This is a genomic window from Acidocella sp. C78 (assembly GCF_907164655.1).
Genome location: NZ_CAJQZK010000027.1, coordinates 1 through 44,642, shown reverse-complemented (window position 1 = coordinate 44,642; position 44,642 = coordinate 1). Strand labels below are relative to the sequence as shown.

28 protein-coding genes, 1 tRNA gene, 5 pseudogenes and 1 other annotated feature are annotated in these 44,642 nt (G+C 64.6%); of the genes and pseudogenes, 8 read left to right on the top strand and 26 right to left on the bottom strand.

Annotated features, from left to right (window positions below):
- The first annotated feature begins 124 nt into the window (after nucleotides 1–124).
- The gene (locus tag ACIDOCELLA78_RS000000110250) at nucleotides 125–1,663 is read left to right on the top strand and encodes an AMP-binding protein (protein WP_249676452.1); all 1,539 of its coding nucleotides are present in this window, start codon (nucleotides 125–127) and stop codon (nucleotides 1,661–1,663) included.
- A 42-nt stretch (nucleotides 1,664–1,705) separates the two neighbouring features.
- Here ACIDOCELLA78_RS000000110250 and ACIDOCELLA78_RS000000110245 read toward each other — a convergent pair whose 3' ends face one another.
- The 8 genes and pseudogenes from ACIDOCELLA78_RS000000110245 to ACIDOCELLA78_RS000000110210 form a co-directional block, all read right to left on the bottom strand.
- Nucleotides 1,706–2,284, bottom strand: coding sequence for a YceI family protein (locus ACIDOCELLA78_RS000000110245; RefSeq protein WP_201729489.1), 579 nt, complete (start codon nucleotides 2,282–2,284; stop codon nucleotides 1,706–1,708).
- 110 nt (nucleotides 2,285–2,394) lie between these two features.
- Nucleotides 2,395–4,179 (bottom strand): glycoside hydrolase family 15 protein, encoded by a 1,785-nt coding sequence (locus ACIDOCELLA78_RS000000110240; protein WP_201729488.1) that lies wholly within the window; start codon nucleotides 4,177–4,179, stop codon nucleotides 2,395–2,397.
- 67 nt (nucleotides 4,180–4,246) lie between these two features.
- Nucleotides 4,247–5,515 carry a ribose 5-phosphate isomerase A gene (gene rpiA / locus ACIDOCELLA78_RS000000110235; RefSeq protein ID WP_201729487.1) on the bottom strand — a complete coding sequence of 423 codons (1,269 nt, stop codon included), beginning with the start codon at nucleotides 5,513–5,515 and terminating at the stop codon, nucleotides 4,247–4,249.
- Complete coding sequence (gene pgl / locus ACIDOCELLA78_RS000000110230; RefSeq protein ID WP_249676454.1) at nucleotides 5,505–6,104, bottom strand: 6-phosphogluconolactonase; 600 nt, start codon at nucleotides 6,102–6,104, stop codon at nucleotides 5,505–5,507. Before pgl ends, rpiA begins: the two co-directional genes overlap by 11 nt.
- A gap of 151 nt (nucleotides 6,105–6,255) precedes the next feature.
- Nucleotides 6,256–7,077 carry a Cof-type HAD-IIB family hydrolase gene (locus ACIDOCELLA78_RS000000110225; protein ID WP_201729486.1) on the bottom strand — a complete coding sequence of 274 codons (822 nt, stop codon included), beginning with the start codon at nucleotides 7,075–7,077 and terminating at the stop codon, nucleotides 6,256–6,258.
- Between the two features lie 190 nt (nucleotides 7,078–7,267).
- Nucleotides 7,268–8,677: pseudogene (zwf, locus tag ACIDOCELLA78_RS000000110220) on the bottom strand (glucose-6-phosphate dehydrogenase); the annotation flags it as partial.
- Nucleotides 8,674–9,678, bottom strand: coding sequence for a phosphogluconate dehydrogenase (NAD(+)-dependent, decarboxylating) (gene gnd / locus ACIDOCELLA78_RS000000110215; protein WP_201729485.1), 1,005 nt, complete (start codon nucleotides 9,676–9,678; stop codon nucleotides 8,674–8,676). The pseudogene zwf and the gene gnd, both read right to left, overlap by 4 nt.
- A gap of 341 nt (nucleotides 9,679–10,019) precedes the next feature.
- Nucleotides 10,020–12,851, bottom strand: a complete 2,832-nt coding sequence (locus tag ACIDOCELLA78_RS000000110210) for a bifunctional transaldolase/phosoglucose isomerase (protein ID WP_201729484.1) — start codon at nucleotides 12,849–12,851, stop codon at nucleotides 10,020–10,022.
- A 279-nt stretch (nucleotides 12,852–13,130) separates the two neighbouring features.
- On the opposite strand from ACIDOCELLA78_RS000000110210, the gene lepA reads away from it, so the two are divergent.
- The 3 genes from lepA to ACIDOCELLA78_RS000000110195 all read left to right on the top strand — a co-directional run bounded on the left by lepA (nucleotide 13,131) and on the right by ACIDOCELLA78_RS000000110195 (nucleotide 16,440).
- On the top strand, nucleotides 13,131–14,936 hold the full coding sequence (gene lepA / locus ACIDOCELLA78_RS000000110205) for a translation elongation factor 4 (RefSeq protein WP_201729483.1): 1,806 nt from the start codon (nucleotides 13,131–13,133) through the stop codon (nucleotides 14,934–14,936).
- 5 nt (nucleotides 14,937–14,941) lie between these two features.
- Nucleotides 14,942–16,297: a DNA recombination protein RmuC gene (gene rmuC / locus ACIDOCELLA78_RS000000110200; RefSeq protein ID WP_201729482.1), complete on the top strand. Its 1,356-nt coding sequence runs from the start codon at nucleotides 14,942–14,944 to the stop codon at nucleotides 16,295–16,297.
- Nucleotides 16,298–16,350: 53 nt separating this feature from the next.
- A tRNA-Ser gene (locus ACIDOCELLA78_RS000000110195) sits at nucleotides 16,351–16,440 on the top strand.
- Between the two features lie 564 nt (nucleotides 16,441–17,004).
- Here the strand turns inward: ACIDOCELLA78_RS000000110195 and ACIDOCELLA78_RS000000110190 are convergent.
- The 10 genes and pseudogenes from ACIDOCELLA78_RS000000110190 to ACIDOCELLA78_RS000000110145 form a co-directional block, all read right to left on the bottom strand.
- Nucleotides 17,005–18,030 (bottom strand): annotated as a pseudogene (locus tag ACIDOCELLA78_RS000000110190) (recombinase family protein); the annotation flags it as partial.
- Nucleotides 18,031–18,409: 379 nt separating this feature from the next.
- Complete coding sequence (locus tag ACIDOCELLA78_RS000000110185; RefSeq protein WP_201729481.1) at nucleotides 18,410–18,916, bottom strand: GNAT family N-acetyltransferase; 507 nt, start codon at nucleotides 18,914–18,916, stop codon at nucleotides 18,410–18,412.
- Nucleotides 18,913–19,203 (bottom strand): DUF1778 domain-containing protein, encoded by a 291-nt coding sequence (locus ACIDOCELLA78_RS000000110180; protein ID WP_201729480.1) that lies wholly within the window; start codon nucleotides 19,201–19,203, stop codon nucleotides 18,913–18,915. Before ACIDOCELLA78_RS000000110180 ends, ACIDOCELLA78_RS000000110185 begins: the two co-directional genes overlap by 4 nt.
- A gap of 56 nt (nucleotides 19,204–19,259) precedes the next feature.
- Nucleotides 19,260–21,371 (bottom strand): DUF3363 domain-containing protein, encoded by a 2,112-nt coding sequence (locus ACIDOCELLA78_RS000000110175; RefSeq protein ID WP_201729479.1) that lies wholly within the window; start codon nucleotides 21,369–21,371, stop codon nucleotides 19,260–19,262.
- Nucleotides 21,372–21,802: 431 nt separating this feature from the next.
- Nucleotides 21,803–24,820, bottom strand: a complete 3,018-nt coding sequence (locus ACIDOCELLA78_RS000000110170; RefSeq protein ID WP_201729478.1) for a type I restriction endonuclease subunit R — start codon at nucleotides 24,818–24,820, stop codon at nucleotides 21,803–21,805.
- The gene (locus tag ACIDOCELLA78_RS000000110165) at nucleotides 24,807–25,004 is read right to left on the bottom strand and encodes a restriction endonuclease subunit S (protein ID WP_201729477.1); all 198 of its coding nucleotides are present in this window, start codon (nucleotides 25,002–25,004) and stop codon (nucleotides 24,807–24,809) included. Before ACIDOCELLA78_RS000000110165 ends, ACIDOCELLA78_RS000000110170 begins: the two co-directional genes overlap by 14 nt.
- Nucleotides 25,005–25,024: 20 nt before the next feature.
- Nucleotides 25,025–26,059 carry an IS630 family transposase gene (locus tag ACIDOCELLA78_RS000000110160; RefSeq protein WP_201727480.1) on the bottom strand — a complete coding sequence of 345 codons (1,035 nt, stop codon included), beginning with the start codon at nucleotides 26,057–26,059 and terminating at the stop codon, nucleotides 25,025–25,027.
- A gap of 32 nt (nucleotides 26,060–26,091) precedes the next feature.
- Nucleotides 26,092–27,294 (bottom strand): restriction endonuclease subunit S, encoded by a 1,203-nt coding sequence (locus ACIDOCELLA78_RS000000110155; protein WP_201729476.1) that lies wholly within the window; start codon nucleotides 27,292–27,294, stop codon nucleotides 26,092–26,094.
- Nucleotides 27,291–29,657 (bottom strand): class I SAM-dependent DNA methyltransferase, encoded by a 2,367-nt coding sequence (locus ACIDOCELLA78_RS000000110150; protein ID WP_201729475.1) that lies wholly within the window; start codon nucleotides 29,655–29,657, stop codon nucleotides 27,291–27,293. The genes ACIDOCELLA78_RS000000110155 and ACIDOCELLA78_RS000000110150 overlap by 4 nt, the downstream gene beginning before the upstream one ends.
- Nucleotides 29,654–31,873 carry a helix-turn-helix domain-containing protein gene (locus tag ACIDOCELLA78_RS000000110145; RefSeq protein WP_201729474.1) on the bottom strand — a complete coding sequence of 740 codons (2,220 nt, stop codon included), beginning with the start codon at nucleotides 31,871–31,873 and terminating at the stop codon, nucleotides 29,654–29,656. The genes ACIDOCELLA78_RS000000110150 and ACIDOCELLA78_RS000000110145 overlap by 4 nt, the downstream gene beginning before the upstream one ends.
- 232 nt (nucleotides 31,874–32,105) lie before the next feature.
- On the opposite strand from ACIDOCELLA78_RS000000110145, the gene ACIDOCELLA78_RS000000110140 reads away from it, so the two are divergent.
- The 3 genes from ACIDOCELLA78_RS000000110140 to ACIDOCELLA78_RS000000110130 all read left to right on the top strand — a co-directional run bounded on the left by ACIDOCELLA78_RS000000110140 (nucleotide 32,106) and on the right by ACIDOCELLA78_RS000000110130 (nucleotide 37,557).
- On the top strand, nucleotides 32,106–35,870 hold the full coding sequence (locus ACIDOCELLA78_RS000000110140) for an AAA family ATPase (RefSeq protein WP_201729473.1): 3,765 nt from the start codon (nucleotides 32,106–32,108) through the stop codon (nucleotides 35,868–35,870).
- A gap of 221 nt (nucleotides 35,871–36,091) precedes the next feature.
- A complete protein-coding gene (locus ACIDOCELLA78_RS000000110135) occupies nucleotides 36,092–36,277 on the top strand; it encodes an Arm DNA-binding domain-containing protein (RefSeq protein ID WP_249676447.1) in 186 nt (61 codons plus the stop codon).
- Between the two features lie 48 nt (nucleotides 36,278–36,325).
- Nucleotides 36,326–37,557 (top strand): IS3 family transposase gene (locus ACIDOCELLA78_RS000000110130; protein WP_201729472.1). Its coding sequence is split into 2 segments (ribosomal slippage): nucleotides 36,326–36,617 and nucleotides 36,617–37,557, totalling 1,233 coding nucleotides; the frame shifts between segments, so codons are not numbered across the junction.
- Nucleotides 36,610–36,726: a sequence feature (AL1L pseudoknot), on the top strand. Its footprint overlaps the gene before it by 117 nt.
- Nucleotides 37,558–37,889: 332 nt before the next feature.
- On the opposite strand, the gene ACIDOCELLA78_RS000000110125 is transcribed toward ACIDOCELLA78_RS000000110130, so the two are convergent.
- The 8 genes and pseudogenes from ACIDOCELLA78_RS000000110125 to ACIDOCELLA78_RS000000110090 all read right to left on the bottom strand — a co-directional run bounded on the left by ACIDOCELLA78_RS000000110125 (nucleotide 37,890) and on the right by ACIDOCELLA78_RS000000110090 (nucleotide 43,056).
- On the bottom strand, nucleotides 37,890–38,153 hold the full coding sequence (locus ACIDOCELLA78_RS000000110125; protein WP_249674923.1) for a hypothetical protein: 264 nt from the start codon (nucleotides 38,151–38,153) through the stop codon (nucleotides 37,890–37,892).
- Nucleotides 38,114–39,031 (bottom strand): annotated as a pseudogene (gene tnpC / locus ACIDOCELLA78_RS000000110120) (IS66 family transposase); the annotation flags it as partial. The pseudogene tnpC and the gene ACIDOCELLA78_RS000000110125, both read right to left, overlap by 40 nt.
- Nucleotides 39,032–39,102: 71 nt before the next feature.
- On the bottom strand, nucleotides 39,103–39,897 hold the full coding sequence (gene istB, locus ACIDOCELLA78_RS000000110115; protein WP_013641220.1) for an IS21-like element helper ATPase IstB: 795 nt from the start codon (nucleotides 39,895–39,897) through the stop codon (nucleotides 39,103–39,105).
- On the bottom strand, nucleotides 39,887–41,416 hold the full coding sequence (istA, locus tag ACIDOCELLA78_RS000000110110) for an IS21 family transposase (protein ID WP_201727493.1): 1,530 nt from the start codon (nucleotides 41,414–41,416) through the stop codon (nucleotides 39,887–39,889). The genes istB and istA (ACIDOCELLA78_RS000000110110) overlap by 11 nt, the downstream gene beginning before the upstream one ends.
- Before the next feature lie 106 nt (nucleotides 41,417–41,522).
- Nucleotides 41,523–42,227: pseudogene (locus ACIDOCELLA78_RS000000110105) on the bottom strand (IS66 family transposase zinc-finger binding domain-containing protein); the annotation flags it as partial.
- 81 nt (nucleotides 42,228–42,308) lie between these two features.
- The gene (gene tnpB / locus ACIDOCELLA78_RS000000110100) at nucleotides 42,309–42,656 is read right to left on the bottom strand and encodes an IS66 family insertion sequence element accessory protein TnpB (protein WP_201727519.1); all 348 of its coding nucleotides are present in this window, start codon (nucleotides 42,654–42,656) and stop codon (nucleotides 42,309–42,311) included.
- Entirely contained in the window at nucleotides 42,653–42,811 is a 159-nt protein-coding gene (locus tag ACIDOCELLA78_RS000000110095) for a hypothetical protein (protein WP_201729471.1), read from the bottom strand. Before ACIDOCELLA78_RS000000110095 ends, tnpB begins: the two co-directional genes overlap by 4 nt.
- Nucleotides 42,808–43,056: a transposase gene (locus ACIDOCELLA78_RS000000110090; protein ID WP_214006287.1), complete on the bottom strand. Its 249-nt coding sequence runs from the start codon at nucleotides 43,054–43,056 to the stop codon at nucleotides 42,808–42,810. The genes ACIDOCELLA78_RS000000110095 and ACIDOCELLA78_RS000000110090 overlap by 4 nt, the downstream gene beginning before the upstream one ends.
- 208 nt (nucleotides 43,057–43,264) lie before the next feature.
- Here ACIDOCELLA78_RS000000110090 and istA (ACIDOCELLA78_RS000000110085) point away from each other — a divergent pair.
- Nucleotides 43,265–44,642, top strand: a pseudogene (istA, locus tag ACIDOCELLA78_RS000000110085) (IS21 family transposase); the annotation flags it as partial.

The window sequence follows — 44,642 nt, the reverse complement described above, 5'->3', positions numbered from 1 at the left end:
ATCGCGACGGCGTGCCTCACGACATCGGCGAGCAGATCGACGGCATTCCCTCGCTCAACCACATGCTGGAGGCCTGGGTGCGGGACTATGGTTCACGCCCGCCTTCGTCAGCGCCGGCTCGCCGATGACTTATGCGCAAACCCGCGAGCGCGCCGGCGCCTTCGCCGGGTTCCTGCAATCACGCGGGCTTGGAAAAGGCGACCGTGTCGCGCTGATGATGCCGAATTCGCTGCAATATCCGGTCGCGGTGTTTGGCACGCTGCTGGCCGGCGCCACCGTCGTCAACGTCAATCCGCTCTACACCGCGCGCGAGCTGAACCACCAGCTGCGCGACAGCGGCGCACGCCTGCTCGTGGTCTTCGAGAATTTCGCCGCCACCGCCGAACGCGGCATCGAGGGCACCGAGATCGAAACCGTCGTCCTCGCCGCCATGGGAGATCTGATCGGCGGACTCCACGGGATCGTGCTCGATGTTTCGCTCCGCTACCTGGCAAGGACAGTGCCTCGGCACGGGCTGCGCGGCGTGCGGTTCAACGCCGCGCTGGCGCAAGGGCGCAGGGCTGGTCTCACCGAGGTCACGACCGGGCCGGAGGACATCGCCTTCCTGCAATATACCGGCGGGACGACCGGGGTGGCCAAGGGCGCGATGCTGACGCACCGCAACATCATCGCCAATGTTCTTCAGACCTCTGCCTGGAGCGGTGGCGAGCTTGCCGGCGAGCGGCTCAACATCCTCACGTTGTTGCCGCTCTACCATGTGTTCTCGCTGACAGTGAACCTGTTCATGTTCATGGCGCTCGGCGGCCGCAACGTGCTGATCGCCAACCCACGCGACACCGGGAGGGTGCTGCGCAGCATCCGCCACGAGAAATTCGAGGTGATGGTCGGGATCAACACCCTGTTCAACAACCTGCTTAACCATGAGGGCTTCCGCCGCCTCGATGTCTCGCGGCTGCGCCTCGTCATCGCCGGCGGCGCGGCGACCCAGTCCGAAGTCGCGGCGCGCTGGCAGGCGGCGACCGGCCTGCCGGTGAGCGAGGGGTATGGGCTGACCGAGTGCTCGCCCGTGGTCTGCATGAACCCGATCGACATGCAGCATCCCGAACGGATGGGATTCAACGGCACGGTCGGCCTGCCACTGCCCTCGACCATGGTGCGGCTGCGGCGTGCCGATGGCAGCTGGGCCGGCATCGGCGAGGAGGGCGAGATCTGCGTGCGCGGCCCGCAAGTGATGCGCGGCTACTGGCAGCGCCCGGCGGAAACCGCGCTGATGATCGACGCGGCGGGCTGGCTGGCGACCGGGGATATCGGCGTGATGGATGAGCAAGGCTTCATCCGCCTCGTCGACCGGCTGAAGGAAATGATCCTGGTCTCGGGCTTCAACGTCTATCCCTCCGAGATCGAGGAGGTGGTGATGATGCATCCGGACGTGCTGGAGGCCGCCGCCATCGGCGTGGCCGACGATGCCTCCGGCGAGCGGGTGAAGATCATCGTCGTGCCGAAATCGGACCGGCTGACCGAGGCCGCGCTGCTCGAACACTGCCGGCGCAACCTCACCTCCTACAAGATGCCGAAAATCGTCGAGTTCCGGCACGAGGAACTGCCGAAATCCCCGGTCGGCAAGATCCTCCGACGCGAGCTGCGCACCCCGGCGGCACACTGACGCGCCGCTCCGTCGCGCCCCGGCCGCCCGGCTGGAATCCGATCAGCCAGCCGGGTGCGGCCTGCGGCCATCGAGCGAAATGTCGTCGATCACGGTGATGGTGCGGCCGACCAGCATATCCAGCCCGTCGATCCCCCAGTGCTCCCGGTCGAGCCGGCCGATCGAATGAAATCCGACCAGCTTGCCGCCGGAGAAACGCTTCGTCAGGGCCATGCTGAAGCGATGGGTCTGCCCGTGCATCGTCAGCCTGCCGTCGATCCGGGTGCCGCCCGCTTTGCAACGCCCGATGAAGCGGGTCTGCGGATATTGATCGGGATCGAGAAACCCGCGCGACATCACCTGCGCCCGCACCAGGGCGTTCGGCAAGGCGAGGCTGGCGGTGGCGAACGTCACGTCGATCCGGCAGGTATTCGCCGCAGGGTCGAACACGAGCGTGCCGGAGAGCTGCCGGTATGTGCCGGTGATGGTGAAGAGCAGCGCGGTCGAATGAGTCTGCGCCAGCATGTTCCCCGGCGTCAGCCGCAGCTGCTCCTCGCCTGCGCGGGCGTTGCCGCCGAGGAGCGGCACCGCTGCGAGGGTCAGGGCGGACAGCGCGGCGAGGCGGTTGGCAAGGCGTGGCATGGCAGTCTCCCGGACCGGACGACCAATCGTCGCACGCGGGGATGAACATTTGGTAATTCTGTCCCGGCGGCCGGCCGTGGTCAATGACGATGCGCCGCCGCCGTGCGGCCTTATCCCGCCACTTGTGCCGCGCCACTCAGCCGCAGCGCCGCGTTGACCAGCGCGACATGGGTGAACGCCTGCGGGAAATTGCCGATCTGCCGGCGGTTGACCGTGTCGTATTCCTCGGCGAACAACCCGACATCGTTGCGCAGGGCAACGAGTTTCTCGAACAAGGCCTCGGCCGCTTCCTGCCGGCCCATCATCGCGTAATTGTCCACCAGCCAGAAGCTGCACGCGAGGAACACGCCCTCGTTGCCCTCCAGACCATCCTTGCCGGTCTGCGTATCGTAGCGGCGGACGAAGCCGTCCTGCATCAGGGTGCGCTCGATCGCGGCGATGGTGCCGAGCATCCGCGGGTCGTCCGGCGGCAGAAACCCCACGATCGTCATCAGCAACAGGCTGGCATCGAGGGTTTTCGAGCCATAGGCCTGCACGAAGCTGTTCATCCCGCTGTCGAACCCCTTCGCACAGACCTCGTCGTGGATCTGCTGACGGACCTCGCGCCAGCGCGCCACCGGACCGTCATAGCCATATTCCTCGACCGAGCGGATCGCCCGGTCGAAGGCGACCCAGGCCATCACCTTGGAATGGACGAATTGCTGCCGCCCGCCGCGCACCTCCCAGATCCCCTCGTCCGGCTCGGCCCAGATCCGCTCGAGGGTTTCGAGCAGCACGCGGCGGATGCTCCAGCTGTTCTCATCGCGCTGCGCGCCGCCGACATGCGCCTGGTAGAGCGCGTTCATCACCTCGCCGAACACATCGAGCTGGCGCTGCCCTGCCGCTCCATTGCCGACGCGCACCGGGCGAGAGCCCTCGTAGCCGTCGAGCCAGTCGATCGTCCGCTCCTCCAGCCGCCGCTCCCCGGCGATGCCGTACATGATCTGGATGTCGTCCGCGCCGCCGGCGATCGCGCGGTCGAGCCAGCGCGACCAGGCATGCGCCTCCTCGCGATAGCCCGCATTCATCAGCGCCTGGAGCGTGAAACTCGCATCGCGCAGCCAGCAGAACCGATAATCCCAGTTACGCCCGCCGCCGAGCTGCTCGGGCAGCGAAGTCGTCGCCGCGGCGACGATGCCGCCGGTTTCCCAATGGGTCAGCGCCCGCAGCGTGATCAGCGACCGGCGGACGATTTCCGCCCACCGCCCGGCCACCGGCACCCGCCGCGCCCAGCCGCGCCAGCTCTCCGCCGCCTGTTCCACCCCCGCCGCGATATTGAACCGCCGCGGCACCCGTCGGTGCGAGGGCAGCCATTCGAGGCCGAATTCGACCGTCTCGCCGGCGGCGACGCTGAACGCCGCCTCGGTGTGCTGGTTGCGCCCGGTCATCGGCACATCGCCCCACACCGCCACCATATCCGGCCCGGCGATGGCGACCAGCCCCTCATGGCCCGGCAGCCGCTGCACCCAGGGCACGACCGCGCCGAAGCCGAAGCGGAAGACGAGATCGAGGCGCAGATCGACCCGCCCGGACAGGCCGGTGACGATGCGGGCCAGCCGCGTCGTATCGTGCGGATGCGGCACCATGCAGTCGGTGATCCTGACGGCGCCGTCATCGGTGTGAAGGTCGGTTTCCAGCACCAGCGTCTCCGGCCGGTAGCGCCGCTCCACCCGCCGCACCGGCGCGTCAGGGGCGATCCGCCAGCGGCCATTCTCGCGCGTGCCGAGCAGAGCCGCGAAACACGGATCGGAATCGAAACGTGGCAGGCAGAGGAAATCGATCGATCCGTCCTTGCCCACCAACGCCGCCGTCTGCCGGTCGCCGATGATCGCGTAATCCTCAATTCTCTGGCTCATGATAGCTCCCGTTGCCTGTGCGCCCGCCACCGCGCCGCCGCGGCCGCGGACATCCCGAAACCGGATGTCAGCCTCCCTGTCGCCGCGCGAGTTCCGCAACGACCCGCCGCACGATGGAAACGGGTGGCTCATCGATCCGCACCACGATCGCATCTTCGTCCGCCATCGGCGGTTCCAGCGTGGCGAGCTGGCTGTCGAGCAGCGAGGCCGGCATGAAATGGCCGCGCCGCGCCGCGATCCGTGCAGCCAGCAGCGCCCGCGACCCATCGAGATGGACGAGCGTGAACGGCCCCGCGCCCGCGCGCACCAGATCTCGATAACGGCGCGTCAGCAGAGAGCTGACGATCACGCCGCCCGTGGCGTTCGCCCGCCATTCGCCAAGGCGCATGGCGATGCGGTGTAGCCAGGGCATCCGGTCCTCGTCGTCGAGCGGCTGGCCCGCGTGCATCTTGGCGCGGTTCGCCGGCGGGTGCAGATCGTCGCCATCGCAAAACGGCACGCCGAGGGCATCGGCCAGAAGAAGGCCAATGGTGGATTTGCCGGATGCCGAAACCCCCATCACCGCGAGGCGCGGCGGCGCAGCCGGCTTCGGCAGTTCGAGGCAGCGCAGCATGGCGGCTACCGGCGCAAGCCCGGCGGCCGAAACCGGATCGCCGTCGAAGGCGCGGGCGGCGCCGTGCTCATCACCGATGATCGCCGCAGCACAGCCGGAGAGGAAAAACCCGGTCTCGACGATGCCGGCGATCGTGCGCAATGCGGTGTCGATCGTCTGCGGCGCGATGTCGGCCGGCAGGGTGCAATCGGCGATGTGATGGCCGCCATCGGAGACGAAGAGTCCTCCCGGTGCCGCGCGCAGCACCGGGGCAAGACCCAGCTCGGCGAGCCGCGCGCAGGTGCGCTCCGCCCCGTGCCGGACGATCTCGACCGGCAGACGCGCGCGCCCGCCGAGCCGCGAGACCAGCTTGCTCCGGTCGGCGATGACGATGAAGCGCCGCGCCGATTGCGCCACCAGTTTCTCGCGCAGCAGCGCGCCACCGGCGCCCTTGATCAGCCGCAGCGTGCCGAACTCGATTTCGTCGGCGCCATCCACCGCCAGATCGAGCACGCCATCGAGCGGGGCGAGGCGCAGGCCGAGCGCCGCCGCCTGCGCGGCCGTCCGCTCCGACGTCGCGACGCATTCGATATCGAGCGCCTCGGCGCGGACGCGCGCGGCAAGCTGGTCGATGAACTGCGCGGCCGTCGTCCCGGTGCCGAGCCCCACCCGCATGCCGGAGGCGACAAGGCCAGCCGCTTCACGCGCCGCCGCGCGCTTGCCGATTTCAGGATCAATGCCCATGCGTCGCCTCAGCCTGCCCAGCGCCCGGCGGCCGCACGATCGGCGAGCCAGACCAGCCGCCCCCCGGGTTCAGGCGGGACGCCGGAACATCGCGATCCGTGCCGCCAAGAACGCGGTCAAGCATCTCGCGCTTGCCGGCGCCGGAGACAAGAAACACCACCAGCCGCGCGCTCTCCAGGATCGGGTAGGTGAGGGTGACGCGCGGTTCCGGCCGCCCCGTCGTCACCGGCACAACCCAGCGCTGGCGTTCCCCGAGCAACTCCTCCTGCCCGGGCAGCAGGGAGGCGGTGTGGCCGTCATCGCCCATGCCGAGCAGGCACAGATCGAAGACCGGCCTCGCCGGATCGAGGCGCGCCGCGCCGTGAAGGGCGATGAGGTCCCGCTGATAGGCGGCGGCGGCCTGATCGACGGTCAGGCCCGCGAACGGCACCGGGTGCAGGCGGGGCGCTACAGGCAGATGCGCGATCAACGCCTCGCGGATCATCCGGACATTGCTCTTCTCGTCCTCCGGCGCGACGAACCGCTCGTCGCCGAGCACGAGATCGACGCGCGCCCAGTCGATCGTGTCGCGCCAGGGCGCCCCGGCCAGCCGCTCATACAGTGCCCGCGGGGTCGATCCGCCGGCAAGGCAGGCGAGGAAGCGCTCGCCGCCGCCGCGGCGGCTTCCGCGAAAAGCCGCGCCCCCTGCTCCGCGAAGGCCTCTGCATCCGGCACCACAACAAGTTCGCCACGCACGGGTTTCATCCGCGTCTCCCCTCCAGCACGAAGCGCTTCATCGCTTCGGCAAAGCCGTCCTCGTCATTCGATACAGTCACGTGATGGGCCTTGCGCCTCACATCGTGCTCCGCATTGCCCATCGCGATCGCGCAGCCGCTGCGGGCGAACATCGCAACATCGTTGGGCATGTCGCCGATGGTCGCGATCCGCGCGTGCGGAATGCCCAGATGCTCGGCCAGCGCATCGACGACCGCGCCCTTGTTCGCCCGCGTGCTGGTGATATCGAGATAATAGGGCTGCGAGCAATCTGCCGTCACGCCCTCGCCAAACGCCTTGCGCGCGGCATCGCGGCAGGATGTCATCCGCGCTTCGTCGTCGGTCACGCCGACGATCTTAACCACGCCATGCAGGGCGGCAAGGTCGAACCGCCCGACGATCTCGGGGGCGAACGCCACCGTTCGCCGCTCGCGCGCGACATGCGGCGCGGCGCCGTCGCGCACCAGCCAGCGGTCATGCGTATAGACCCAGGCATCGAGCCCGTGATCGTCGAGCAGCCCGACCGCCCGGCCGATCACCCCGTCATCGAGATCGTGCGCGGCAACGACCTGGCTGAAATCGGGCGCCATCATCACGCCGCCGTTGAAGCCGGCCAGCGGCGTGTCGATGCCGAGCGGTTTGCTCAGCATCCGCATGCCGCGCGGCGGCCGCCCGCTGGTGATCGCGAAGCGGATGCCAGCCTCCCGCAACGCGGCCACGACCTGCGTGGTTGCCGGCGTCAGCCGCTTGTCGTCGGTGACCAGCGTGCCATCGACATCGGCGATCACGAGATCGATCGCCCGGCTCACGACCCGTCCTCCGCCGGATCGAGCGCGACCGGGCGCCACCGCCGCGTCGGATCATCGTCGGACAGCAATCTTTCCGCCTCCTCCGGCCCGGCGCTGAAACTGCGGTAATTCGGAAACCCGCCGCCGGCCTGCCGCTCCAGTCATCGAGCACCTCGCCGACCACGCGCCAGGTTTCCTCGACCATGTCGGCCCGCTGAAACAGCGTCTGGTCGCCGGTCATGCAGTCATACAGCAGGGTTTCGTAGCCGACATTCGGCTCCGGATCGAACCGGTCGCGATAGCGGAACTGCATCTGCGCCGGAGCCAGTTGCATGGTCTGGCCGGGCCGCTTCACCTCGAACTCGATGGCGATGCCCTCATCGGGCTGGATGCGCAGCACCAGCCAGTTGGGCGGCAGATCGTCGATCGACGCGCCCTTGAACGGCGCCAGCGGCTGCTTGCGGAAGCGGATGGCGATTTCCGTCATCCGTTCGGAAAGATGCTTGCCGGTGCGGAGATAGAACGGCACGCCGGCCCAGCGCCAGTTGTCGATGGCCAGCCGCAGCGCGACATAGGTTTCGGTGTTCGAATCCGCCGCGACGCCGGGCTCCTCGCGATAGGCGCGCGCCCGTCGTCCGGAAACCTCGCCGGTGTCATACTGCCCGCGCACGGCGTCCTCCGGGCGCACCGTGCGGATGGCGGAGAAGAGTTCCAGCTTCTTGTCGCGGATCGCCTCGGCCCGCACGCCGACCGGCGGTTCCATCGCGACCATGGCGACGAGCTGGAACACATGGTTGGGCACCATGTCGCGAAGTGCTCCGGCCTGCTCGTAGAATTTCGCCCGTCCCTCGACGCCGACCGTCTCGGCGACGGTGATCTGGACGTGATCGATGCGGTCGCGGTTCCAGAGCGGGTCGAAGAGCCCGTTGCCGAACCGCAGCGCCATGATGTTCTGCACCGTTTCCTTGCCGAGGAAATGATCGATCCGGTAGATCTGCCGCTCCGCGACCACGTCCAGCAGCCGCCGGTTCAGCGCCTTCGCCGAGGCGAGGTCGTGGCCGAACGGTTTTTCGATCACGATCCGCCGCCAGGGGCCCTCGCCCGACTCCCCCTCGGCCAGCAGGCCGGCCTTGCCGAGATGCTCGACGATCGGCGCGAAGAACCGGTCGGCCACGGCGAGGTAGAACAGCCGGTTGCCGCCGGTGCCTTGCGATGTTTCGATCGCCTCGAGACGGGATTTCAGGGTTTCGTAGAATTCGTCCCGGGTGAAATCGCCCTGAACGTAATCGGCATGGGCCGTCAGGCGCTCCCATGCGGCATCGTCGACCCGCCCGATCTGGTCTTCGGCCTCGGGATCACCGACGAAGCTTTCCAGCATCGCGCGCAGCGAGGCGGTCCAGCCGCGAGCATCGAGATCGGCGATATCGGCGCCCAGCAGGCCGAAATGTTCGGGCACCAGCCCGGTATTGGCGAGGTTGAAAAGGGCCGGCACCAGCAGCCGCTTGGTCAGGTCGCCGGCGGCGCCGAAAATCACGACGCTGCACGGTCCGGCCGGCGCGGCCGAGACGACGCCTGCCGCCCCCGCATCGGGACGGGAGGGATGTTGCGCGAGGGGGTTCATTCGTTCCCTCCCCGCGGCGCGCCGGGCTGCCCCTGCTCGATATGGCCGCCGAATCCCTGGCGCATGGCCGAGAGGATCTTCTCGCCGAATGTATGGTCGAGCCGCGAGCGGAAGCGGGCGAAGAGGGCGGCGGTCAGCACATCCGCCGGCACCGCCTCCTCGATCGCGGCGTTGATTGTCCAGCGCCCCTCGCCGGAATCCTCGACATAGCCGCTATAGTCCGAAAGCGCCCCGTCGCGCGCCAGCGCCGCGGCCGTCAGGTCGAGCAGCCAGGATGAGATCACGCTGCCGCGCCGCCACACCTCGGCGATGTCGGCGACATCGAGATCATAGCGCTCGGCTTCGGGCAGCGCCTCGGCGTCGCGGTTGCGCAGGATCGCGAAACCTTCCGCATAGGCCTGCATCAATCCGTATTCGATGCCGTTATGCACCATCTTCACGAAATGCCCGGCGCCGTTCGGCCCGGCATGGATGTAGCCAAGCTCGGCCCGCGGATCGCGCGCGGCGCGGGCCGGCGTGCGCTCGATCCCGCCAAGCCCGGGCGCGAGCGTGCGGAACACCGGGTCGAGCCGGCGGACGATCTCGTCCTCGCCGCCGATCATCATGCAATAGCCGCGCTCCAGCCCCCACACGCCGCCCGAGGTGCCGACATCGACGAAGTGGATGCCGTTGCGCCCCAGCCGCGCGGCATGTGCGATGTCGTCGCGATAGAAGCTGTTGCCGCCATCGATGACGACGTCGTCCCGCCCGAGCATCTCGCCCAGCGCGTCGATCGTCTCGCTGGTGATCCGCCCGGCCGGCAACATCACCCAGATGGCGCGGGGCGGCTCCAACGATTTGACGAGACCGGCGAGATCGCGCGCCCCCGTCGCCCCCGCCGCCGCCAGCGTCTCGACGGCATCCGCGGATGTGTCGAACACCACGCAGTCATGGCCGCCGCGCATCAGACGGCGGGCAATGTTGCCGCCCATCCGGCCAAGGCCGATCACACCGATCTTCATGGCTCTGTCTCCGTTCCTGTTGCCGCGCCGGACCGCTGACGGTCCCGCGATGCGGGGCCGCCGGGCCAGGCGCTCGTCAAAGGTCTCCGGTCGGGCGCGGAGCTGCGCGCCCGCTAGAGCATCATCCGATCAGATGGAGTCATCTGATCGGATAAATATGCTCTATTTATCAATACCATAGAGCACTACATCCGATCCGGATGGATCGGAAAGTGCTCTAGTGTCGCGACGCTGAAACCCGATGGATTTCAGGTTCAAGGCCGACACTGGAAAACTCAGTATCCCGGCGGCCTGCCCATCCCTGAAATTCCCCCACGAATTTCAGGGACAGGACACCAGGGTCAGGCGAAGGCGTGGTCGATGGCCTTCGCCAGTTCGGCCAGACCCGCCTCCACCTCGGTGAGGTGAACGCGGATGGCCCGGCGCTCGCGTTCGACGAGGACGCCGAGATCGCCTTCCGCCTGCGCCCCCTTCACCTGGCCGAAACTGTAGCGATGGCCGGGCACGGGAAGATCCGCCGCATCGTCAGCGGTGATCTGCAGGAAGACGCCGGTATTCGGCCCACCCTTGTAGGCCTGGCCGGTGGAGTGGAGGAAGCGCGGCCCGAAGCCGACGCAGGTCGCAACCTTGCGTGCGTCGCGCAACCGCAAGCGAATGGACGCCAGCGCCGCCTCGTGCGCCCGCGTATGTTCGATATAGGCGAGCAGGCCGATATAGTCCCCGGCATGGGCGCGGTGGAAATGCTGCTTCAGCCAGGCCGCCAGCGTGTTGTGCCGGCCGAGCGCAGCTTCATTGGCCGCATCGGCATAGATGGCGATGCCGTTCGCGCGGAACACCGGCTCGGGAGATGCGACCGGCGTGCCCGCCTCGTACGCGTCGGTCAGCGCGCGGGTCTTGACCTTGCTCGCCTCGACATCCGGCTGGTCGAACGGATTGATGCCGATGATGGCGCCGGCCACCGCGGTCGCCATTTCCCAGCGGAAGAATTCCTGGCCGATCTGCGCCACGTCGTCGAGCACGATCCGCACCACCGGGTGCCCGGCCTTGGCCAGTGCGGCGAGCTTCGCATCCTGCGCCGCATCCTCCTCGCCCTTGAGGACGAGTTGGGCGAAGACGCGGTCATCGCCATAGACATCCGGCGCGCCCAGCGCCTCGCCATCGACCGGGATCAGCCCATGGCCATGCTTGCCGGTCGATTCGGCGATCAGCTGTTCGAGCCAGGCGCCGAGGCCGGCGATGCGCTTCGTGGTCACGATCGTGACCTTGTCACGGCCGAACCTCGTTGCCGCGGTGCCGAGTAGCAGCCCGAGCCGCACACCGGGATTGCGGTCCGCCGGCACGCTCGCGGCGCAGGAGGCGACCATGCGAGCCGTCCGCGCCAGCAGGTCGGACACATCGATCCCCATCGCCGCCGCCGGCACCAGGCCGAATTTCGACAGCACCGAGTAGCGCCCCCCGATCGATTTCACGCCATGGAAGAGATGCGCGAAATGCGCCTGTTTCGCGACCTGTTCGAGCGAGGAGCCCGGATCGGTGACAGCGGTGAAATGCCGCGCCCAGCCGGCCTCGCCCACCGTCTCGATCATGCGGGCGCGGAAATGCGCGAGCATGATGTTCGGCTCAAGCGTGCTGCCGGATTTCGACGAGACGATGAACATCGTCTTAGCGAGATCGAGCTTCGCCTCCAGCGCGCGGAGCTGGGCGGGGTCGGTGCTGTCGAGCATGTGAAAGCGCGGCGAGCCGGGCTGGTGGCCGAAACTGATGGCGAGCACCTCGGGGCCGAGGCTCGATCCGCCCATGCCGAGCAGTGCCACATGGGTGAAGCCGGCCTCGCGGATCGTGTTGGCGAAACGGACCAGCGTGCCGACATGCGCGTGCTCCTGCCCGACGATGCCGAGCCAGCCGAGCCAGTCGGCCTCGTCCGCACCGCTCCACACGCCGGCATCGCCCGCCCATAACCGGCGGATCGTGCCATCGTCCCGCCAGCCGGCGGCGGCCTCGTCCACCGCGCGGGCGATGTCCTCCGGTGCCTCGATGCGCGCCGCATTGACCGCGACCAGCGCCTCGCGCTTCGCCGCGACCGCGCCGAGCAGCTTGTCGAACGCCTCGGCGAACTGCCGCACGCCGTCCTCGACCAGGTCCTGGGTAACGCTCGCCAGCGAAATCCCCTGCGCCTCGATCGCGGTGAGTGCTGCGTGCGCCGCCTCGACCTCATGTTCCACCGCGTCACGCACCACCGTGCCGTGATCGCGGAACGCGTCCATCGTCGCCGGCGGCATGGTGTTCACCGTGTCGCGGCCGATCAGCCGCTCGACATAGAGCGTGTCGGGATAGGCGGGATTCTTCACGCTGGTCGAGGCCCAGAGCAGGCGCTGCACCTGCGCCCCCCTGGCCGCCAGCGCGGCCCAGGCCTCGCCGGCGAAGATCCGGCGGAAACTCTGATAGGCGACCTTCGCATTGGCGATCGCCGCCTGGCCGAGCAGCGGCTGGATCGTGCCGGCCGGCCCGCCGGCATCGATCCTGGCCTGCAACTCACGGTCGATCACGTTGTCGATCCGGCTGACGAAGAAGCTCGCCACGCTGGCCACCTTCGAGACATCGCCGCCCTTCGCCGCATAATCCTCAAGCCCGGCGATGTAGGACTGCGCCACCGCCTCATAGCGCGGCACGGCAAACAGCAGCGTGACATTGACCGACAGCCCCTCGGCGATCAGCGCGTGGATCGCGGGGATTCCGGCCGAGGTGGCCGGCACCTTGATCATGAGGTTCGGCCGGTCCACCGCCGCCCAGAGCCGCCGCGCCTCGTCGATCGTCCCCTGCGTGTCGTTGGCGAGATAGGGCGACACCTCGAGGCTGATGAACCCGTCGCGCCCGCCGGTGGCGCGGTGAACCGGCGCCAGCGCGTCCGCCGCCGCCTGGATGTCGGCGATCGCCAGATGCTCGTAGATCTCCATCGGCGTGCCGTCATGCGCGGCGACGAAGCGCTCGAATGCCGCGCCATATTCCGGCGCGTGCGCGATCGCCTTCTCGAAGATCGCCGGGTTCGACGTCACCCCCATGATCCCGTCGCGCTCGATCATGGCGGCAAGCTCGCCCCCCTCGATCAGGCCGCGCTGCACGAAATCGAGCCAGGGCGCCTGCCCGGCTTCAGCGAGTTGTTTCAGGGGGTTCATGCAGATCTCCTCAACGCAGGTCGTGATGGACGACGGTCCGGTGCCGGAGCGGGCGTATCGGCAGGACGCCGATCCTGCCCGGGACATGGGAAGGCACAGCCCCGATGTCACGTCCCGCCGCGTCACCGTTCCGTGACCGCAAGCGTGTGTGGCGCAACCGACCGCTCTTTTCAATGGCGCGACGCGACCGAGATATACGGGTGAGCGCCGGCCGGACGGGCGCTGGCGATCCCGCGCAATGAAGCTGACAGAAGCCCCGATCTCGATTAAAGAGCGCGCATGACCTCGACCCCCACCGAACTGATCCGCAACTTCTCGATCATCGCCCATATCGACCACGGCAAATCGACCCTGGCCGACCGGCTGATCCAGACCACCGGCGCGCTCTCCGCCCGCGAGATGACCGAGCAGGTGCTCGACAACATGGATATCGAGAAAGAGCGCGGGATCACCATCAAGGCGCAGACCGTGCGCCTCAACTACAAGGCGAAGGACGGCAAGACCTATGTCCTGAACCTGATGGACACGCCGGGCCATGTCGACTTCGCCTATGAGGTGAGCCGCTCGCTCGCCGCCTGCGAGGGCTCGCTGCTGGTGGTCGACGCCTCGCAGGGCGTGGAGGCGCAGACGCTGGCGAATGTGTATCAGGCGATCGACGCCAATCACGAGATCGTCCCGGTACTGAACAAGATCGACCTGCCGGCCGCCGAGCCCGAGCGGGTGAAGCAGCAGATCGAGGACGTGATCGGGCTCGACGCATCTGACGCGGTGGAAATCTCCGCCAAGACCGGCATCAATATCGAAGCGGTGCTGGAAGCGCTCGTCACCCGCCTGCCGCCGCCGAAGGGCGACGATACCGCCCCGCTCAAGGCCATGCTGGTCGATAGCTGGTATGACCCGTATCTCGGCGTGATCATTCTGGTGCGCGTGCGCGACGGGCGGCTGCGCAAGGGCCAGCGCGTGCGCATGATGTCGACCGGCGCCGTCCACACCATCGACCAGGTCGGCACCTTCTCGCCCAAGCTCACCCCGCAGGCCGATCTCGGCCCCGGCGAGATCGGCTACATCACCGCCGCCATCAAGACCGTGGCCGATTGCAACGTGGGCGACACGATCACCGACGACCGCGCCCCCGCCACCGAACCCCTGCCCGGCTTCAAGCCATCGATCCCGGTGGTCTGGTGCGGACTGTATCCGGTCGATGCCGACGATTTCGAGAAGCTGCGCGACAGCCTCGCCAAGCTGCGGCTGAACGATGCGAGCTTCCATTACGAGGCCGAGACCTCGGCGGCGCTCGGCTTCGGCTTCCGCTGCGGCTTTCTCGGCCTGCTGCATCTGGAAATCATCCAGGAGCGCCTGTCGCGCGAATTCGATCTCGACCTGATCGCGACCGCGCCCTCGGTGGTCTACCGGCTCTACAAGACGAGCGGCGAGATGATGGAGCTTCACAACCCGGCGGACATGCCGGACGGCTCGATCATCGACCATATCGAGGAGCCGTGGATCCGCGCCACCATCATGGTGCCGGACGACTATCTCGGCGCCGTGCTCACCCTCTGCAACGAGCGCCGCGGCCAGCAGGTCGACCTCACCTATGTCGGCAACCGGGCAATGGCGGTCTACCGGCTGCCGCTCAACGAGGTGGTGTTCGATTTCTACGACCGGCTGAAATCGGTCAGCCGCGGCTACGCCAGCTTCGACTACCAGATGGACGACTATGTCGAGGGGGACCTCGTGAAGATCTCCATCCTGGTCAACCAGGAGCCGGTGGATGCGCTGGCCTTCATCGCCCATCGCTCGGTCGCCGACACCCGCGGCCGCGCGATCTGCGCCAAGCTGAAGGACCTGATCCCCCGGCAGCTCTTCAAGATCGCCATCCAGGCGGCGATTGGCGGTCGGGTAATCGCCCGTGAAACGCTGGGCGCGCTGTCGAAGGACGTCACCGCCAAGTGCTATGGCGGCGACATCAGCCGCAAGCGCAAGCTGCTGGAGAAGCAGAAGGAGGGCAAGAAGCGGATGCGCCAGTTCGGCAAGGTCGAAATCCCGCAGACCGCCTTCCTCGCGGCGCTGAAGATGGACGCCTGAGCCCAGTGCTCGCCGCCGCCATCGCCGCCACCATCGCCGCCCTGGGCGCCGCGATCCTCGTCGTCCTCGCGCTCCTGCAATCCCGCCAGATCGCCGCCCTGCGCGCCGAGGTGGCCGAACAGTCCCGCGCCGGGCTGCGCGAGGCGTTCGACCGGGTGCAGGAGGGCGCGCGGGCGCAGGGCGAGCAGCTCGCGCGCCTGCACGGCGCCATGAGCGAGCTTTCCCTCCTGCTCGCCGGCAAGCTGGCCGAGGCCGAATCGGCGGCGCAGGCTGGCCGCGCCCAAGGGCTCAGCGAAACGATGGCCGCGATCGCCCGGCTGACCGAGAGCCAGACCCTGCTCGCCGACCGGATGAACCGCGATCTCGCCGGCGTTTCGCTTGCCCTGCGCGAGGGGCAGGAGGCGCTGCGCGGCCGTGTCGAGCAGAAGCTCGACGAAATCCGCACCGGCAACGAGGCCAAGCTCGACGCGATGCGCGCCGCGGTGGACGAAAAGCTGCAATCGGCGCTGGAGCAGAAGATCGGCGAGAGCTTCCAGCGCGTGGCCGAACAGTTCGCCCAGGTGCAACAGGCGATCGGCCAGGTGCAGTCGGTCGCCACCCAGGTGGGCGATCTCAAGCGGCTGTTCGCCAACGTCAAATCACGCGGCGGCTGGGGCGAGGCGCAGATCCGCCAGACGCTCGACGACACGCTGCCGCCCGGCACGTTCGAGGCCAATTTCCGCGCCGATCCGAACGGCGCCGAGGCGGTGGAATTCGCGCTCCGGATGCCGGTGCGCGAAGGGGATCAGCCGGTCTGGCTGCCGATCGACGCGAAATTCCCGACCGAGGATTACGACCGCCTGCTGCTCGCCGCCGAGGCGGGCGACCGCGATGGCGAAACCCAGGCGCTGCGGGCGCTGAGCACCCGCATCCGCGACGAGGCGAAGAAGATCGCGCAGAAATACATCCGCCCGCCGCGCACCACCGACATCGCGATTCTCTACCTGCCGAGCGAAGGCCTGTTCGCCGAGGTCGCCCGGATTCCCGGCCTGGTCGAGCAGGTGCAGCGCGAGCACCGGGTGCTGATCCAGAGCCCAAGCCTGCTGCCGGCCTTGCTGCACACGATCCGGGTCGGTCATTTCACCGTCCAGCTCGAGCGCCGCGCCGGCGAAATCGGCCGCATCCTCTCGGCGGTGAAGCTCGAATGGGGCAAACTCGGCGAAAGCATCGAAGCGCTGGCGAAGCGCGCCGAACAGCTCTCGAAAGGGATCGACAGCACCCAGGTGCGCATCCGCGCCGTCGGCCGCAAACTGCGCGACATCGACGAGCTCGACCCCACCGAAGCCCCTGCCCTGCTCGGCCTCGACACAGCAGAGGAATAACGCCACCCCCCGCTTGAGCCCGGCGCGGTTGTTGGCTATGAAGCCGTTGCGCCGGAGGGATGGCCGAGCGGTCGAAGGCGCACGCTTGGAAAGCGTGTGTGCGTGAAAACGTACCGTGGGTTCGAATCCCACTCCCTCCGCCACTTCAGTCCCTGAGTGGGCACTGAATTTACGCCATTTTTTCCGGTTAGCACCTTTAGCAGCCGGGACTTCGATCCCATGATCCGGACCTCGCCATCTGCGACTTCCACGCGCTGGGCGAGCGCACGAAGATGGTCGCGGCGATAGCCGCCACCTTCAAGGCGGATATGCCGCCGCGCGGTTTCGGCCAAGGTGCGCACCATCTGCGGGGTAATGGCCTTGCTGCCGGAGTTCTCAAGCATGGCCTGGGCGCGTTCGGCGTCGGCCTTCGCCTGGTCGCGGATGGCCTTCAGGCCGTCGATGCGGTCCTTGAGCGCCGGATCGTTCAAGTCGGCGACACCCGCCTCTATGGCGTCGTAGAGGCGCTTGAGGCGGGCTTCGGCTTCCGCCGCACGCCGGTTCAGTTCCCCAATGTGCTCACGCTGGCGCTCCGATCTCTCCTGCCGGCGGTCGAGCACGGTGGCGAGGATCGTTTCCAGCCTTTCGGGCTGGAGGAGACGGTCTTCGAGATGGCTGGCGACAAGATCGTCCAGCTTGTCCATCGGCACGGCCATACCTTCGCAGGCTGTTGGCCCCTGCCGGGCTTTCATCGAACAGGCGTAATAACGATAGCGCCCGCCCTTGCCGGTGCGGATGGTCATGGCGCCGCCGCACTTGGCGCAGTGGATCAGGCCGGTGAGCATCGTCGGGCCGCTGATGACGGCGGATGGCGTCACCGTGGGATGTCGGGCCTTGAGCAGCGCCTGCACCGCGTCGAAGGTCTCGCGGTCGATGAGCGGCGGGACGGGCACGACCACGATCTCGCTGACCGGCTTCAATTCCTTGGACTTCGACCGTTTGTTGAACTCATGCTCGCCCATATAGGTGCGGCGGGTCAGGATGCGGTGGACTTGGCCGATGCCCCAACGGCCTCCGTCGCGCGTGAAGATGCGGTTGCGGTTCAGGTGGCTGACGATGTTCTTCACGCCCATCTGGCCCTTGGCGCCGTCGCCGTGGAGCGCCAGCCGGTAGATCAGGCGCACCGTTTCGGCGTGGAGCGGGTCTATCTCCAGCTTCTTCTTGACCTTCGCGCCGCGTTGCTCGGCCGCGACGACACGGTAGCCGATGGGCGGCAGCGAGCCGTTCCAGAAGCCCTGCCGGGCGTTCTCCTTCAAGGCGCGGATGACGTGCTTCGCGTTTTCCTTCGACTGGTATTCGTCGAACAGCGCCATGATCTGGCGCATCATGACGTGCATGGGATCGTCCCCCATCTCCTGGGTGATGGAGACGAGCTTAACCCCATTCTTCGCGAGCTTCCGGACGTAGAATTCCAGCTCGAAGTGATCGCGGAAAAAGCGGCTGAACGAATGGACGATCACCACGTCGAACGGCGCGGGCTTCGACGTGCCCGCCTCGATCATCCGTTGGAACTCGGGGCGCCGATCATTGGTGGCCGACGCGCCGGGCTCCACATAGGTCTCGACGAGCTGGTAGCCGCGCGAGACGCAATAGGCTTCGCCCTGGCGCTTCTGATCGGGGATGGAGACATCATGCTCGGCCTGCCGCGCTGTCGAGACGCGCAAGTAAAGGGCGGCCCGCAGCGGCACGGTCATGGCGTATGTCTCCTTCTCACCTCATCGGCGCGGCCCGAACAACTCATCGAAGAGTTCGCCGAACCACGCCTCGAACACATCCACCTCTGCTTCCGTGACCGGGATATGCGCGGGCCAGTCGTCGGTGACGATCCAGGTCGAGAGGTCATGCTTCGGCGGCCGGCCCGGAAACGGCCAGGGTCGGCCGAGCAACGCTTCAAGTTGTTCCGATGCAGTCGGGGGGCGTTCTTTGCGAAGTCTGGCCATTGCACCAGAATCGCCGAACCTGACGCCTGAAAGAATAGCCTTTTCTTACGCTGGAAGCCCCCGCGTACCTTGGCGCAAAAAGACTTGCGCGCGGCGGCGTGGAGCGGAAACCGCGTAGGGGCGAAGGCGGTCATCATGGCGACATCAGGCTCAACGCCGTCGCCACCGGAAGATAGAGGGTGCGCGGCCGTTGCACCAAGGGTGCGAAGCCGAATGCCACGTAGAAGGCCGCCGCCTGGTCGTCGATCGCGTCGGCGAAGATGGCGTGGGCGCCGATCGGCGCGGTCGCCACGGTCTTGATGGCGTCAAACAGCAGGGCTTCTCCCAGCCCTTGTCCGGCATAGTCGCTATGGCGGCCAAGCCAGCCGATCAGCACTGCCGGGACGGTCGGGTAGCGCGGCAGTTTCTTCGCCAGCGGCTCGGGAACCTCGGTCAACGGCACGTTGCTGGACGACAGCGTGTAGAAGCCCGCCACCCGGTCCGTCGCGATCTCCCTGGCGACGAAACAGGTGGCGTATTTACGCTTCACGTCCTGGGAGACGGTCTCGCGGAAATAGCTGTCGATACGGTCGTTGCCGCAGGTGAAGTCATCCCGCTTGTGCGCCTTCGCCAGCGGCTCGATGGCGAAGCGGACGTTCACCGGCGCTCGATCAGCTCGGCATGGCGCTTCGCCGCACGAGCCAGTCGCGCGTTCGGCTGGGGCGGATTGATCAGCGCCTCGGCGAAGCGGATTTGGTCCTCACGCGCCAGGCGCATGATGTCGGCGTCCTCGACGACGCGGCGGGCGTCCTCGCCGGCGGTGGAGATGAGATAGCCGGTCAGGGTCATCCCACGTAGACGGGCGGCGCGCTGCATCTGGTCGTAGACCTGCACGGGGACGCGCGCTTCCAGTCGGGCAGTCTCGGCTTCGATTTGGGGCTTGGGCATGGGCGACTCCTTCGGCTCCAACATATACGGCATAATGCCGTATTGATCAAGGCGGATCAAAGCCCCAGTCCGATCTGCCGCTTGCGGCTAAAGCTCCACTCGATCCCGCCATCGTCGCGGCGGACACCGCTGATGTGCTGGTCGAGGCGCTTTTCCAGCACGGGCTGCCAGGGCACGAGCTGGAAGCCCAGTCCGTCCTCAATCATGGCGAAGCGCCCGCTGGCGAGATTGGCGACGCCCGCCAGCCGGCCGGAGACGTACTCGCCGGGCCCAGACGGGCTGTAGGTCAGTCCACGCTCGGCGGCCATATCTTTGCCGACTCGATCGAACTCCTGGCGCTCCAGCGCAGCGACCGTGCGCCGAGGAATGGAAATAAGGCCGTCCTTCACGCTGGCATGGCCCATTTCGACGAGACGCGCGGCGCGCCGGTCGAGCGCGGCATTCACCTCCTGGCCGAAGCCCGTCCCGGCAAGGGCCAGATGGTCTTTCGCCACCAACTCACGGTCGAGCCAGGTCGCCCCGTCGCTGCCAACCTGCCGGTCGAGGTCGAGCGTGGACAATGTGCGGATGCCGAAATCCTTGGGTCGGCCGGGGGCGTCATAGGCCATGCCTCGCTCGGCGATGTCGCCGGGAATTTTCCAATGGTCGGCGTCGATGCGCTCGACGTGCCCGGCGCGGCGCAAGGCTTCCAGCCGGCGCACATGGGAGCGAATGAAGGCGTCGGGGTCGCCGTGGCGCTGCTCGATGATGTCACGCGTTGCCTCCAGATGCAGGCTTGGCTGGTAGATGCCGCCATTGGCCTCCGCCATGATCTGGATGTTGACATCCGCCGGCCGGGGCTCGGCCTTGGTCGGCGTCGGATCGAGCGCGACGATGTGGCCGCGTCTTATCTCGTCGAGGCGGCCGGCGTCCGCCATCTCGACATAGTGGGTGCGCCCGTCCACGCCATCGATGACGAGGTGCAACCGGTCGCCCATCTCGTCGCCGGCCAGGCCTTTGGAGAGCACGCGGCCCACGATCGGTTCGGTGATCTGCTTGCCGTGCGCCACATATTGCGCGGGGGCGCGTTCGTCGGCGAGGCCGTAGTCGGCCAGCGCCCGGTGCATGGTCTTGATGATGTCGCCGCGCTCGCCCAGTTCGCGCAAGGTCGGCTCGGCCTGTGCCGAGATGGACCAGCGGCCAACCTCCACCTCGGTCGCCAGTCCCATGCTTTCCAGCCTGCGGGCGCGGGCGATCAGCAGCGCCCGGTTCCGGCGCGCGGTCTCCAGCATGTCTTGGTCGGGGCGCAGATCGGCGAACCCGTGGCTGGCCTCCTGCTCGGCGATCAGCATCCGGTCGAGCCGGGTGAAGCGCTCGGCGTCCACCTCGCGCTCAAGCTGGCGGCTGACCTCCTGCTCGGTCTGCCGGCCCAGCTCCAGCGTGACGATCTCGCTGGCCCGTTCGCGGATGCCGTGGGCGATGTAGTCGCCGGCGATGTTGAGTATCTTCCCGTCGTCGGTGACACCGCGCAGCAGGATGTGGGTGTGCGGGTGACCGGTGTTATGGTGATCGACCGCGATCCAGTCGAGCCTTGTGCCGAGGTCAGCCTCCATCGTCTTCATCAGGTCGCGGGTGGTCTCTCGCAAGTCGGCCAGCTCTACGCCGTCCTCGGCGGAGACGATGAAGCGGAACTGATGGCGGTCGTCGCGGCTCCGGTCGAGGAAGGTGCTGCCGTCCTCGGCGTCGCGCTCAGCGGAATAAACCTGTCCCTTCTCGCCGTCGCGGTTGACGCCATCGCGCTCCAAATAGCGCAGGTGGGCGTCCACCGCCTTCGCGCTGACGAACGACCGTCCGCGCGCCGCGCCGCGCTGCGGGTTGAGCTTCACGATCCGCGCCTTCACCGTCACGCGCCGGGCGCGGGTTCGCCCGCCGCTGGCGTCCTGGCTCCAGGCGCTCCGCCCCTTCAGCACGGCGGCGGCCGTAGCGCCCCGGCCTCGCGCGTTGAACCGGCCGCTTCCCTTCCCGGCCGAGCCCAGCCGATTGGGGTCGCCGCCGGCGCGGCGGATAGCCTGATGCACCTCGGCAAGGAACGTCTTGGGGCGCGGCCGGACGGCGCGCGTGGTGCGCCCGCCAGCCCGGTCGCGGACCCGGCCGGGACGGATGCGGAAATGGTCTTCGTCGGTCGCCATGATGCGACGATTGGAAGATAAAACTGCCGACACAAGGTCGAAAATGGCGGCGTAAGGCCGTGGCGTAGAAATACTTGCCATAGCGTAGAAGCGGCGGAACGGCGCACGCCCCACATTGCGGGTGCCACCCAAAATGCCATTGAAAACATTGCAGAAATCGACTTCCCCGGCGCCGGCGCACCTCGCGCCCTCGGCGGAGAGCCGCTAAAAAACAATGTGCAGACAAACACTTAGGAACGAAGTTCCGGTAGCGAGGCAACTCGCTTTATCTTGCCCTCATACTCCCCATCATATTCAAGCCCGCAAATCACCGCTGAGCCTCCGTCCATATACCAATCAAAGATACCGCCGGATCGACAGACAGCAGCGCCTACCCGATCCTGCCTAATCTGCGATGAAACGCTTGTCGCCGGTCCCGGAAAACACAAACATCATGCCGGCGGCGGCACCGGCGTCTGCGCCCGCTTTGCGGCGTCGAATAGTCTTTCTTGCAGCCAGGCCTTGAAAGCCTTGTCCGTATTGTAGAGCGCATAGAGGTCGGTGTGATCGGCCAAGCTGCCGAGCAATTCATCATCGACGGCGCGGTCGTGTTCGATCCGGGCGTTCTGATTGTCGCTGTTCCGCAGTGCATTTTGAACACGGTCGTTTGCGCCAATTTTCCCCGGCAACTCCTCGAACAGAAACCGGGTGACACGATCCTGATCGCGAAACTCCGTGGCGCCAAAGCGTTCGTTGAAGTCACGGATGACGCTGCTCAGTTGGTCAACATCTTGCTCTGGACGACTTCCCGCCGCACCTGTTGGAACCGGCTCGATCTCTGCATTCGCATCAGCCAGGGCGATCTCCATGGCCGCCTCGACCTCAACCCGATAGCTGTCCATGTCGATGGTTTCCAGCACGTCGACGGGCGTTTCGTCACTTGCGGGACTGGGCAACTTCGGGATTAGCAAGGTGAGGAAAGTCGACAACTTCTCCCACTCCGGCACCGCATATCGCAGGATCGCGCCGAGGAACGCATAGGTCCGAACGAACGCCTTGGCCGCACCCTTGAACGCGATCTGATCGTCTTCCGGGAGTGCTTCGTACTGCGCCGAACATGCATCCAGGATGGGGTCGATCTGGTCGCGGGGCGCCGCTTGCAGGAACAGCGAGACGACGTTCTCGACGTTGGTCTCTGTGTAGACACCCGCCTCGTCGAGCGCGCGTTTCAGGTCATGCAGCTTGTTGGGATCAGTCTCGCCGGACAGGATTGTCGTGCGGTAAAAATCAGAAAACGCAGCTTCGATGATGGCGGGGTCGTTGCGGAAATCCAGCACGATCGGCTCGGTCTTTCCCGGCCGGGCACGGTTGAGACGTGACAAGGCCTGCACCGCTTTAACGCCGGCAAGCGTCTTGTCGATATACATCGCGAACAGTTTGGGCTGATCAAATCCGGTCAGATATTTGTCCGCGACGACGAGGAATCGGTAGGGGTCGGCGTCGAATTTGTCCTCCAGTTCGCTGCTCGGAAATCCGTTGAACGACGCCTCCGTGCGCTGCTCGCCCGCGTCGTCGACGGTGCCTGAAAACGCTATGATAGCCTTGTAAGGTGAGCCCCGTTTAACGAGGGCTGCGTTGATTGCGCGCCAATAATCGATTGCTCGCTCGATGCCGTCAGCGGCCATGATCGCGCGGGCTTCGCCGCCGACCTTGCGCCGGGCTATCACCTGATCGAGGAAATGATCGACCACGATGCCCGCCTTGGTGGCGATTGCATGGTCATGGCCTTCGACATAGTGGCGCAGCGTTTTCAGCGTCCGGGACACATCGACTTCAGGGTCATCGGCCGCGGTCTTGGCGAGGCGATAGTAGCTGGAAACCGGCGTGTAATGGGCCAGCACGTCGAGGATGAATCCCTCCTCGATCGCCTGCTTCATGGAATAGAGGTGGAATGGCCGATGCTTCACCACCCCGTCTTCCTCATAGCGCTCGCCGAACAGCTCCAGGGTCTTGTTCTTTGGCGTCGCGGTGAAGGCAAAGTAGCTGGCGTTATCCAGCATCCGGCGGCCCTCGATGATGGCGAGGATGCGATCCTCGGTCGTCATCTCGTCATCCGCAGCACTTCCGCCGAGCGCCGTGTTCAGCGCCCCGGCCGCACGTCCGCCCTGGCTTGAATGCGCTTCGTCGATCACGATCGCGAAGCGGCGACCGCGATGTGCGCTGCCGATATCGTCCAGGATGAAGGGAAACTTCTGCACCGTCGTGACGACGATCTTCTTACCGCTTTCAATGAAGCCGCGCAGGTCGCCGGAGCGCTCGGCATGGCCCATCAGGCGCGCGGTCTGCGCAAAGCCGCCGATGGTGTCCCTCAGGTTTTTGTCGAGCACCTGGCGGTCTGTCACCACGATGACGGTATCGAAAACCGATGCACCCGCACGCTCCAACCCGACCAGCTTGTGCACCGTCCAGGCGATGGAATTGGATTTGCCCGAGCCCGCCGAATGCTGGATCAGGTAGCGCTTGCCCGCGCCCCGTTCGGCGGCGTCGGCGCACAGCGACCGCACAACGTCGAGCTGGTGATAGCGAGGGAAGATCGGCTTGCGTGCGGTGATCCGGCCGCGCGCGTCGCGTTCTTCGATGATGCCTGCGAAGTTTTCGATGATGTCGGCCAGGCTGCGTTTGGCCAGCACCTGACGCCAGAGGTAATCGGTCTTGATGCCGCCGGGATTGGGCGGGTTGCCGGCGCCGTCGTTCCATCCGCGATTAAACGGCAGGAACCAGCTTTTCTGCCCGGCAAGCTGGCTGCACATGCGTACCTCACGGTCGTCGACCGCGAAGTGAACGGCGCAGCGGCCGGAACGGAAGATGAGCTCCCTAGGGTCACGGTCGGTTTTGTATTGTGCCTCGGCATGGGCGACGGTCTGGCCGGTTAGGCTGTTTTTCAGCTCGAAGGTGGCGAGAGGCACGCCGTTGATGAACAGACCCAGGTCGAGCGCGCGGCGGGCGGCATCCAGCGAATAGCCGAGCTGCCGCGTGACGGAGAAGCGATTGGCGTCGAAGCGCGCGGCCGCCGCCGTGTTGCCTGGCGAGGGCAAGGAAAAGTACAACTTCACCTCGTGCGGACCATGGCGGACGCCGGAGCGCAGCACATCGATGACGCCGCGATTGGTGATCTCGTCGCGGACGCGGGCGAGGAAGGCGCGCCGCACCGGCGTGTCGGCGTCGATCGATAACGGGCCGGCAAGGTCGGGCTGGGTGGCGTGAATGAAAGCCGCGAGCTGGACGAGGTCCAGCGCGTATGCGCGGTCGTAGTCGTCCCGGCGGCCCTCGATATAATCGTCGGGGCCTGTGAAGGGCGCGGCCTCCTCCGATAGCCCCGGTGTCGAGGATGCCCGCGCGGACGCGGCGCCCGTGAGCGCGGCGACGATCAGCGCCTCCAGTCCGCCCTCGCTTACGTCAGTCGACCGCATCGAGCGCATCCTCCATGTCTTCTTCGTTGGTCGCTGTTTCCTCGGCAAGTCCGTCGCCCTCGACGATGCGGACGGCGGCTTCGCGCACATCGAGCTGTCCGGTGACGACGGCGGCGATCAGGTTGTCGCGGTATTCGAGGATGAGGTCGATCTGGCTGCGCTCCTTGGCGATGGCTTCATCCACTAGCTTGGTATCGGTCTTACTCAGCAGTCGGTAATATAGGCGACAGTTGGTGCTTTGAAGAATGATTGCACGAGACGTGGTTTGCGCTTGATGGCGGCGAGTTGGGCTTCGATTTTGTCCTGAAGCTTTTCGCCTTGGCGTAGCGGAGTCCGGGCGACGCCCGTCCGCTTCATGTGGCTCCAGACCAGTTCATCTGGGTTCAGGTCAGGGGCGTAGCCTGGCAGAAAATGCAACGTCAGCATTCCATTGGTCGACGCCACGTAGGCTTTCACCAGCGCTGTTTTGTGGGCAGGCAGCCCGTCGAGGACCAGGTGCACCGGCCTCGTGCGGTGCCGCATCATCCGGCGTAGCAGCGCTACGAACAACTCAGCATTCAGGCCGCCTTCATAAGTGCAATACCAGAACCCGCCGCGGGCTGTCACCGCCGAGGCGGCGCTGATCGATTGCCGTTGGCCCGGACGCTCGACGATCGGCGTCTGTCCCTTCACGCCCCAGGTCTTGCCATGCACGGCGTCGGCCCGAAAGCCGGACTCGTCCCAGAAAAAGACCTCGCCGCCACAGGACTTGGCCTGCCTGGCGATTTCAGGAAACCGCTCACGTCGCCATGCCTCGATCGCCTCCGGATCGCGCTGATAGGCACGCTGCAACGGCTTTTGCGGCGTCAGGCCCAGTTTCGACAGCAGTTCGCCCACAGCCGTCACACCGAGTTTGATACCAAACTTGCGCTCGATCAGTTCGGCCACAACGTGCCGGGTCCACAGCCCGAAATCCAGGCCGTATTGGCGCGGATCGCGGCCATTGATCCAACGCAACACCTGCTGCTCCTGGCGCGGCGTCAGACGCCGCGGCCGGCCGGTTGCCGGCCGTGACCGCAAGGCTTTCACCCCGACCCCAGGCTTCGATGCCGCGCTGAGCCATTTATAGATTGTTGTGCGGCTGAACCCGTATGAGGCAATCACCAAAGAGGCCGCTTCGCCCTCGCGCACCCGCTCTACAGCCATCAGCCGGATGGTTTCCAGGGTGCGATGATCAAATCTGCGACCGTCCCGTTTCATGCCAGAATTATATCATCCCCGCAAACATACGACTAGCAAAATGTCGTCTTAATTACCGACTGGTGAGTAATCGCATTGAGGATCAACTGCTGCTCGGACTCATCGGGCGGGAGCGCAAGGTGGAGCGCCGAAAGCCGCGTCTCAGCGATGGCGGGGTATGCGACACCTACTGATCGTGAAATGACACTGTCAATGAAACGCGGTGTCATCAACGCATATGCCAACAGTTCAGGAATGATGCCAGGTTTCGGTGTCAGGACAGCAAATCCAGTCGATGCAACGGCATCGCGTGGCCAGTCACGGAAAAAATAGATAGCCTTGAGGTAGGTCCGAACGGTCGAGATCAGGATATCGTTTGGGGCCAAGCGCCTGCGTGCCCGCGAAGGCGCGGCATCGAACGCTATTTCTTGTGGCTCGCCTGACAGGATGCCGGTGCCAACGGCGGATATGTCGAAATAGTCGAATGTGTAATCCCCTGGCGTGCTTTCGGGCAGCGTCCGCGCATTGACCTGGCACCAGTCTTTCAATCGACCGACGCGCCAATGAGAAGGAATAGCACCGATGACTGGATGCTGGACGGTAGCAGAGTTCTGGACAACGCCAGCGCCGAGCAACCCCTCTATAATCGCCTGTTTCCGTTCGACGAGAGCGGCGATGGTGCGGCGCTTGGCGACGATGAGGCGGTGGACCTGGGCGGTGTAGGCGTCGAGGAAATCGGCGATCCGCCGCTGCTCCTCGGGCGGGGGCGAAGGAACCATCAGCTTGCCAAGATCGGCAGAATAGAGACGCCAAAAGCCTTCTACTATCCCCTTAACGGACTTCCTCAACTCACCACGGAAAGCTGTAGAGCGGTATGTATACTCAAAATACCGTGGTTCGATGTCACCGTCTGATCGCAGCACAGTATAGTCTGGGCTGACGACACCCTGATGGTTCGCCCGAGCGAATACACCAAGATGCGCCTTAAGCCGGTTCAATACGATGTCGCCGGGGAGGCAGCGTTTTGCCCCTGCGTAGGAGGCGGACCGCGTATGTTTCGTAGCGAGGTCTGCGCTCGGGACCAGCCCGAATTTTTGACTCATAGCAAGGTGCGTTTCGGTACCGTCGCTCCCCCGATCATCGACCTCACGAAAGACGCGCTTGGAACGCACAACTTCCCAATGCATCGGCACGCGGGGCAGCCAATCGATGCCGCTATCGCTGTATTCAGGATAGGGCTTCAGCTTCGCGCTCATGCGTCGGCCTCGATCAGCACAGCGTCGAGCAACGCCTGGGTCTGGCGCTCCAGCGCGTCGATCTCGGCCTTGATCGCCGCCAGCGGACGCGGCGGCTTGGGCTTGTAGAAATGCCGCGCGAACGAAATTTCATAGCCGATCTTGGTCTTTTCCCGGTCGATCCAGGCGTCTGGCGCATGGGGCAGCACCTCGCGCTCGAAGAACGCTTCGATCCCGCCGGACTCGCCGAACGCCACGATCTCGGTATCCGACAGCGACTTGTCAGGTTCATAGGCGACCACTGTCGCCTTGCCTTTGACGGTAACCGCAAACAGCCCGCCGCGCGGATCGGCGGTCTTCTTCGACACCGATTTGACGATCGGCTTGGCATCCGCCGCGCGCCAGCTCATCGCCCGCGCGATCAGCCGCGCCTCGGCGGGTTTCAAGGCGAGCATTTCGGCCTTGATCGCCGCCGCGACCTTCGCCTCGAACAGCGCGTAATCGTCATGCTCGGCATCGCCGATCACCGCCATCAACCGCTCGGCGGCGCGATGCAGGCGCCGGTCGCGCGCCCAGGTGGCCGCGTCGAGCAACTTCTTCACCGTCTTGCGCGGCAGTTTCGGCGTGGCGTCCTCAGCCTCGGCGGGGGTTTCGTCGCCGTCCGCGCCGGCCTCCTCATCGCCCTCGGTCAAGTCCTCGACCTCCGCCTCGGGCGGATCGAGATGCGCTTTCAGCCGCTCGGCGACGCCGGCGAAATCGTCGAACAAGGCGTCACCGAACTCGGCGTGCAACGCCTCTCGCAAGGCGCGGTGCCCACTCTGGAATCGCAACGCCTCGACCGCTTCGCGCGTGAAGCGCGAGCGCAGCCGCAGTGGACGTTCGACGATGATCTTCCAGTAGCCGAAGGACGAATTGGGCAGCACGACGGAGGTGTCGCTCGTCTCCATCGTCTCATAGGCATCGAGCACGGCCTGGATATGCTCAGGCGTCATCTCGCAATTGCGCTTGCCCAGATTGCGGCGGAGAGGCCTGAACCACTTGGTCGCGTCGATAAGCTGAACCTTGCCCTTGCGGGCTTCCGCCTTGCGGTTGCTCAGCACCCAGACATAGGTGGCGATGTCGGTGTTGTAGAAAATGTTGAGCGGCAGGGCGACAATGGCTTCCAGCCAGTCGTTCTCGATGATCCAGCGGCGAACATTGCTCTCGCCCGAGCCCGCTTCGCCGGTGAACAGGGCCGATCCGTTGTGAACGTCGGCAATGCGCGAGCCGAGCGGCGTGTCCTTCATCTTGGACAGCTTGTTGACCAGGAAGAGCAGCTGGCCATCCGACACGCGCGGCAACAGGCGCAGCCGATCCTCGTCGCCGGCCAGGCCCTCATGCTGGACCACGAAGCGCGGATCGTTGGCGGCGGCCTTGCCGCCCATCTCGGCCAGGTCGATCTTCCAGGTTGTTCCGAATGGCGGATTGGCCATCATGAAGTCGAACTTCAGCCCGTTTCGCCCATGCGCGTCGGCGGACAAGGTAGAGCCGAAGGCAATGTTTCGGGCTTCTTCGCCCTCGCCCTTGAGCAACAGGTCGGCCTTGCAAATGGCGTAGGTCTCGGGGTTGAGTTCCTGACCATAGAGGTGGATTTCGGTCTTCTTTCCCTCCCTGCGGGCAAGGTCGCGCAATTTGGCTTCGCCAACCGTCAACATGCCGCCGGTGCCGCAAGCGTCATCGTAGAGAAGATAGGTGCCGTTGCCGATGCGGTCCTTGATCGGACGGAACACCAGTTCGGCCATCATCTCCACGATGTCGCGTGGCGTGAACTGTTCACCGGCGCCCTGGTTGTAATCTTCGTTGAAGCGCCGGAGCAGCTCCTCGAAAATCGTGCCCATGGTGTGGTTGTCGAGACCGGGCAGGCTCACCCGCCCCTGTTCGTCGCGAACCGGGGTCGGCGCTAGATTGATCCGCTCGTCACAGAATTTCTCGATCAGCGCGTGGAGCCGCTTATGTTCGACAAGTCGTCCCAGCTCTTCACGAAACTTGAAGCGCGTGATGACTTCTCTGACGTTTTCAGAAAATCCATCGAGATACGCCTCGAAGTCCGCCTTCTGCGTTTCTTCATTTGGCCGGGCCAAAAGCTGGCGGAGGGTAAAGGGGGAGCGGTTGTGGAACGCCTGACCGGCCGCACGATCAAGCGCGGGGCCTTGCGCGGCCTCCGGAATGCCCGCCGCGTCCAGCTCCGCCTTGCGGGCCAGAACGGCAGCGCGGGTGGGTTCAAGCACCGCGTCAAGCCGACGGATGACCGTCATCGGCAGGATGATGTCGCGATATTTGGTCCGGTCGTAGACATGGTGGAGCACGTCATCGGCGATGCTCCAGATGAAGCCGTTGATGTTCATGCCGGCACCCGACGCGCGAAGGGCACAACATTGGCGGGACGAATATCCTCGGGTAGATCCCCGGCGCTTTCGTCCGACAGGCGTTCCAGGGGCCTGACAACCGCTTCTTCCCACAAAGCAGCCATGACGCCTTCCAGCTTCTGGTTCAGCTCGGTTTGCTTCTCGAACCAGTCACGGACGATCCGCTCCACGCGGACCTTGAAGCCCGGCCCTGCGCCCCATTGCGCCGCACAGTGAGACCACAGCCCGACATCGGCTTCCAATGGACCGCGATAAACCTCGACGGCCGCCGTGCGCGCCGCCTCGGCGAAGGCACGCCGCCAGCCCTCAGCGCTAACCTCGACCTGCTGGATGGTCTTTTGCGCCAGAACGAGATCGTCGTCCTGCTTCAAGGTGTCGAGCACGCCCTGGAGCTTTTCAAACCAGGTCTTGGACCGGAGAAGCGCATCCTTCGCACCGCCCGCGCCGACCTGATGGCTGACGCTGAAATTGTAATATTCGCCGTTTCGGCGCGTCATCGCCCAAATGGTCGATGCATACCGAATTGCGCCCAAGGCCTCGATCAGTTCCGCCGATGGCTGCCGGACACGGGGGGGCAAGGGAGCATGTGCCCCTAGAAAGTTACTAAGTTGATCGGCGACCGCCTGCACCGCCGATGTGAAAGCCTGGGTCTCGTGGTGCCGAACCACTTCGTCGGCGGCGGCGCATTCGTCGAGCAGCCGGTCCTCGTAGGATTTGCGGAGGCGGACGATCTGGTCGATGAGTTGGCCCCGCACCTTCGCCGCGTCGTCCTTCTTGGCATTGAAGAACAATATCGGCACACCGTTCAGGGCTCCGTCGCCGCTGGCCAGGGTGCGGAGGATCTGGTCACGCTTCAGATGATAGCCGTCCTCGTCGTCGATCGGCGGCTCGCCGCTGTCGTCCTTGACGGCCATCGCCTCGTCATCGCGCGGCAAGGCCAGCACCGACACCTTGCCCGCGTCCACGCGCACACCGTGAGCATTGCGAAGATGATCGAGCAGAAGTTGCACTGAGGTGCTGGGCGCCTGGTTGAAGGTCGAGCACAACACAACATGCGTCCGGGGGTCTTTCAGGCGGGCGTCGAGGTCGGCTCGCACCGCGACTTCATCTAGGCCCTTTGTATCGACCGCGGATAGCGCCAGGCCGGGCACCTCCGAGTCAAAGCCTGGGATCAGAAGGTCGATCGATGCCGGTAGCGGCACGTCACCCAGGCGACCGTTATTGATGTCGCGGAATAGCTTGCGCAGTTGCTGCATGGCCGCTTTTGCGCCGCCGTCCTCGATCCATATTTCACGCCGCGTCCGCAGCTCGAGCTTCATCCGCTCGATGACGCGGGCGCGGAATTCTTCCTCGGTGGCGCATTGGCTCGCCAGTTCGGCCGCTTGGTCGCGGGAGTTCGTCCTGCCCTTGGCGTCTCGCTCGCGCCTGACCGTCAGACCGGACATGTTGCGAAGCGCGCGCTGCACCTCCTCGCTGACATTGACGCTGTCGTTCTTCTGGCTGTCGCCACCGGAGCGGCGCAGCCACGTCGCGGCGCAGAAGTCGCCAACGAGGTTCCGCATTTCTTCGTCGGACTGCGCCTGGACAACGATGCCGAAGCCCGGCCCGCGACGGATGTTGACTTCGCACAGGGTCGTATGGCCACCGCCCGTCTCAAGCACCACGCGCTCGCGCAGGTCGCTTGGGGGCGAAGACGGATCGAGCAGGCCATACAGAAAGCTGATAGCGGTCGATTTCCCGACGCCGACTTCGCCGATGAATGCGATCTGGTGGGCGTTCTTACCCAGATACACGGCCGACGTTTCGATCGCCGCACGCTGGCGTTCCAACTGGCGCTTCAGGGGCCAAGGACGCTCTTCCTCCTCCAGGAAGTCCGCAATTTGACGAAGGCCTTCCTCGGCTAGCTCCAGGATGTTCCTTTGCGGATTAGAGAAGTCGGGGCGCTCCACGTACTGCCAGTCCTTGGCGAGATACGCGCCATAATCCGCCGCGCCCTTTGATCCGAGCGCCGCCAGCGCATCCAGAATTTTGCCGAGTTCGCTTGGCGTTCCGGTCTCACCCTTCTCAATGCGTGAAACCCGGCTCTGATCGACGCCGGATTTGGACGCGAGCTGGCTTTGGGTTGCGCTAATCTCAGCGCGAAACTGGGCGATGTCCTGGCCGATACCCATCGGCGCCGAGGCGATTGCTTCCATGGTCTTGCTCCTGCCGACCGCCAGGCCACCCCAGCGCGTTGGAGTCTATGTAGAAGATAATTAGCATATATGCAAGGGTAGTTTTCATATTTGATTCTGCGACAAGGCTTTAGCCGCCAGAAACGGTCCTAGGCGCCCGCGTCGCCGGGATATACCAGTGGCATAGATCAGCGATAGAAACGGGCTATAAGATTACGATTGACGACAGAGAGCGAAGCCAAGGGGGCTGGTCATGATGCAGGGCGCGCGCAAGTTACCAACACAACACGTCTCGATTCGCGTGCCGTGGCACGATTCGGGATGGTCTGGTCGTATCTGCGCGAACCCCCTCGGCAACACTCATTGTATCGCGCTGCCGCGTATCGGCGACACTCGAGATGACGCATGGGAGTCATCTGTCCCCGGAGAATTGTTTGAAGTTGAGGGTGGCCGACTCCCCGCCTGCGCTGCCGAACGCGGCGCCTTCATGGCGGAATTCTCATATGAACGCCGCTTTCCACACCCCTACGAGCATCACGCGCTTTACACGCATTTCCGCCGGACGACATATGTTCACGCGCCCCGATCGGCGTCGGGTGTTCCGTTCGCGTGGATGATGAAGGGCGATGACGGCATACCTGACATAGCCAACCGCCTGGCGCTCGGCTTCCGCCCCGAGTTGGAACCGGAGCTCGGCTTCGAGAGCATCTGGGTTCAGGAACGGCGCAATCAGCTTGTCATGCTGGACACCTTCTTCAGCGCGATCGAACCGCAAGTTTCGCTCGTATTTTTCTATGCCAAGAAGACTCCCCTTGCCGAGGACCCACGCCGCGTCATCGTCGGGATCGGGCGGGTGGTTGGAGTCGGCGGCGCCACAGAATATGCCTACGAGAACGCGGCCAAGAACGCCCTGCGCTCGATGGTGTGGGAGCGCAACGTCAACCACTCAATTAAGTCCGAGATCGGCGATGGTTTCTTATTGCCGTATCGCGAGTTGTTGGCGCTGGCTGAAAGCGATATCGACTTCGATCTCAAACCGTTCGTGTTGCACGCTCCAGAGGAAAGTTTTGACGCCTTTTCGATGGGCACGGAGCACGTAAGTCACGACCAAGCCGTATCTGCACTGCTTTCCGCGGCCACCGTTGTCGGGCGCTATGAGACGCTGCTCCCCGGCGATTGGACCGCTGCGCGGCGGTGGATCGACGCAGAGCTGAACCGACTCTGGCGGTTGCGTGGAGCATATCCGGGCCTCGGGTCGACGTTGAGTGCCATGGGCCTCCCGAACGGCACGCTGCTCGCACACTCAGTCGGCGGGCTGTTGCACGCTGACGGCGGAAAGGATATTCGCGACCCATGGCCAGTCGTTGAGTCTATACTTCACGACCCAAAGCAACTACCCCCAGACCTTGCCAATTCGGTCGGCCCTGTCGCAGCGAAGTTATGGGACAGCTTGCAGCCGGATCGTCGCGCACTCCTAAAGCTCCTCGCTCGTTTCGAGCTCTCCGCCGATCAGGCGCAGCGATGGTGGGTACAAGAGGAGCGCGCGAAGGCCGGAATAGACCTCAACGACGCCGCAATCCTCGCCAACCCCTACCTCTGTTTTGAGGCAGACCGAGGTCGCCTGGACAGCATTCCGCTGCCCGTCATTGACCGGGGTCTGTTCCCCGATCCGCAGGTTCTCGCCGCCATTCCTATCCCCGATCCGTCCGCATGCGCGGAAGCCATCGACCCGCGCAGAGGCCGGGCGCTCATGATTCAGGCTCTCGAAAATTCTGCTGGTGAGGGCCACACGCTTCTTCCGCAGGACTGGTTAGTGGAGCGTGTGCGCAGTGCCGAGGTATCGCCGCCTTGCGCCATCAGCGGGGATTGGATCGCCGCATTCAAAGAAAGTTTCGTGCCCCATTTGGAAAGTGTCGAAACCGCAGATGGACTCTCGGCTTGGCAGCTTGATCGGTACACAGCTACGCGCGCGTTAATCAGCGCTCGCATCCGACGCCGCCTGGGCGGGGCTCGGCACGCCGGCGAGTACGACTGGCGCGAGCTCATCGACACAGCCTTGGGCGGCGGGTCCAAGAACGGGGACGTGTCAGAAGAGGCGGCACGCGCTGAAAAGGCGTCAGCACTCGAAGAGCTATACCGCGCCCGCGCTTCGGTACTGATCGGTCCCGCCGGCACAGGTAAGACCACGCTCCTGCTCGCGCTTCTGTCGCTTGACCAGGTTCGCAAGGGTGGCGTGCTGCTTCTGGCTCCCACGGGCAAAGCACGGGTGCAGATGCAGAAAAAAGCCGGCGACGTAAAGGCGTTCACGCTTGCCCAGTTTCTGCTCGGTTTGGACCGCTATGATACCCAGACAGGGGCATACCTTGTTACGAACGCACCGAGCCGAGAGAACGGTTTCGCCACGGTTGTAATCGACGAAGCCTCTATGCTCACCGAGGATCAACTAGCGGCGACCCTCGATGCGATTGACCCGTCAAGCGTCCAGCGACTTATCCTTGTCGGCGACCCCCGCCAGCTTCCGCCCATCGGCGCGGGGCGCCCGTTCGTGGATGTGATCCGGCTTCTCCGGGAGCAAGACACCAAGCCTGTTCGTGGCCTGGCTGAACTCACCATCGTCCGCCGTCAGGCTGAAGGTTCAGGCGATCCAAAAGCTACGCGAGACGATGTGCTGCTTTCACGCTGGTTCAGTGGCGAGGCGCCCGACGCGGGCGCTGACGAAGTATGGGACCGTTTGATGGCGGGCTCTGCGCGCGGTGTACGAGCAATAGCGTGGGAAAGTGACGCCGAACTACAAGCCAAACTGCTGGCCGAGCTCACGGCTTATGTACGGGCCGCTGTGGACGCATCGTCCAGCGATGAAACCGCGTTTGAGGTCAGCCTGGGCGGCTCAGAGTGGAATGGGCGGGCATATTTCAATCCGTCTCGCGAAGATGGAGAGGGGCTACGACATGGGGGTGGGGCGGGTGTCGAGGCTTGGCAAATCCTTGCACCTATTCGCGCCGGGGAGACGGGCGTTGATGGGTTGAATCGCTGGATCAAGCGGCTCTTCCGTACCTCGGTTCGAAGTTGGGCTGAAGCCGAGCCTCATTGGTATCGCAAGATAACCAAGCCGATGGGAAGTCAGGCTATCCTTTACGGCGATAAGGTCATCAATCTGTCAAATGGTCGCCGCTTCGACGTCTTTCCAGCGATGGATAAGGCATATCTAGCGAACGGCGAAATCGGACTCGTCGTTGGCCAATATAAGGGGAGGAATTGGAAGCCGAAGAAACTGCCCTGGAAGCTAGAGGTTGAGTTCGCAACCCAGCTCGGCTTCAAGTTCGGTTTCGGTGGATCGGACTTCGGTGAGGACGGCAATGAGCGCCTGGAACTCGCTTATGCGCTGACAATCCACAAGGCGCAGGGCAGCGAATTCGGAACCACGTTCGTAGTCATACCGAATCCCTGCCGGCCGCTTTCGCGCGAACTGCTCTATACCGCGCTGACCCGACAACAGCGCGAGGTCGTTCTATTACACCAAGGCGATTTGCGAGACTTAATGAAGCTGTCGGATGCGGAGCGCTCCGAGACAGCTCGGCGGCTTACGAACCTGTTCACAGAGCCCAAGTTGGTGGCGCACGGTGGCACTTTCCTGGAAGAGGGTTTGATTCATCGCACCACGCGTGGCGAACTTGTGCGGTCCAAATCGGAAGTGATCATCGCCAACCTGCTCGATGGCTTGAAACTGTCCTACGGATATGAGCAGCCGTTCACTGCCCCCGACGGCTCCGTGCGCTATCCCGATTTCACAATCGACGACGGTGAGACTGGTCGCCGCCTACTGATCGAACACCTCGGCATGCTCGATCGACCTGATTATGTTCGTCGCTGGAAGGCGAAGGAGGAGTGGTATCGTCAAGCTGGCGTTCTGCCGATCGGAGAGGGCGAGGTTCCGGTCGGACTACTGACGACATCCGAGGTCGGCGGCTTTGATGCGGCGACGGTGAAGGGACAGATTGTTGCAGCGCTTGGGCTCTGAGAGGGCTCCATAGCAGGTGAAGTTCATAGGGCTATGGCGTAAACGTAGTTATCATCGCTATCGGGCGTGGCCCGCCACCCCTGCATCCAGCACTGTCCGGCACCATCCCCTAAAGTCTTTGATATCAGTGCATTAAACCAGATTTCCGTCCACGCTCATCCACCCCAATTTGCCCGAATCCATAGTTTCCACGTGGGTAACTTTGTGGGTAAGATTCGGCCATGGCCCGAGTCGTCAACAAGCTGTCGCCGCTCAAGGTCGCCAGGCTGACCACCCCCGGCCTGCATGGCGATGGCAACAATCTCTACCTCCAGATCGCCCCTTCGGGTGCGAAATCCTGGTCGTTCCGGTTCATGATCCGCGGCCGGGCGCGCGAGATGGGGCTTGGCCCCGTCGCGCTGATGTGAACCGCCCTGGGTTTACCGGAGGCTCCAACTCCCAAATAGGATGGAGCCATGACGAGTCCGACGACGAACAAGTTTTCTCCTGAAGTCCGCGAGCGGGCGGTGCGGATGGTGCTGGAGCACGAGGGCGAACATCCCTCGCGGTGGGCGGCGATGGTGTCGATAGCCGCGAAGTTTGGCTGCTCACCGCATACGCTGCGTGAATGGGTGCAGAAGGTGGATCGCGACAGCGGCCGCTCGCCTGGTGTTCCGTCGGAAGTGTCGGCGAAGCTGAAGGCACTGGAACGCGAGAACCGCGAGCTTCGCCAGGCGAATGAGATCCTGCGCAAGGCGTCGGCATATTTTGCCCAGGCGGAGCTCGACCGCCGGTTCAAACCATGATCTCGTTCATCGATGATCACCGCGGGGCTTATGGGGTCGAGCCGATCTGCAGGGTCCTGCCGATCGCCCCATCGACCTACTACGAGCATGTCGCGAAGCGGGCCAACCCCGAGAGGCGGTCAGAACGGGCCCGGCGGGATGAGGCGCTCGAGGCGGATATCCGGCGCGTGTTCGCGGAGAATTTCGAGGTCTACGGTGCTCGCAAGGTCTGGCGGCAGTTGCAGCGGGAAGGATGCGCTGTTGCCCGCTGCACGGTGGAGCGGTTGATGCGGATCATCGGCCTGCAGGGCGTGATCCGCGGCAAGCCGGTCAGGACGACGATCAGCGACAGGGCGACACCCTGCCCACAGGACCGCGTCAACCGCCAGTTCCAGGCGCCGGCGCCGAATATGCTCTGGGTCTCCGACTTCACTTATGTCGCGACCTGGCAGGGCTTTGTGTATGTGGCGTTTGTCATCGATACATTCGCCCGGCGTATCGTTGGCTGGCGGGTAAGCCGCACCGCGCATGCCGGTTTCGTCCTCGATGCCCTGGAACAGGCTCTTCACGACAGACGCCCGGTACGTAGCGGCGGTCTCGTCCATCATAGCCATCGGGGCAGCCAGTATGTCTCGATCAAATACACCGAGCGCCTGATGGAGGCCGGCATCGAACCGTCCGTCGGCAGTGTCGGCGATAGCTACGACAACGCTCTCGCCGAGAGCATCAACGGCCTTTACAAGACCGAGGTCATCCGTCGTCGCGGGCCGTGGAAATCGTTGGAAGCCGTCGAGTTCGCAACGCTCGAATGGGTCGACTGGTTTAACCACAGGCGCCTTCTCGAGCCGATCGGCAACATCCCGCCCGCCGAAGCCGAACAACGATATTTCGCCACACTCGACCAGATGAAGATCGCCGCTTAGCTTAACCCAAATGGCCTCCGGTAAACCCGGGGCGGTTCAGGCTGCGGATATGAGAACGGCCCCTGCAGGGGCCGTTCTCATATCCGTCACGTCACAATCCAGTGGCTGGTTTTTACGCCGCCACGCCGGCCTGGTTTTGATCCGCCGTTGACATGCTGCGGTGTAGTCCTCATTGCCATCAATGTGCTCGCGGTCTCTCATCCTGAGACTCATTGTCTTCAGGAATCCTGCAACCACAAAAAACAATCTTGCAGCGCGAATTTTGGCGGCACCCGGATCACGCGTGCCGAGCGACGCGATCAGTACCCATCCGGTCAGAGCCGCGGACGAGTCTATTTGGCTCTATCTCGGTGGATCAGGATGAGCTCGCGCAGATTTTCGATACCAAAGTCGGTGAAGGCTATGACGCCGCCGTCGCTGAGGTTGTAAACCCAGATCAGGCCGTCTTCGGGTTCCATCTCATTGGCGATGTCCGCGAGCCACTCCTCATCCTCGCCGAGGTCCCTGGCGACACGGTCAATCGTGAAGACGTGGTGGATTTTATTGGTCTGCACGATCAGGCGGCCAGGGCCCAGGATTGCGGTGTCCAGTTCCATGGCATCAATTTCTCGATGCTGGCGACTGGATGACTGGCGATGCGCGCGAGGATGTCGGCGAGCCATGCCTGTGGGTCGACGTTGTTCATCTTTGCCGTCGTGATCAGGCTGTACAACATGGCGGCCCTTTGACCACCGCGATCGGAGCCGGCGAATAGCCAGGATTTTCTGCCCAGAGCAAGGGTGCGTAGGGCACGTTCGGCCGCGTTATTGCTGAGACAAATCCGCCCGTCGGTCAGGAACCGGGTAAATGATGACCAACGGTTCAGCATATAGTCGATCGCCTTCGCCACATCGTTGTGGCGTGAGAGTTTGGCGCGCTCGGCGCGCATCCAGATCTCGAGTTCAGCGACGAGCGGGGCGCCGAGTTGCTGGCGCACCGCCAGGCGTTCAGCGGGTGACTGACCGTTGATCTCCCGCTCGATCTCGAACAGCGCGTCGATGCGCTGCACCGCGGCCAAGGCCATCGGCGCCACGAAGGCGGGGGTCTTACCCTGGGCCTTGCGCTTCGCGTTCCGCGCGATATCGGCCAGCTCGAAGAATTTTCGTCGGGCGTGCGACCAGCACGCCGCCTCGATGATCGGTCCAGGAGATCGGTTCAACTCGTAGAGCTTGTTGTAGCCGCCATAGGCATCGGCCTGGAATATGCCGCGGTATCCGGCGAGATGGGTTTGCGGATGAACGCCGGCGCGGTCACGTGAATAGTAGAACACCGCGCTGGGGGAACCCGATCCGCCGAACGGCCGATCATCACGCACATAAACCCACACGCGCGCCGTATCGGTCTGCCCTCGTGCCATCACCGGCACGGTGGTGTCGTCGCCATGCAGGCGCGCACCCGCGAACACCATCGTCTCGATGTGCTTGAACACCGGCTGTTGATTTCCGCTGAGATCTGACCCGGGAATTCCATCGAGATTTGACCCGCCCATAGTTTATGATTTGAGTTTCATGATGGGGTCAAGGCTGGATTTTTCTCCTTTCGTTTTTGGGATTTCTGCACGGAGCTATTTTTGAACCTGAAGCTGTCATTTCCGGTCTCGAGGATATGGCAGTGGTGGGTGAGGCGATCGAGGAGCGCGGTGGTCATCTTGGCGTCGCCGAAGACGGCGGACCATTCGCTGAAGCTCAGGTTGGTGGTGATGACGACGCTGGTGCGCTCGTAGAGCTTGCTGAGCAGATGGAACAGCAAAGCTCCGCCTGAGGCGCTGAAGGGCAGATAGCCAAGCTCATCGAGGATGACGAGGTCGGCATGGATCAGACGGCCGGCGATTTGCCCAGCCTTTCCCTGAGCTTTTTCCTGCTCCAGAGCATTGACCAGCTCGACGGTGGAGAAGAAGCGGACGCGCTTTTTGTGATGCTCGACGGCCTGCACGCCGAGCGCGGTGGCGATGTGGGTTTTGCCCGTGCCCGGGCCGCCGACGAGCACGACATTGTCGGCGGGTTCGATGAAGTCGCAACGATGCAACTGGCGGACCAGGGCCTCATTGACCTCGCTGCTGGCGAAGTCGAAGCCGGCCAGGTCGCGATAGGCCGGGAAGCGGGCGGCCTTGAACTGATAGGCCATGGAGCGGACCTCGCGCTCAGCGGTCTCGGCCTTGAGCAACTGGGAGAGTACCGGGATGGCGGCTTCGAAGGCCGGGGCACCCTGCTGGGCCAGTTCATCGACGGCCTGTGCCATGCCGTGCATTTTGAGGCTGCGCAGCATGATGACGAGCGCGCCGGTGGCGGGATCATGACGCATGGCGGGCCTCCTCAGATTGGCGCAAGCTATCGTAGCGCTCGACGTCAGCCTTGGGTTCATTGGCCAATGTCAGTGCCTGTGGCGCGGTGATGACCGGAAGCGGAGCCTGTTTGCCGTCGATCAGCCGGTGGAGCCGGTTGATGATATGCGTCTTGGACGGCACGCCGTCCTCCAGCGCCAGTTCCACCGCCACCAACACCGCCTGCTCGTCATGGTGCAGCACCAGGGCCAGGATCTCCACCATCTCCCGGTCACCGCCAGGACGGCGCAGGAGATGTTGCTGCAGCCGCTTGAAGGCATCGGGCAATTCCAGGAACGGCGCACCGTTGCGCAAGGCGCCCGGCTTGCGCTGGATCACCGCCAGATAATGCCGCCAGTCATACACAGTGCGCCCTGGGCCGTTGTGCGTCCGGTCGATGATGCGCGGATGCTCGCAGATGATTTGCCCCTCCGCCGCCACCACCAGCCTGTCGGGATAGACCCGCAGGCTGACCGGCCGGTTGGCAAAAGAGGCCGGCACGCTGTAGCGGTTACGCTCCAAGTGGATCAGGCAGGTCGAGGAGACCCGCTTGGTGTGTTCCACGAACCCATCGAACGGACGGCCCACAGGCATGAGGCTCTCAACCTCGCTGGCCCAGACATCGGCAATGGTTCCCGGCTCGTTGCCATGCGCGGTCTGCTCCCACAGCTCCCGGCAGCGCCGCTCCAGCCAGTCGTTCAGGGCGTCCAAGCTTTCGAACGGAGGCATGGACTGCCACAGGCGGTGGCGTGCATCCTGGACGTTCTTCTCAACCTGCCCCTTCTCCCAACCGGCGGCCCGATTACAGAACTCGGCCTCGAAGAGATAATGGCTGGTCATCGCCAGGAAGCGGGCGTTGACGCTGCGCTCCTTGCCACGGCCGACCTTGTCAACGGCGGTGCGCATGTTGTCGTAAATCCCGCGCCGCGGTACGCCGCCGAGAGCTTGGAAGGCGTGGTTATGCGCGTCGAACAACATCTCATGTGTCTGCAGCAGATAGGCCCGAACAATGAACGCCCGGCTATGCGACAGTTTGGTGTGCGCCACCTGCAACTTGACGCGGACGCCACCGATGATCGCAAAATCTTCGCTCCAGTCAAACTGGAACGCCTCGCCAGGCGCAAAGGCCAAGGGCACGAAGGTTCCCCGGCCGGCGGTCTGCTGCAGCCGTTGGCACTCCCCCTTCCAAGCCCGGGCAAAGGCCGCCACACGATTGTAGGAACCGTCATAGCCCAGGCTGACGAGATCACCGTATAGCTGCTTGACCGTCCGCCGCTGCTTGCGCGGCCGGCCAGCTTCACGGCGCAGCCACGCCAAAAGCTTCTCGGCATAAGGATCAAGCTTGCTCGGCCGGTCCGGAACCTGAAACTTCGGCTCAATCACATCAGACCGAAGATATTTGCGGATCGTGTTCCGCGACACGCCTGTGCGCCGGGAAATCTCTCGGATCGGCACATGCTCACGCTTATGCCACCGGCGGATAATGCTCAAAAACGCCATGTCCAACACTCCGTTCGCCCCCGCCTCTTCCAGACGGGGAAACAGTCAAACATGGGTCAAATCTCAGTGGAAAAATCCGGCCTTCCCGGGTCAGATCTCAGCGGAAATCAACAACCGGCTCCAGCGCCACGCAGGTAGCACCAATCAGATCGGCCAGGGTCGAGACGCTGAGGTGGATGCCTTCCAGTGCGAACCGTTCAGATTGACGGTTCAGCGGCTGATGCTGGCCGAATTTATCGTAGGCGATCATCGCGAGCAGGCCGGGACCGGCAAAAGCGCGTGGAATGGTGTGGAAGGGTGCTGGTTCCTGGCTGATCTTCTCACAATCGCGGCAGGTGAATTTCTCCCGCACATGCTGGATCACCTTGTATTGGCGGGGGATGGATTCCAGTGTCTCGGTCACCGTCTCCCCGAGCTTGGCGAGCCGCGATCCACCGCAGCAGGCGCACTGGGTCGGACCTGGCAGCACAACCCGCTCGCGTGGCAGGTGTTCGGGGAAGGGTTGGCGTGATGGGCGGTTGCGAGTGAAGCCGGCGACAGTCGTGGTTTTGGCCTTCGCGGCCACCTGCTCGGCGCGGAGTTCGTCCTCGGTCGCGGTGGTCTCGAGATCTTCGAGTTCCAGTTCCATCTGATCAAGCAGCCGCGCCGTGCGTTCCGCCTTGGGGCCGTAGAGCGCACGCTTGAGCTTCTCGATCTGCAGCTTCAGATGCGCGATATACGCTGCGGTATCGGACCGCCGAGCACGGTCGCCCAGAATGATCGCCTTCAGCGCAGCGATATCATTCGGCAGGGTCGAAGGATCGAGATCCATGCCCCGTATAGAATCACGAATTTCCAGGGTTTCGCTACAGAAATCCGCTCTGGACCAGGATTTTCCCCAGAATCTTCGCGCCTACCCGGCCGCTTGCGGCCGCCAGGTTTGTTGTGGATTTCGCCAGTCGATCCCCTCCAGAAGATAACCGATCTGACCAGCGGTGAGGGACACAACGCCGTCCGCAGTCTGCGGCCAGATAAACCGCCCTCGATCAAGGCGTTTCGAATACAGCGACATCCCCACGCCGTCGTGCCAGATCGCCTTGACCAGCGACCCGCCGCGTCCGCGAAAGAAAAAAACATCCCCGCAGAACGGCTCCCGTCCCAGACCTTCTTGCACTTGCAACGCGAGCCCCTTCATCCCGCGGCGCATATCCGTATGCCCCGACGCCAGCCAGACCCGCACACCGGCCGAGACCGGGATCACCGCCGCACCGCCGTCAGCACCCGACGCAAGGCGGCAACCCCAACTCCATCATCAACCCGAACACACGTCCCGTCCGGCAGCACGATCTCGATCCGGCTCGCATCGCATCGCGTGGCTCGCCTCTGCGACATCGGATCAACGCTCGCGTCGTTCACCGAAGCTGACTTGCCTGCCGCCCGCGCATCGACAGTGCCGCACTCGCCATTACCCGCACCGGAATGAATTCCGGTACCATCGGCACCGGCACCAACTCACCACGCCGAACCTGACCGCGCCACTTCCACAATTGCCCTCTCGAAATCGCGTGCCGCCGCGCAACCAGCGCAAACACCGCACCCGGCGCCTCAGCCTCCGCCACAATCCGAAGCTTGTCCTCATCCCGTGCTGATTCCGGGCTCAATTCGCCCGGGATTCCGAGATTAACTCGCCCGGGATTCCGGGAATTATTCGCCCACCTATTCCGAGATTAATTCGCCCACCTGTTCCGACTTTTATTCGCCCAGGCGGGCGGGGTTGGCCGGGTTGGCTTGAGGTCTCTGCTGGCTGGTTCAGGTTCCCTCCCTTTGGCTGATCGAGGGAGCGGATGAATGCCAGTGGAGCGGATTGCGATGCGCGATGTGCGCGAGATTGTCAGATTGAGGATGGCGGGGCTTTCGACCCGCCAGGTGGGGATCCGGGTCGGGGTTGCGGCATCGACGGTGCGCTTGACGCTGCGGCGACTGGAGGCGGCCGGGCTCGATGGGCCAGGGGCTCTGGCGCTGTCCGAAGCGGCATTGGAGGCGCTTGTTCGACGGCGCGGTGGGCAAGCGGCCGGGGCATCGACGTGTGGATGAGCCGGACTGGGGGCGTATCCGCCGCGAGTTGCAGCGCAAGCACGTGACGCTGTCGATCCTGTGGGACGAGTATATTGCCGAGCACCCGGATGGGTATCGCTACAGCCGGTTCTGCGAGCTCTACCGGAGCTGGGAAGCCCGGCTACCGGTGACGATGCGCCAGACCCACGCATCGGGCGAGAAGCTGTTCGTCGATTATGCCGGCGACACGGTGCCGGTGGTGATCGACCGGCTCACCGGCGAGACGCGTGCGGCCCAGATCTTCGTCGCCGTTCTCGCGGCGCATCGAGCTTCACCTATGCTGAGGCGACCTGGACCCAGACCCTGCCGGACTGGATCGAGGCGCATAATCGCACTCTGGCAGCAATTGGCGGCGTGCCGGCGCTGCTGGTGCCCGACAACGCCAGGGTCGCGATCATCCGCGCCTGCCTCTACGATCCACAGGTCAACCGGACCTACACCGATATGGCGCGCCATTACGGCACGGCCATTCTCCCGGCGCGGCCGCGGCCGCGTGACAAGGCGAAGGTCGAGGTGGCGGTTTTGCTGGCGGAGCGGTGGCTGCTGGGCAAGCTGCGCAACCGGGCATTTTACGGCCTCGCCGAACTGAATGCCGCGATCGCTGAATTCTGCCGCTGGCTGAACGAGGAGCGGTCGTCCGTCGCCTGGGGCGACAAGACGGCATCTGCTGGAAACACTCGATCGTCCCGCGCTGAAGGAACTGCCGGCCGAACCCTATGTGCTGGCGCAATGGCGCGCCGGCGGGTCGGCATCGATTATCACGTCGAGATCGAGAAGCATTTTTACTCCGTCCCCTACCGGCACGCCCGCGCCGAGGTCGAGGCCCGGTTCACCGTGCGCACGGTCGAGATCTTTCTCCGTGGCGAACGGATCGCCGTGCACGCACGCAGGCCGGGTAACGGCAAACACACGACGATCGCCGAGCACATGCCCTCGAGCCACCGGCGTTATGGCGACTGGACCATCGCACGGATCCATCAGGAAGCCGCACGGCTTGGTCCCTCGGTCGCGACACTCTGCACCCTGATCCTCGAACGCCGGCCTCATCCGGAGCAGGGGTTCCGCGCCTGCATCGGCATCCTTCGCCTGGCCCGCAGTGTTGGCGCCGACCGGCTCGATGCCGCGGCCGAGC

What these genes read in the sequence shown, in the direction of transcription:
- ACIDOCELLA78_RS000000110145 (WP_201729474.1), bottom strand. Translation starts at nt 31,873, where the DNA reads ATGGAAGCAATCGCCTCGGCGCCGATGGGTATCGGCCAGGACATCGCC.
- ACIDOCELLA78_RS000000110245 (WP_201729489.1), bottom strand. Translation starts at nt 2,284, where the DNA reads ATGCCACGCCTTGCCAACCGCCTCGCCGCGCTGTCCGCCCTGACCCTC.
- ACIDOCELLA78_RS000000110240 (WP_201729488.1), bottom strand. Translation starts at nt 4,179, where the DNA reads ATGAGCCAGAGAATTGAGGATTACGCGATCATCGGCGACCGGCAGACG.
- ACIDOCELLA78_RS000000110150 (WP_201729475.1), bottom strand. Translation starts at nt 29,657, where the DNA reads ATGAACATCAACGGCTTCATCTGGAGCATCGCCGATGACGTGCTCCAC.
- lepA (WP_201729483.1), top strand. Translation starts at nt 13,131, where the DNA reads ATGACCTCGACCCCCACCGAACTGATCCGCAACTTCTCGATCATCGCC.
- gnd (WP_201729485.1), bottom strand. Translation starts at nt 9,678, where the DNA reads ATGAAGATCGGTGTGATCGGCCTTGGCCGGATGGGCGGCAACATTGCC.
- ACIDOCELLA78_RS000000110160 (WP_201727480.1), bottom strand. Translation starts at nt 26,059, where the DNA reads ATGAAACGGGACGGTCGCAGATTTGATCATCGCACCCTGGAAACCATC.
- ACIDOCELLA78_RS000000110175 (WP_201729479.1), bottom strand. Translation starts at nt 21,371, where the DNA reads ATGGCGACCGACGAAGACCATTTCCGCATCCGTCCCGGCCGGGTCCGC.
- ACIDOCELLA78_RS000000110210 (WP_201729484.1), bottom strand. Translation starts at nt 12,851, where the DNA reads ATGAACCCCCTGAAACAACTCGCTGAAGCCGGGCAGGCGCCCTGGCTC.
- ACIDOCELLA78_RS000000110135 (WP_249676447.1), top strand. Translation starts at nt 36,092, where the DNA reads ATGGCCCGAGTCGTCAACAAGCTGTCGCCGCTCAAGGTCGCCAGGCTG.
- rpiA (WP_201729487.1), bottom strand. Translation starts at nt 5,515, where the DNA reads ATGGGCATTGATCCTGAAATCGGCAAGCGCGCGGCGGCGCGTGAAGCG.
- ACIDOCELLA78_RS000000110140 (WP_201729473.1), top strand. Translation starts at nt 32,106, where the DNA reads ATGATGCAGGGCGCGCGCAAGTTACCAACACAACACGTCTCGATTCGC.
- istB (WP_013641220.1), bottom strand. Translation starts at nt 39,897, where the DNA reads ATGCGTCATGATCCCGCCACCGGCGCGCTCGTCATCATGCTGCGCAGC.
- ACIDOCELLA78_RS000000110250 (WP_249676452.1), top strand. Translation starts at nt 125, where the DNA reads ATGACTTATGCGCAAACCCGCGAGCGCGCCGGCGCCTTCGCCGGGTTC.
- ACIDOCELLA78_RS000000110125 (WP_249674923.1), bottom strand. Translation starts at nt 38,153, where the DNA reads ATGGAACTGGACACCGCAATCCTGGGCCCTGGCCGCCTGATCGTGCAG.
- ACIDOCELLA78_RS000000110180 (WP_201729480.1), bottom strand. Translation starts at nt 19,203, where the DNA reads ATGCCCAAGCCCCAAATCGAAGCCGAGACTGCCCGACTGGAAGCGCGC.
- ACIDOCELLA78_RS000000110170 (WP_201729478.1), bottom strand. Translation starts at nt 24,820, where the DNA reads ATGCGGTCGACTGACGTAAGCGAGGGCGGACTGGAGGCGCTGATCGTC.
- ACIDOCELLA78_RS000000110155 (WP_201729476.1), bottom strand. Translation starts at nt 27,294, where the DNA reads ATGAGCGCGAAGCTGAAGCCCTATCCTGAATACAGCGATAGCGGCATC.
- istA (WP_201727493.1), bottom strand. Translation starts at nt 41,416, where the DNA reads ATGGCGTTTTTGAGCATTATCCGCCGGTGGCATAAGCGTGAGCATGTG.